At 70.2% G+C, this 52,619-nt stretch carries 46 protein-coding genes and 2 tRNA genes; 37 read left to right on the top strand and 11 right to left on the bottom strand.

Features of this window, described 5'->3' with window-relative positions; genetic code table 11:
* Window positions 1–479 (bottom strand): response regulator (locus B351_RS0105785; protein WP_019398098.1); only part of this gene is annotated, 479 nt, incomplete at its 3' end.
* A gap of 123 nt (window positions 480–602) precedes the next feature.
* Between B351_RS0105785 and rlmD the strand changes: the two genes are divergently transcribed.
* From rlmD to secF, 5 genes are all read left to right on the top strand, one after another.
* Window positions 603–1,952 (top strand): 23S rRNA (uracil(1939)-C(5))-methyltransferase RlmD, encoded by a 1,350-nt coding sequence (gene rlmD, locus B351_RS0105780; RefSeq protein ID WP_050992145.1) that lies wholly within the window; start codon window positions 603–605, stop codon window positions 1,950–1,952.
* 67 nt (window positions 1,953–2,019) lie between these two features.
* A complete protein-coding gene (gene tgt / locus B351_RS0105775) occupies window positions 2,020–3,138 on the top strand; it encodes a tRNA guanosine(34) transglycosylase Tgt (RefSeq protein WP_019398096.1) in 1,119 nt (372 codons plus the stop codon).
* Window positions 3,139–3,274: 136 nt separating this feature from the next.
* Window positions 3,275–3,610: a preprotein translocase subunit YajC gene (gene yajC / locus B351_RS0105770; protein ID WP_019398095.1), complete on the top strand. Its 336-nt coding sequence runs from the start codon at window positions 3,275–3,277 to the stop codon at window positions 3,608–3,610.
* A gap of 58 nt (window positions 3,611–3,668) precedes the next feature.
* Window positions 3,669–5,513, top strand: a complete 1,845-nt coding sequence (secD, locus tag B351_RS0105765; RefSeq protein ID WP_019398094.1) for a protein translocase subunit SecD — start codon at window positions 3,669–3,671, stop codon at window positions 5,511–5,513.
* A 16-nt stretch (window positions 5,514–5,529) separates the two neighbouring features.
* Entirely contained in the window at window positions 5,530–6,492 is a 963-nt protein-coding gene (gene secF / locus B351_RS0105760) for a protein translocase subunit SecF (RefSeq protein ID WP_019398093.1), read from the top strand.
* Between the two features lie 236 nt (window positions 6,493–6,728).
* On the opposite strand, the gene B351_RS0105755 is transcribed toward secF, so the two are convergent.
* Entirely contained in the window at window positions 6,729–7,553 is an 825-nt protein-coding gene (locus B351_RS0105755; protein WP_026010409.1) for an inositol monophosphatase family protein, read from the bottom strand.
* Window positions 7,554–7,645: 92 nt separating this feature from the next.
* Between B351_RS0105755 and B351_RS0105750 the strand changes: the two genes are divergently transcribed.
* Window positions 7,646–8,446 (top strand): RNA methyltransferase, encoded by an 801-nt coding sequence (locus B351_RS0105750; RefSeq protein ID WP_019398091.1) that lies wholly within the window; start codon window positions 7,646–7,648, stop codon window positions 8,444–8,446.
* Between the two features lie 205 nt (window positions 8,447–8,651).
* Window positions 8,652–10,772: a bifunctional diguanylate cyclase/phosphodiesterase gene (locus B351_RS0105745; protein WP_019398090.1), complete on the top strand. Its 2,121-nt coding sequence runs from the start codon at window positions 8,652–8,654 to the stop codon at window positions 10,770–10,772.
* A gap of 6 nt (window positions 10,773–10,778) precedes the next feature.
* On the opposite strand, the gene B351_RS0105740 is transcribed toward B351_RS0105745, so the two are convergent.
* Both B351_RS0105740 and B351_RS0105735 read right to left on the bottom strand, forming a co-directional pair.
* Window positions 10,779–11,423 (bottom strand): exopolysaccharide biosynthesis protein, encoded by a 645-nt coding sequence (locus B351_RS0105740; protein WP_019398089.1) that lies wholly within the window; start codon window positions 11,421–11,423, stop codon window positions 10,779–10,781.
* Window positions 11,407–12,717 carry a hemolysin family protein gene (locus B351_RS0105735; protein ID WP_019398088.1) on the bottom strand — a complete coding sequence of 437 codons (1,311 nt, stop codon included), beginning with the start codon at window positions 12,715–12,717 and terminating at the stop codon, window positions 11,407–11,409. Before B351_RS0105735 ends, B351_RS0105740 begins: the two co-directional genes overlap by 17 nt.
* Before the next feature lie 238 nt (window positions 12,718–12,955).
* Between B351_RS0105735 and B351_RS0105730 the strand changes: the two genes are divergently transcribed.
* From B351_RS0105730 to B351_RS0105715, 4 genes are all read left to right on the top strand, one after another.
* Window positions 12,956–13,582, top strand: a complete 627-nt coding sequence (locus tag B351_RS0105730; RefSeq protein ID WP_019398087.1) for a DUF47 domain-containing protein — start codon at window positions 12,956–12,958, stop codon at window positions 13,580–13,582.
* A 12-nt stretch (window positions 13,583–13,594) separates the two neighbouring features.
* Complete coding sequence (locus B351_RS0105725; RefSeq protein ID WP_019398086.1) at window positions 13,595–14,716, top strand: inorganic phosphate transporter; 1,122 nt, start codon at window positions 13,595–13,597, stop codon at window positions 14,714–14,716.
* Between the two features lie 92 nt (window positions 14,717–14,808).
* A complete protein-coding gene (locus B351_RS0105720; protein ID WP_019398085.1) occupies window positions 14,809–15,162 on the top strand; it encodes an MGMT family protein in 354 nt (117 codons plus the stop codon).
* A gap of 63 nt (window positions 15,163–15,225) precedes the next feature.
* Complete coding sequence (locus B351_RS0105715; protein ID WP_026010406.1) at window positions 15,226–15,894, top strand: rhomboid family intramembrane serine protease; 669 nt, start codon at window positions 15,226–15,228, stop codon at window positions 15,892–15,894.
* 204 nt (window positions 15,895–16,098) lie between these two features.
* Here the strand turns inward: B351_RS0105715 and B351_RS0105710 are convergent, their stop codons facing one another.
* Entirely contained in the window at window positions 16,099–18,159 is a 2,061-nt protein-coding gene (locus B351_RS0105710) for a M13 family metallopeptidase (protein WP_026010405.1), read from the bottom strand.
* A 160-nt stretch (window positions 18,160–18,319) separates the two neighbouring features.
* Here B351_RS0105710 and B351_RS0105705 point away from each other — a divergent pair, with 160 nt between their 5' ends.
* Window positions 18,320–19,693 (top strand): MBL fold metallo-hydrolase, encoded by a 1,374-nt coding sequence (locus B351_RS0105705; protein ID WP_019398082.1) that lies wholly within the window; start codon window positions 18,320–18,322, stop codon window positions 19,691–19,693.
* A gap of 36 nt (window positions 19,694–19,729) precedes the next feature.
* The gene (locus B351_RS0105700) at window positions 19,730–21,331 is read left to right on the top strand and encodes an NAD(P)/FAD-dependent oxidoreductase (protein WP_026010404.1); all 1,602 of its coding nucleotides are present in this window, start codon (window positions 19,730–19,732) and stop codon (window positions 21,329–21,331) included.
* Window positions 21,332–21,412: 81 nt separating this feature from the next.
* Here the strand turns inward: B351_RS0105700 and B351_RS0105695 are convergent, their stop codons facing one another.
* The 6 genes from B351_RS0105695 to B351_RS0105670 form a co-directional block, all read right to left on the bottom strand.
* Window positions 21,413–25,015: a M1 family aminopeptidase gene (locus B351_RS0105695; protein WP_019398080.1), complete on the bottom strand. Its 3,603-nt coding sequence runs from the start codon at window positions 25,013–25,015 to the stop codon at window positions 21,413–21,415.
* A 3-nt stretch (window positions 25,016–25,018) separates the two neighbouring features.
* Complete coding sequence (locus tag B351_RS0105690) at window positions 25,019–25,915, bottom strand: ABC transporter ATP-binding protein (RefSeq protein ID WP_019398079.1); 897 nt, start codon at window positions 25,913–25,915, stop codon at window positions 25,019–25,021.
* 93 nt (window positions 25,916–26,008) lie between these two features.
* Complete coding sequence (locus B351_RS0105685) at window positions 26,009–27,073, bottom strand: serine hydrolase (RefSeq protein ID WP_019398078.1); 1,065 nt, start codon at window positions 27,071–27,073, stop codon at window positions 26,009–26,011.
* A 77-nt stretch (window positions 27,074–27,150) separates the two neighbouring features.
* Window positions 27,151–27,933, bottom strand: coding sequence for a queuosine precursor transporter (locus tag B351_RS0105680; RefSeq protein ID WP_019398077.1), 783 nt, complete (start codon window positions 27,931–27,933; stop codon window positions 27,151–27,153).
* On the bottom strand, window positions 27,933–28,607 hold the full coding sequence (locus tag B351_RS0105675) for a DUF502 domain-containing protein (RefSeq protein WP_019398076.1): 675 nt from the start codon (window positions 28,605–28,607) through the stop codon (window positions 27,933–27,935). Before B351_RS0105675 ends, B351_RS0105680 begins: the two co-directional genes overlap by 1 nt.
* 126 nt (window positions 28,608–28,733) lie before the next feature.
* The gene (locus B351_RS0105670) at window positions 28,734–29,201 is read right to left on the bottom strand and encodes a DUF4442 domain-containing protein (RefSeq protein WP_019398075.1); all 468 of its coding nucleotides are present in this window, start codon (window positions 29,199–29,201) and stop codon (window positions 28,734–28,736) included.
* Window positions 29,202–29,351: 150 nt separating this feature from the next.
* On the opposite strand from B351_RS0105670, the gene accD reads away from it, so the two are divergent.
* The 24 genes from accD to B351_RS16285 form a co-directional block, all read left to right on the top strand.
* Window positions 29,352–30,242, top strand: a complete 891-nt coding sequence (gene accD, locus B351_RS0105665) for an acetyl-CoA carboxylase, carboxyltransferase subunit beta (RefSeq protein WP_026010403.1) — start codon at window positions 29,352–29,354, stop codon at window positions 30,240–30,242.
* On the top strand, window positions 30,239–31,594 hold the full coding sequence (gene glmM / locus B351_RS0105660; RefSeq protein ID WP_019398073.1) for a phosphoglucosamine mutase: 1,356 nt from the start codon (window positions 30,239–30,241) through the stop codon (window positions 31,592–31,594). The genes accD and glmM overlap by 4 nt, the downstream gene beginning before the upstream one ends.
* 65 nt (window positions 31,595–31,659) lie before the next feature.
* A complete protein-coding gene (locus tag B351_RS0105655) occupies window positions 31,660–32,598 on the top strand; it encodes an isopenicillin N synthase family oxygenase (protein ID WP_019398072.1) in 939 nt (312 codons plus the stop codon).
* A 103-nt stretch (window positions 32,599–32,701) separates the two neighbouring features.
* A complete protein-coding gene (gene tpiA / locus B351_RS0105650; RefSeq protein WP_019398071.1) occupies window positions 32,702–33,460 on the top strand; it encodes a triose-phosphate isomerase in 759 nt (252 codons plus the stop codon).
* Window positions 33,461–33,474: 14 nt separating this feature from the next.
* Window positions 33,475–33,906, top strand: a complete 432-nt coding sequence (secG, locus tag B351_RS0105645; RefSeq protein WP_039730947.1) for a preprotein translocase subunit SecG — start codon at window positions 33,475–33,477, stop codon at window positions 33,904–33,906.
* A 46-nt stretch (window positions 33,907–33,952) separates the two neighbouring features.
* Window positions 33,953–34,037 (top strand) — tRNA-Leu (locus B351_RS0105640).
* A gap of 294 nt (window positions 34,038–34,331) precedes the next feature.
* Window positions 34,332–34,688: an NADH-quinone oxidoreductase subunit A gene (locus B351_RS0105635; RefSeq protein WP_019398069.1), complete on the top strand. Its 357-nt coding sequence runs from the start codon at window positions 34,332–34,334 to the stop codon at window positions 34,686–34,688.
* A complete protein-coding gene (locus B351_RS0105630) occupies window positions 34,679–35,257 on the top strand; it encodes an NADH-quinone oxidoreductase subunit B family protein (protein WP_026010402.1) in 579 nt (192 codons plus the stop codon). The genes B351_RS0105635 and B351_RS0105630 overlap by 10 nt, the downstream gene beginning before the upstream one ends.
* Before the next feature lie 60 nt (window positions 35,258–35,317).
* Window positions 35,318–36,070 (top strand): NADH-quinone oxidoreductase subunit C, encoded by a 753-nt coding sequence (locus B351_RS0105625; protein ID WP_019398067.1) that lies wholly within the window; start codon window positions 35,318–35,320, stop codon window positions 36,068–36,070.
* 8 nt (window positions 36,071–36,078) lie between these two features.
* Window positions 36,079–37,392 carry an NADH-quinone oxidoreductase subunit D gene (locus B351_RS0105620; RefSeq protein WP_050992146.1) on the top strand — a complete coding sequence of 438 codons (1,314 nt, stop codon included), beginning with the start codon at window positions 36,079–36,081 and terminating at the stop codon, window positions 37,390–37,392.
* Window positions 37,389–37,916 carry an NADH-quinone oxidoreductase subunit NuoE gene (nuoE, locus tag B351_RS0105615; protein WP_019398065.1) on the top strand — a complete coding sequence of 176 codons (528 nt, stop codon included), beginning with the start codon at window positions 37,389–37,391 and terminating at the stop codon, window positions 37,914–37,916. The genes B351_RS0105620 and nuoE overlap by 4 nt, the downstream gene beginning before the upstream one ends.
* 11 nt (window positions 37,917–37,927) lie before the next feature.
* A complete protein-coding gene (gene nuoF, locus B351_RS0105610) occupies window positions 37,928–39,298 on the top strand; it encodes an NADH-quinone oxidoreductase subunit NuoF (protein WP_019398064.1) in 1,371 nt (456 codons plus the stop codon).
* Complete coding sequence (gene nuoG / locus B351_RS0105605) at window positions 39,295–41,538, top strand: NADH-quinone oxidoreductase subunit NuoG (RefSeq protein WP_019398063.1); 2,244 nt, start codon at window positions 39,295–39,297, stop codon at window positions 41,536–41,538. The genes nuoF and nuoG overlap by 4 nt, the downstream gene beginning before the upstream one ends.
* On the top strand, window positions 41,535–42,626 hold the full coding sequence (gene nuoH / locus B351_RS0105600) for an NADH-quinone oxidoreductase subunit NuoH (RefSeq protein ID WP_019398062.1): 1,092 nt from the start codon (window positions 41,535–41,537) through the stop codon (window positions 42,624–42,626). The genes nuoG and nuoH overlap by 4 nt, the downstream gene beginning before the upstream one ends.
* A 4-nt stretch (window positions 42,627–42,630) precedes the next feature.
* Window positions 42,631–43,119, top strand: coding sequence for an NADH-quinone oxidoreductase subunit NuoI (nuoI, locus tag B351_RS0105595; protein ID WP_019398061.1), 489 nt, complete (start codon window positions 42,631–42,633; stop codon window positions 43,117–43,119).
* A gap of 7 nt (window positions 43,120–43,126) precedes the next feature.
* Window positions 43,127–43,774, top strand: a complete 648-nt coding sequence (locus B351_RS0105590) for an NADH-quinone oxidoreductase subunit J (RefSeq protein ID WP_019398060.1) — start codon at window positions 43,127–43,129, stop codon at window positions 43,772–43,774.
* Complete coding sequence (gene nuoK, locus B351_RS0105585; RefSeq protein ID WP_019398059.1) at window positions 43,771–44,076, top strand: NADH-quinone oxidoreductase subunit NuoK; 306 nt, start codon at window positions 43,771–43,773, stop codon at window positions 44,074–44,076. Before B351_RS0105590 ends, nuoK begins: the two co-directional genes overlap by 4 nt.
* Before the next feature lie 223 nt (window positions 44,077–44,299).
* Window positions 44,300–46,447, top strand: a complete 2,148-nt coding sequence (nuoL, locus tag B351_RS0105580) for an NADH-quinone oxidoreductase subunit L (RefSeq protein WP_019398058.1) — start codon at window positions 44,300–44,302, stop codon at window positions 46,445–46,447.
* A 24-nt stretch (window positions 46,448–46,471) separates the two neighbouring features.
* Window positions 46,472–47,977 carry an NADH-quinone oxidoreductase subunit M gene (locus B351_RS0105575; protein ID WP_019398057.1) on the top strand — a complete coding sequence of 502 codons (1,506 nt, stop codon included), beginning with the start codon at window positions 46,472–46,474 and terminating at the stop codon, window positions 47,975–47,977.
* A gap of 13 nt (window positions 47,978–47,990) precedes the next feature.
* The gene (gene nuoN / locus B351_RS0105570; protein ID WP_026010401.1) at window positions 47,991–49,439 is read left to right on the top strand and encodes an NADH-quinone oxidoreductase subunit NuoN; all 1,449 of its coding nucleotides are present in this window, start codon (window positions 47,991–47,993) and stop codon (window positions 49,437–49,439) included.
* 265 nt (window positions 49,440–49,704) lie between these two features.
* A tRNA-Met gene (locus B351_RS0105565) sits at window positions 49,705–49,781 on the top strand.
* A gap of 218 nt (window positions 49,782–49,999) precedes the next feature.
* Window positions 50,000–50,575, top strand: a complete 576-nt coding sequence (gene rimP / locus B351_RS0105560) for a ribosome maturation factor RimP (protein WP_019398055.1) — start codon at window positions 50,000–50,002, stop codon at window positions 50,573–50,575.
* A 4-nt stretch (window positions 50,576–50,579) separates the two neighbouring features.
* Window positions 50,580–52,091, top strand: a complete 1,512-nt coding sequence (nusA, locus tag B351_RS0105555; RefSeq protein WP_019398054.1) for a transcription termination factor NusA — start codon at window positions 50,580–50,582, stop codon at window positions 52,089–52,091.
* 166 nt (window positions 52,092–52,257) lie between these two features.
* Window positions 52,258–52,619, top strand: a 362-nt coding sequence (locus tag B351_RS16285) for a translation initiation factor IF-2 associated domain-containing protein (RefSeq protein ID WP_039730944.1), incomplete at its 3' end; no start/stop codon positions are given.

Genomic DNA, 52,619 nt, shown 5'->3' with positions numbered 1-52,619 from the left:
GCGCCCGGCAGCTCGTCCAGGAACATGCGGCGCAGCACCCGGATGTTCTCGGTGTCGTGGTTGAGTGCGGCGGCGGCCGCGGCGTTGTCCCAGTCCGGCAGGCTGCCGGCGGTGGCCAGCGCGGCACGCACGGCCTGCAGCAGCTGGGCGCTGGGCATCGGCTTGACCAGGACCTCGCGGAAGCCGGCCTCCAGCGCCGGGGCGTGGGCGGCCGGGTCGGAATGGGCGGTGTGGGCCAGCGCCGGCGGCGGCTCCGGCCAGTGTGCCTGCAGCTGCCGCAGCAGCTCGATGCCGGAGCCGTCGGGCAGGGTCAGGTCGATGAGCCAGAGGTCATGGCGCATGGCGGTGCCGTGCGCCAGTGCCTGTTGCTGGGTGGCCACCAGTTCCACGGTGGCGGGGAGGGATTCGAGCACGGCCTGGAAATAGGCCTGGCTGATGCTGTCGTCCTCGACCAGCAGGACCCGCGGGGTGGCGGGCACGGAGGGTTCTCGCGCTCCCATGTGGCTGACTCCCTGTCGGCTGGGTGCATCCTAGCGCAGGGGCGCCGCCCCGCAAGGGTATCCGTTCAGATTTGGGACACGCCGCAGGCGCATTCCGGGATAATGCCCGCCCCCTTGCCGCCCCGAAGCCTCCGCCACGTGGCCCGATTCGACCGTACCCCGTTCCAGACCCGCATCCTCGACCTCAGCCACGACGGCCGCGGCGTCGCCCGCCGCGAGGACGGCAAGACCGTGTTCGTCGCCGGCGCGCTGCCCGGCGAGCTGGTGCTGGCCGAGCCCACCGCGCGCAGCCGCCGCTTCGACGAGGCGCGCACCCTCCAGGTGCTGGAGCCCTCCGCCGACCGCGTGCTGCCGCGTTGCCCGCATTTCGGCACCTGCGGCGGCTGCGTGCTGCAGCACCTGGACGAGGACAAGCAGATCCTGGCCAAGCAGCACGTGCTGCTGGAGAACCTGGAGCGGATCGGCAAGGTCCAGCCGGGCGAGGTGCTGCCGCCGCTGACCGCGTCCAGCTGGGGCTACCGGCGCAAGGGCCGGTTCTCGGTGCGCCGGGTCAACAAGAAGGACAAGACCCTGGTCGGCTTCCGCGAGCAGGACCCGCGCTTCGTCGCCGACCTGCGCGAGTGCCATACCACCATCCCGCAGATCGGGATGAAGGTGGCCGCGCTGTCGGCCCTGGTCGACGGCCTGCAGGCGCGCGAGAGCATCCCGCAGATCGAGTTCATCGCCGGCGACGACGCCATCGCCCTGACCGTGCGCCACCTGGTGCCGCTGGGCGAGGCCGATCGCGCCGCGCTGGCCGCGTTCGGCCGCGAGCATGGTTTCGCCATCTTCCTGCAGCCCAAGGGCATCGACAGCGTGCATCCGCTGGAGGAGCCGGCGCCGGAGCTGGCCTTCCGCCTGCCACGGTGGAACGTGGAGCTGGCGTTCCAGCCGCTGGACTTCATCCAGGTCAATGCCCGCCTCAACGAGCAGATGATCGCCCGCGCCCTGGAACTGCTGGACACCTCGCCCGGGCACCGGGTGCTGGACCTGTTCTGCGGCCTGGGCAACTTCACCCTGCCGCTGGCGCGCCAGGTGCGCGAAGTGGTGGGCGTGGAGGGCGATCCGGGCCTGGTGGCCCGCGCCCGCGCCAATGCCGAGCACAACGGCCTGGCCAACGCCCAGTTCTTCGCCGCCGACCTGACCCAGGACCAGCGCGGGACGCCGTGGATGCGCCAGGGCTTCGACCGCCTGCTGCTGGACCCGCCGCGCTCCGGCGCCGAGGAAGTGCTCAGGCAGCTGCCGCTGCAGGACATGGACCGCATCGTCTACGTCAGCTGCCATCCCGGTTCGCTGGCCCGCGACGCCGGGTTCCTGGTCAACGAGCGCGGCTACAGGCTGGTCTCGGCCGGGGTGATGGACATGTTCCCGCACACCGCGCACGTGGAGAGCATCGCCCTGTTCCAGCGCTGACCGCCGCCGGCCCGCGCCGGCGCCCGCGATCGGCGACAATACGCGGCCCGTTTGCCGCCCCGAGCCCATGTCCCGACTGCAGTTCCAGCTCCAGACCACCGATGGCGCCGCCCGCCGCGGCCGCCTGACCTTCCCGCGCGGCACGGTGGAGACGCCGGCGTTCATGCCAGTGGGCACCTATGGCTCGGTCAAGGGCGTGCTGCCGGGGCAGATCCGCGACCTGGGCGCGCAGATCATCCTCGGCAACACCTTCCACCTGTACCTGCGCCCGGGCCTGGACGTGATCGCCGACCACGGCGGGCTGCACGGCTTCGCGCGCTGGGACGGGCCGATCCTGACCGACTCCGGCGGCTTCCAGGTGTTCTCCCTGGCGCACCGCCGCAAGATCACCGAACAGGGCGTGACCTTCGCCTCGCCGACCGATGGCGCCCGGGTGTTCCTGGGGCCGGAGGAGAGCATGAAGATCCAGAAGGTGCTCGACTCGGACATCGTCATGATCTTCGACGAGTGCACCCCGTACCCGGCCAGCGAGGACGTGGCCCGGCGCTCGATGGAGCTGAGCCTGCGCTGGGCGCGGCGCTCGCGCGATGCCCACGACGGGCTGGGTAACGACGCCGCCCTGTTCGGCATCGTCCAGGGCAGCGTCTACCACGACCTGCGCAGCCGCTCGCTGGATGGGTTGCAGGCCATCGGTTTCGACGGCTACGCCATCGGCGGCCTGGCCGTGGGCGAGCCGGAGGCCGAGCGCAACGCCATGCTCGAGCACCTGCATCCGCGCCTGCCGGCCGACCGCCCGCGCTACCTGATGGGCGTGGGCCGCCCGGAGGACCTGGTCGAGGGCGTGGCCCGCGGCGTGGACATGTTCGACTGCGTCATGCCCACCCGCAACGCGCGCAACGGACACTATTTCACCTCCTTCGGCACGGTCCGCATCCGCAACGCCCGCTACGAGCGGGACACGGACCCGATCGAGCCGGGCTGCGGCTGCGTGGCCTGCAGCGGCGGCTACAGCCGCGCCTACCTGCGCCACCTGGACCGATGCAACGAGATGCTGGGGCCGATCCTGGGCACCCTGCACAACCTCTGGTACTACCAGAAGCTGATGGCGGACATGCGCGCGGCGATCGAGCAGGGCCGGTTCGAGGCCTTCCGCCGCGGGTTCTACGCCGCCCGCGGCGCCGGCTGAGCCGGCGCCTGCGCCGGCGGGGCAGGGCGTCGGGAACCGGGCGCCGGGGGAAAAGGTCCCAGCTACGGTTGCAATGGGGGCGGGCCGCCCCTATGGCATAATCCACGGCTATTTTCAGCCTTGACAGGAACCACCGATGAGCCTTCTCGCCACCCTCAGCCCGACCGCCATCATCGCCGCGGCCCCCGCGCCGCAGGGCGGCTTCGGCATGCTGCTGTTCCCGATCATCCTGATCGCGATCATGTACTTCCTGATGATCCGCCCGCAGATGAAGCGGCAGAAGGAGCACCAGGCCATGCTCGGCAAGCTGCAGCGCGGCGACGAGGTGCTGACCAACAGCGGCATCGCCGGCGTGGTCACCGAGATCGGGGAGAACTTCGTCACCGTCGAGATCGCCGACAACGTCCGCATCCGCGTGCAGAAGGCCGCCATCGGCAACGTGCTGCCCAAGGGCACCCTGAAGTCCGCCTGATCCGTCCGTTCCACCACTGAGCGTGGTCCCGCGGGGCGGGGCCGCGCGGGGTCCCGCAATGCTCGAGTTTCCCCGCTGGAAATACCTGGTCATCCTGGCCGTGCTGGCGCTCAGCGTGCTGTACGCGCTGCCCAACGTGTACCAGAGCGACTACGCCGTGCAGATCACCGGCAACCGCGGTGCCGCCCTGGACCAGGCGCTGTCCGAGCGCGTCGCCGGCGCGCTGTCGTCCGCCGGCGTGACGCCCAAGTCGGTCGCGGTCGAGGGCGACAACCTGCTGGTGCGCCTGGACGACGCCGAGGCGCAGACCCTGGCCGCCGACGCACTGCGCGGCAGCCTGGGCGAGAACTACACCGTCGCCCTGAACCTGGCCTCCAACGTGCCGGACTGGCTGGAGCGCATCGGCGCCAAGCCGATGGTGCTGGGCCTGGACCTGCAGGGCGGCGTGCACTTCGTGCTGCAGGTCGACCAGAAGGCGGCGCTGGACAAGCGCCTGGACGCCTACACCGAGGACGTGCGGGTGACCCTGCGCGACCGCCGCATCCGCTACACCGCGGTCGACCGCCGCCCCGACAACACCATCGCCGTGGCCCTGGCCAGCGGCGCCGACCCGGCCCAGGCCCGCACCGTGCTGGCGCAGGCGCTGCCGGCGATGTCGGTCGAGGTGCAGGGCGGCAACCGCCTGCTGGTGCGGATCCCGGAAACCGAGCTGCAGCAGATCGCCGGCTCGGCGATCGAGCAGAACATCACCACCCTGCGCAACCGCGTCAACGAACTGGGCGTGGCCGAGCCGATCATCCAGCGCCAGGGCGAGGAGCGCATCGTGGTGCAGCTGCCCGGCGTGCAGGACACCGCCGAGGCCAAGCGCATGATCGGCGCCACCGCGACCCTGGAGTACCGCGCGGTGGTCGAGGGCAGCGCGATCGACGCGGTGCGCACCGGCCGGGTGCCGCCGGAAGCCAAGGTCTACTACCGCCGCGACGGTTCGCCGGTGCTGCTGAGCAAGCGCGTGATCGTGACCGGCGACCAGATGGTGGCCGCGCAGAGCACGGTCGACCAGAACGGCCTGCCGGCGGTCAGCGTGACCCTCAACAACGTCGGCGGCGACCGCATGTTCGAGTTCACCAGCGCCAACGTCGGCAAGCCGATGGCGGTGGTCTACACCGAGCGCATCCCGCAGGTGAAGATGGTCAACGGCCAGGAAGTGCGCAGCTTCCGGGTCAAGGAGGAAGTGATCTCCGTGGCCAACATCAACGGCGTGTTCGGCAAGAACTTCCAGACCACCGGCCTGGAGAAGGCCGAGGCCGACGACCTGGCCAAGCTGCTGCGCGCCGGCTCGCTGGCCGCGCCGATGGACTTCGTCGAGGAGAAGATCGTCGGCCCCAGCCTGGGCAAGGAGAACGTGGAGCGCGGCGTCACCGCGGTGCTGTACGCGTTCCTGTTCACCCTGGTGTTCTTCGCCGTGTACTACCGCATGTTCGGCGTGCTGACCGGCATCGCGCTGCTGTTCAACCTGCTGATCGTGGTCGCGGTGATGTCGCTGTTCGGCGCCACCATGACCCTGCCGGGCTTCGCCGGCCTGGCGCTGTCGATCGGCCTGTCGGTGGACGCCAACGTGCTGATCAACGAGCGCATCCGCGAGGAGCTGCGCGCCGGCGTGCCGCCCAAGGCGGCGATCGCCAACGGCTACGAGAAGGCCTCCGGCACCATCTTCGACGCCAACCTCACCGGCATCCTCGCCGGCATCGCGCTGTACGCCTTCGGAACCGGCCCGCTGAAGGGCTTCGCCGTGACCATGGTGATCGGCATCTTCGCCTCGATGTTCACCGCGATCACCGTGTCGCGCTCCCTGGCGGTGCTGGTGTACGCCCGCCGCAAGAAGCTCAAGTCCCTGGCCGTCTGAGGGAAGGAAACCGGACATGAAGATCTTCCCGCTGACTTTTATCCCGCACGAGCCGCGCATCGACTTCATGAAGATGCGCTGGGTGGCGATGGTCGCCGCCGTGCTGATGTTCGTGGCCGCCCTGGCCGGCATCGCCAAGGGCTTCAACTACGCCCTGGACTTCACCGGCGGCACCGTGGTCGAGGTGCGCTTCGCCCAGTCCACCCCGGTCGACCAGGTGCGCGAGCGCCTGGCCGGCGCCGGCTACGAGGGCGCGCAGGTGCAGAGCTTCGGCAGCGGCACCGACGTGCTGGTGCGGCTGCAGCCGCGCGACGGCCAGACCACCACCGACGCCAACAACCGCACCGCGCAGGAGGTGCTGGCCGCGGTCTCCACCGCGGAAAACCCGGCCACCCTGATGCGCACCGAGTTCGTCGGTCCCCAGGTGGGCCGCGAGCTGGCCATGAACGGCCTGTACGCGGCGCTGTTCGTGGTGGTGGGCTTCCTGATCTACATCGGCTTCCGCTTCGAGTGGAAGTTCGCGGTCTCCGCCACCCTGACCACGCTGTTCGACGTGCTGGTGGTGGCCGGCTACTTCGCCTGGAGCGGGCGCGACTTCGACCTGACCGTGCTGGCCGGCCTGCTGTCGGTGATGGGCTTCTCGATCAACGACACCATCGTGGTGTTCGACCGCGTGCGCGAGAACTTCCGCTCCATGCGCGCGGAGCCGCACGAGATCTTCAACCGCTCGATCAACCAGACCCTGTCGCGCACCATCATCACCTCGCTGGTGTTCTTCCTGTCGGTGCTGGCGCTGTACCTGTATGGCGGCGGCTCGCTGGAGGGCCTGGCCCTGACCCAGATGATCGGCGCCGTGGTCGGCACCCTGTCCTCGATCTTCCTGGCCTGCCCGCTGCTGACCATCGGCTTCCTGAAGGTCACCAAGCAGGACCTGCTGCCCAAGGCCAGGGACGAGGCGGAGCTGGCGCGCCGTCCGTAAGCAGGCGCCGCCTGCAGCATTGGAAAAGCCGCCCCTGGGCGGCTTTTCTTTTGCCTCCCCAACCCTTCCCCGCGTGTGGGGGAGAGAGGGCAGGGTGCCAGGCACGGTTTGCACCCGCGGCACGGTTGCCATCCCGCACCCACCCCAGCCCCTCCCTGTTGCAGAGGGGGCGGGCAGGCACCAGGCACGAAAAAAGCCGCCTACCCCGGAGGGCAGGCGGCTTTTCCAGACGGATCTCAGTTGAACGCGGCGGCGTAGCCGGTGTTGACCACCAGCTTCTGCAGCTCGTCGGCGACCTTCACGTTGCCGGCGATGATCTGGCGGCCGTCCGGGCCGCGCTCGTCCATGCGCGCGGCGTTGCCGCCGCGGAAGTCGCACACCCGGCCACCGGCCTCGCGCACCAGCAGCACGCCGGCGGCGATGTCCCAGGCCTTCACCCCGGCCTCGAAGTAGGCGTCCAGGCGGCCGCAGGCCACGTAGGCCAGGTCGAGGGCGGCCGAACCGGTGCGGCGCACGTCCTCGGCGTGGGCCAGCAGCGCGTCCACGCACTTGAGCTGGGCGCTGGCGCGGGCGCGCTCGCGCGGCGGGAAGCCGGTGCCGATCACGGTCCCGGACAGGTCCTTGCGCTCGGCCACCCGGATCTTCTTGTCGTTGAGCACCGCGCCGGCACCGCGGCTGGCGGCGAACAGCTCGTTGCGCAGCGGGTCGAAGATCACCGCGTCGATCGGCTCGCCGTTGTCGACCAGGGCGATGGACACGCAGTAGTGCGGGAAGCCGCGCAGGTAGTTGCTGGTGCCGTCCAGCGGGTCGATCACCCACTGGAAGCGCGACTGGCGGCCTGGCTGGTGGCCGCCTTCCTCGCCCAGCACGCCGTAGTCCGGGTAGGCACGGCGCAGCTCCTTCACGATGACCTTCTCGGCTTCGGCGTCGACCTCGCTGGCGTAGTCCATGCGCTGCTTCTGGACCACGTTCAGGGCGTCGAGGCGGTTGATGTTGCGCAGCAGGACGTTACCGCCCAGGCGCGCGGCCTTGACCATGACGTTGACGGCGGGTTTGAGCATGGCGAAGGCTCCCGGTAAAGGCTGTGGGGGTTGGGCGAATTAAAAGAGCGTTCCGGCACGCGAGGCCGGCCGCGCAGTTTACCATCTGCGCCATGTCCGAATCCCCCATCGCCCCACAATCCGCCGCCGGGGCCGCCGGCGCCATCCGCATCGTCCTGGTCGGCACCCAGCACCCGGGCAACATCGGCGCCGCCGCGCGCGCGATGAAGACCATGGGCCTGTCCAGGCTGGTCCTGGTCAGCCCGGAAAAGCCGCTGGACGACACCGCCTACCGCCGTTCCGCCGGCGCCGAGGACGTGCTCGACCGCGCCCCGGTATACGCCACCCTGGCCGAGGCGGTGGCCGACTGCCGCATGGTGCTGGGCTGCACCGCGCGCAGCCGCCGGGTGCAGCTGGAGCAGCTGGAGCCGGACGCGGCCGCGCAGCGGGCGCTGCAGGCCACCGCCGAGGGGCCGGTGGCGATCGTATTCGGGCGCGAGCGCACCGGCCTGACCAACGAGGAGCTGCAGCTGTGCCACGCCTCGGTGCACATCCCGTCCGATCCGGCGTTCAGCTCGCTCAACCTGGCCGCGGCGGTGCAGGTGCTGGCCTACGAGGTGCGGCTGGCGGTGCTGGCCGCCGATCCGGCTCCGGCCGAGCCGTTGCCGCCGGACGCGCAGCCGGCCACCCATGAGCAGCTGGAAGGCTTCTTCGCGCAGCTGGCGCAGACCCTGGACGAGATCGACTTCCACAAGGGGCGCTCCCCGGATTCGGCCATGCGCAAGCTGCGCCGGCTGTTCGTGCGCACCGGCCTGACCGCGCACGAGGTGCGGCTGCTGCGCGGGGTGCTGGCCGATGCCCAGCGCATGGCGCGGCTGGCTGGCGCGGCGGGCAAGGGGCCGCTGTCGCCCTGAGCGGCTTTCGGCTAGGCTTTGCCGGTCACAGGGGGGATTCACGCTTGTCGAGCATGCGCAATCCGGTCCTGGTGGCGCCGCGGGCGCTGCCGGGTGCGTCGAGGTACGGCCGGGCGATGGCCGTTGCGGTGGCCTTCCTCCGGGCCGATCCTTGCCCTGCCAAGGCCGCGCCGTCCCGGCGCCGGCTGGCCTGCACGGAGGGCGAATGAAGCTGCGCATGGGCCTGCAGGCCAGGTTCCTGGCCTCGATGTCGCTGCTGCTGCTGGTGGTCCTGGTGCTGCTCGGCCTGGTCCTGCAGCGGCAGCAGGCCATGCGCCAGGAGTCGGAGGAGCTCAGCCGCGCGGCGATCCACGAACTGATCGACGCGCACCTGCATGCGCGCGCCCGTACCCTGGCGCAGCAGCTGGCCACCAGCCTGGCCCGGCCGCTGCAGGAGGGCGACACCGAGGCGATCGCCGCGCTGCTGCGCGAGCAGCGCCAGGACGGCCTGGTCCGGTACCTGCAGGTGGCCGACGCGCACGGGCGGGTGGTGCAGGAAGCCGGGCGCGCCGACGCGGGGCCGTTCCGGGTGATCGAGCCGCCGGCCGGGGCCCCGCCGGTGGCCGAGGTGGTGGTGCGCCAGGACGAGGACGTGCTCGAGGCGATCGCGCGGGTCCGCCGCGACGGCCGCCGCATCGGCCAGGTCCGGGTGGGCCTGGCGCTGGAGGTCGCGCACCGCTTCGAGGAGCAGAACCTGCAACGCCTGCGCGAGCGCGCCGACGAGCTGGCGCGGCGCCAGAACGCCTGGGTGGCGCTGCTGCTGGGCCTGCTGCTGGCCGTGGTGCTGGGCATGGCCTGGTACGTGCAGCGGGTGCTGGTGCGGCCGATCCGCGACCTGGCCGCCTCGGCGCGCCGGATCGAGGCCGGCGACTACAACGTCCAGGTGCGCGCCAGTGCCCGCAACGACGAACTGGGCGAGCTGGAGCGCGCGTTCAACCGCATGAGCGAGAGCGTGGCACGCCACGACCGCGACGTGCGCCAGATCGCCTATACCGATCCGCTGACCGGCCTGACCAACCGCCTGGCCTTCCGCGAGGACCTGGAACAGCGCCTGGAGCAGCTGCACGGCTCCGGCCGCCAGCTGGCGCTGCTGTTCGCCGACATCGACGACTTCAAGCGGGTCAACGACACCCTCGGCCACGAGGCCGGCGACGAGGCCCTGCTGCAGTTCGCCACCCGCATCCGCGAGGCGGTCCGCCGCCACGGCGGCCCGGACGCGCGGCTGGCGCGCTTCGGCGGCGACGAATTCGTGATCCTGGTCGAGGGCGAGGACGTGCGGCCGCTGGCCACCCGCCTGGCCGGGGTGCTGGTGGCCGAACTGCGCGACCCGCTGCAGATCGAGGGCCGCCAGGTGTTCCTGGGCACCTCGATCGGCATCACCCTGTTCCCCGAGGACGCCACCGGCGCCAGCGGCCTGATGAAGAACGGCGACATCGCCATGTACCAGGCCAAGAGCGCCGGCAAGAACGGCTTCCGCTTCTACAGCCGGGCCATGGACCACGCCGTCGAGCGCCGCGCGCACATGGAGCAGGAACTGCGCGGCGCCTGGGAGCGCGGCGAGGTCAGCGTGGTCTACCAGCCGATCGGCCGCACCAGCGATGGCCGGATCGTCGGCGCCGAGGCGCTGCTGCGCTGGCAGCACCCGGAACTGGGCACGATCTCGCCGGCGGCGTTCATCGACGTGGCCGAGCAGAGCGGACTGATCGACCAGCTCGGCCCGCGCGTGCTGCGCCAGGCCTGCATCGACGCGGCGCGCTGGGCGCGCGAGTGCGGCGGCGAGCCGCCGTTCGTCTCGGTCAACGTGTCGCCGCGCCAGCTGCGCCACGGCGAGCTGCCGGGGATCGTGGCCCAGTGCCTGGCCGAGTCCGGGCTGCCGGCCGGGTGCCTGCACCTGGAGCTGACCGAGACCGCGCTGATCAGCGACGAGCTGCAGGCCGGGGCGCTGCTGACCCGGCTGCACGCCACCGGCGTGAAGGTCTGGCTGGACGACTTCGGCACCGGCTTCTCCGGCCTCAGCCACCTGCGCCGGGTGCCGGTGGACGGGCTCAAGATCGACCGTAGCTTCATCGCCGACATGCAGCGCGACCCGGACGACCTGGCCCTGACCAGCGCGATCGTCGCCATGGCCCACTCGCTGGGCATCACCGTGGTGGCCGAGGGCGTGGAGAAGCAGGCGCAGCTGGACCTGCTGGCCGGCCTGGGCTGCGACCTGGTCCAGGGCTACTGGCTCAGCCACCCGCTGGGCGCCGAGGAGCTGGCCGCGCGGCTGGCGGCGCGGGACGCCTGAGCCGGCTCAGGCGCGGCGCAGGCGCCCGATCCATTCGCCCAGCAGCTGCGCCAGCTCGCCCGAGACCAGGGCCATGCCGGCGATGGTGGCGGCCGAGACCAGCCACAGGCCCAGCAGCAGGGCGCCGTCGCGTTCCAGCAGGGCCAGGGCGAACAGCAGCAGCAGGCCGGCGAAGATGTAGTTGGTCATCGGGATCGGCAGCGCCAGCAGCAGGCCCAGCACCAGCAGCAGGAGCCCGGTCAGGACGTTGGCGGCGCGGTTGCCGGCCAGGCCCTGCAGGCGCGGCCGCACCAGGTGCTCCAGCCGCGCCAGCCATGGCGCGATCCGCGCGCGGAAGCGGTTGAGGGTATGCCGCCGCGGACCGCGGCGGCCGACGAAGCGGGGAAGCCATGGCCGCGCTAGGCCGGCCACCAGCTGCAGCCCGATCAGCATCACCAGCGGTCCGGAGACGACCCCGCCGGCGCCGGGGATGGGGATGAAGCCGGGCAGGATGGCCACGAACAGGAACATCCCGAACGCACTGCGGCCCAGCCCGCCGAGCAGGCGGTCCAGGCTCAGCAGCTCCTCCGGGTCGCCGTGCGCGAACGCGTCGAGCACGCGGGTAAGCCCGCTGCGCGGGGTGGTGCCGCCCTGGTCAGGCGGGCTGGCCATCTTCCTCCGCCGGCAGGCGGGTCAGCAGCAGTTTGTCCACGCGGGCGCCGTCCAGGTCCACCACCTCGATGCGCCAGCCGGCCCAGTCGAAGTGCTCGCCCACGTGCGGGATGCGGCCGAAGTGGGCGATGCACATGCCGGCCAGGGTGTGGTAGTCGCCGTCCTCGGCGTCGGGCAGGGCGGCGCCGTCCATCAGCTCGCGCAGGTCGTCGGTGGGCAGGGCGCCGCCGACCAGCAGCGAGCCGTCGTCGCGCGCGACCACCAGGGCCTCGCCGTCGTTGTGCTCGACCGCCTGCAGGCGGCCGATGATCGCGCCCATCAGGTCGTTGACCGTGACCAGGCCCTGGATCTCGCCGTACTCGTCCACCACCAGCGCCATCGATTGCTGTTCCTCGCGGAAGATCTCCAGCAGCTTCATCGCATGGGTGGACTCTGACACGAACAGCGTGTCCCTGAGGTGGTCGAACAGCCCGCCCTCGATGCCGCCGCCGGTGTGCAGCAGCGACTTGACCTCCAGCACGCCGGCCACGTCCGCGTCGCTGCCGCGGTAGACCGGATAGCGCGAGAAGCGGTGTTCGCGCATGACCGCCAGGTTCTCCTCCAGCGGCGCGTTGGCGTCCAGCCAGGCGATGCGGTTGCGCGGGGTCATCAGGCTGTCGGCGGTGCGGTCGCCCAGGCGCATGACCCGGTTCATCATGTCGCGCTCGTAGGCGTCGATCACGCCCTGCTCGTGGCTCTCGGCCACCAGCATGCGGATCTCCTCCTCGGAGATGGTGCTGACCTGGTCCTTGCCCAGGCCGACGGCGCGCAGCACCAGGCGGGTGCTCTGCGACAGCAGCCACACGAACGGGAAGGCGGCCTTCGCCAGCCAGCCCATGGGCATGGCCACGAACCCGGCGATCCGCTCAGGGGCGGTGATCGCCAGGCGCTTGGGCACCAGTTCGCCGAAGATCAGCGTGAAGTAGGTGATCAGGGCCACCGCCAGCAGCTTGCCGATGCCGGCCGCGTACTGGCCCAGGGCCGGGAACACGTCGTCCAGCCAGTCGCCGATGGCCAGGCCGATGGCCTCGCCGCCGAACAGGCCGGTGAGGATGCCGATCAGGGTGATCCCGATCTGTACCGTGGACAGGAAGTTCTCCGGCTTCTCCGACAGCGCCAGGGCGCGCGCCGCGCGCTTGCTGGCCTGGGCCAGCTGCTTCAGGCGGCTCTTGCGCGAGGTCATGACCGACATCTCCGACATCGCGAAGAAGCCGTTCAGCAGGATCAGGGCGAAAACGATCAGCAGCTCAGCCACGGCGGCGGACCCCGCGGCGTGCATGGGAGGGCTGGTCGTGCAGCGCCGTCAGGGCGCGGCGGAAGTGGGGGCTAGGGTCGTCGTCCATAGGCTGCGCCCGCGGGGCGCGGGGGCGATGATAACAGAGGCGAGGGAGCCTCCCGCCGGGGCATGTTGCGCTGCGGCAGTACCGGGCTCCGGCGCGGGCTGTCATAATTTCCCGGATCGCCGCCCGTCCCGAGGCGGAGGACAGTCTTCGATGTTCTCACTCCAGACCATTTTCGGCTCCGGCAAGCAGTTCTTCACCCTGCTGGACGAGGCGGCCATCGCGGCCCACGACAGCACCAAGGCCCTGTACCAGATGATGAAGGCCGCCGACCGGCAGCCGGCGCTGGATGCGTTCAAGCTGGCCCGCCAGCGCGAGCGCACCGCCTCGGAGAAGATCAGCCAGGCCCTGGTGGACAGCTTCATGACCCCGCTGGAGCGCGAGGACATCGAGGCCCTGGGCTCGGCGCTGTACAAGATCCCCAAGCAGGTGGAGAAGTTCGCGGACCGCTACTCGCTGGCGACCCAGCACCTGGCCCACATCGACTTCGCGCCGCGCGCGGCGATGCTGGAGCAGGCCGCGGGCGTGGTGGTGGAGATGGTCCATGGCCTGCGCCACATGAACCTGGACAAGATGACCGTGCTCAACGAGAAGCTGCGGTCGATCGAGAACGAGGCCGACCGGCTGATGCTGGAGCTGTACCGCGACATCTACTCCGGGCGCCTGGACCACCTGCAGATGTTCCTGCTGAAGGAATTCTTCGAGATCCTGGAGAAGGCCATCGACCGTTGCCGCGAGGCCGGCGTGGTGGTCTACCAGATCACGCTCAAGAACAGCTGACGGGCCGCTGCCATGCTGACCCTCGTGCTGGTGGTGATCCTGGCCGCGCTCGTCTTCGAGTTCATCAACGGCTTCCACGACACCGCCAACTCCATCGCCACGGTGGTGGCGACCAAGGTGCTGTCGCCGGGCGCGGCCGTGTCGCTGGCGGCGGTGATGAACCTGGTCGGGGCGCTGATGGGGACCGCGGTGGCGGCGACCATCGCCACCGGCATCCTCAACACCGACGTGGTCGAGGCCAGCTCGCAGGTGATCCTGTGCGCGCTGCTGGGCGGCATCGGCTGGAACCTGATCACCTGGTGGTTCGGCCTGCCGTCCTCGTCCTCGCACGCCCTGATCGGCGGCCTGTGCGGCGCCGGCCTGGCCGCCGCCGGCAACAACTGGGACGCGCTGATCTGGTCGCAGGACCTCGGCAACTGGGCCAAGAACAAGGGCCTGCTGTGGAAGGTGTTCCTGCCGATGGTCACCTCGCCGCTGGCCGGCTTCGTCATGGGCGTGGGCGTGATGGTCCTGCTGTGGGCGATCATCGCCGCCATGGCCCGCGCCGGCGGCGTGCTGCGCCGGCTGGCGCGCCCGCGCTGGGTCAACGCCTTCTTCGGCAAGGCCCAGATCGCCTCGGCCGCGTACATGGGCTTCGCCCACGGCCACAACGACGCGCAGAAGACCATGGGCATCATCGCCCTGACCCTGATGGGCGCCGAGGCCGCCGGCACCCTGGACGACCTGCCGGGCTGGCTGGCGTTCCTGCACCCGGGCGACACCGACAGCACCCACATCGCCACCTGGATCGTGCTGACCTGTGCCCTGGTGATGGCTGCCGGCACCGCGTCCGGTGGCTGGCGCATCATCAAGACGCTGGGCCACAAGATGGTCAGGCTGCACCCGATCCACGGCTTCGCCGCCGAGACCAGTTCGGCCACGGTGCTGACCCTGGCCGCGCACTTCGGCATGCCGGTGTCCACCACCCACAGCATCTCCACCGCGATCATGGGCGTGGGCTTCGCCAAGAACCCGCGCGCGCTGAAGATCGGCGTGATCGAGCGCATCGTCTGGGCCTGGATCATGACCATCCCCGCCGCCGGCGGCCTGGCCTGGCTGTTCCTGCGCGGGATGAAGGCGCTCGGCTGGGCCTGAGCGCCTGCCTGCCGCCACGCCGCTGCAAAGCGAAGGCCGCCGCAAGGCGGCCTTCGCTTTTACGGCGCGGCGGTGCTGGCTAAGCTGGGCCCATGCCCGACGCCACCCAGGACGCCGCCGCCCGCATCCTCGCCGCCGTGCGCGCCATCCCGCGCGGGCAGGTGGCCGGGTACGGCGAGGTGGCGCGGCGCGCGGGCCTGCCCGGACGCGCCCGCCTGGCGGCACGGGTGTTGTCGCAGAACACCGACCGCACGCTGCCCTGGCACCGGGTGCTGCGCGCCGACGGCCGCATCGCCTTCCCCGAAGGGTCGGCCGGCTACCGCGAGCAGTGCCAGCGGCTGCGCGCCGAGGGCGTGGCGGTGGTGGACGGGCGCGTGCGCCGCGAGCTGATGGCCGGCGCGCACGGCGACCTGGACGCCATGGTGTGGGGGCCGCCGCCGCGCTGAGCGCGGGGCCCGGCCCGGTGCGCGGGGCCGTTATGATGGGCTTCCCCTTCCATGGAGCCGCGGATGTTCGCGCGACTGCCCCCCGTCACCCAGGCCATGCTGATCGCCAACGTGGTGGTGTTCCTGCTGCAGCTGATGCGGGGCAACGCCACCTTCTCGACCTTCATGCTGTGGCCGCCGCAAGGCTTCGATCCGTTCTCGCCCGCGCAGAATTTCCAGCCCTGGCAGCTGCTCAGCTACGGCTTCCTGCACGGCAGCTTCGGCCACCTGCTGTTCAACATGCTGGCGCTGTACATGTTCGGCTCCCCGCTGGAGCTGACCTGGGGCCCGCGCCGGTTCCTGGCCTACTACCTCATCTGCGTCGCCGGCGCCGGCCTGTGCCAGCTGCTGGTGGGCTGGTGGACGGTCTCCGCCGGCGGCCCGCCGTATCCCACCCTGGGCGCCTCCGGCGGCGTGTTCGGCCTGCTGCTGGCCTACGGCATGCTGTTCCCCAGCCAGCGGGTGATGCTGCTGTTCCCGCCGATCCCGATGAAGGCGCGCACCTTCGTCATCGTGTTCGGCGCGATCGAGCTGGTGCTGGGCTTCACCGGCTGGCAGCCGGGCGTGGCCCACTTCGCCCACCTGGGCGGCATGTTGTTCGGCTGGCTGGTGATCCGCTACTGGCGCGGCCAGCCGCCGTTTGGCGGGCGGCGCCCGCCGCGAGGTCCCAGCCACCTGCGCCGGGTGAAGTAGGCGCGGGCGGGAAGGAAAGGTGAAAGGCGCGGGCAACCGCGCCTTTCCTGTTTGCGCGGCCGGGCCGAAGCGGTGCCGGCGCGGGGCGGGGAGGGCACGGTCCCCGAGGCGATGCCGGGAACGGCCCGGGGTGCCCGCCGCCGGCGCAAAAAGAACGGGGCCCGGCAATGCCGGGCCCCGCGTGCGCTTGCCTTGCGCGTGCGCTTACCAGATCACGACCTGGGCATCGCCCTGGCGGGCCATGGGCGCGCCGGCCTCGCACTTGAACGCCGCGGCGAACGCCGGCAGGTTCGAGGGCGCGCCGATGGCGCGGAACTGCGACGGGGCGTGCTCGTCGGTGGCGATGCGCTGCTTCAGCTCTTCCGGGGTGAAGTTGCGGCGCCACACCGTGGCCCAGTTGAGGAAGAAGCGCTGGTCGCGGGTCAGGCCGTCGGTCATCGGGTCCGGCTGGCCCTCGGTGGCCTTCTTCATCGCGTCGTAGGCCGTGGCCAGGCCGCCCAGGTCGGCGATGTTCTCGCCCAGGGTCAGGCGGCCGTTGACCTTCTGGCCGTCGGCGGTGGTGTAGCCGTTGAACTGCTCGATCAGCTTGGCGGTGCGTGCGGCGAAGCCCTTGGCGTCGGCCTCGGTCCACCAGTTCTCGAACTTGCCGGTCGGCCCGAAGCGGCTGCCCTGGTCGTCGTAACCGTGGGTCATCTCGTGGCCGATCACCGCGCCGATGCCGCCGTAGTTCATCTCGTCGGTGGCTTCCGGATCGAAGAACGGCGGCTGCAGGATGGCGGCCGGGAACGCGATCTCGTTCGACAGCGGGTTGTAGTAGGCGTTGACCATCTGCGGCGGCATGCCCCACTCGGACTTGTCGACCGGCTTGCCGATCTTGCCCAGCTCCCAGCGGTAGTTGAACTCGCGGGCGGCCAGCACGTTGCCGATGTAGCTGTCGCGGCCGGTCTCCAGGCCGTCCCAGGAACGCCACTTGTCCGGGTAGCCGATCTTGGTGGTGAACGCGGCCTGCTTGTCCAGGGCCTTGGCCTTGGTCTCCTCGCTCATCCACTCCAGGTTCTGGATGCGCGCCTTCAGGGCCTCGCCGAGGTTGGCGACCAGGGCCTCCATCTTGGCCTTGGACTCGGGCGGGAAGGCGACCTGCACGTACATCTGGCCCAGGGCCTCGCCGGCCTGGCCGTTGATCGTGGCCAGCACGCGCTTCCAGCGCGGCTTCATTTCCTTCTGGCCGCGCAGGGTGGCCGAGTGGAAGTTGAAGTTCTCCTGCACGAACTCGTCGCTCAGGTACGGCGCGGCGCCGTCGACGGTGTGGAAGCGCAGGTAGGCCTTCCACACGGCCGCGTCGGTGTCGGCCAGGGCCTTGTCGACCTCCTTGTGGAAGTCCGGGATCGCCAGCGAGAACATCTCCGGCGCGGCCACGCCCTGGGACTCGAAGAACTTCGACCACGGGAAGTTCGGGGTCAGCGCATCGGCGTCGGCCAGGCTGACCGGGTTGTAGAACAGGGACACGTCGCGGGTCAGGTCCTCGCGCGACTTGGACGCCTTGGCCAGGCGGGTCTCGAACGCCATCACCTGCTTGGCCTGCTCCTGCGCCGCGGCCGCGTCCACGCCCGACAGCTCGAGGATGCGGGCGATGTGGGCCACGTACTTGTCGCGGATGTCCTGCTTGTCGGCGTCGGTGTAGTACTTGCTGTCCGGCAGGCCCAGGCCGCCCTGCGACACGTAGGCGATGTTCATGTCCGGGTTCTGGAAGTCGGCCTCCGGGCCGAATCCGAACAGGAAGTTGCCGCCCTTGGCGGCGCGGCTGCGCAGGTACTCGGCGATCGCGTCCTTGTCGGCCAGCGCGTCGATCGCGGCCAGCTCGGCGGCCAGCGGCTGGATGCCCTGGGCGTTGATCTTCGCCTCGTCCATGCCGGTGGCCCACAGGTCGCCGACGATCTTCTTCACGCCGGTGGCCGAAGCGTCGGCGCCGGCCTGCTCGGCCAGCTGCTGCTGGATCGCGGTGGAGCGCTCGTCGAGCATCTCGAACGCGCCCCAGCTGGTGCGGTCGCCCGGGACCGGATTGGCGTCCAGCCACTTGCCGTTGGCGTAGCCGGCGAAGTCGTGGCAGGCCTGCTTGGTCTCGTCCAGGTCGGCCACCTGGAAGCGGTTGACCGGCGGCAGCCGGCTCTCGTCCAGGGTCAGGGCAGGCGCTTCCGCGGCGGGGGCGGACTCGTCCTTCTTGGAGCAGGCAGCCAGCGCCGTGGCGATCGCCAGCGGCAGCAGCAGGGCTTGGGTCTTGCGCATGTTCACGGTTTGGGGTCTCCGGCCCGTATGGGCGTGCAATGGCCCCCTGGGGGGGCAGTGGCACGGACTGTACGCCAGCGTCTACTGCCGGTGGCACTGCCGGAGGTCATGCACAATGGGCCGGGACCCGGGAGGAGGGCGGATGGAAATCGAGTTCCATGGCGCGGCCGGCGGAGTGACCGGCTCCATGCACCTGGTCGAGGCCGCCGGCCGGCGGATCCTGCTGGACTGCGGGATGCTGCAGGGCGGACGCGAGCTGGAGGCCGGCAACGCCGCCCCCTTCCCGTTCGACCCGGCCGGGCTGGACGCTGTGGTCCTCAGCCACGCCCACATCGACCACATCGGCCGGTTGCCGCTGCTGGTGGCGCGCGGCTACCGCGGGCCGGTCTGGCTGCAGCGGGCCACCGCCGACCTGCTGCCGGTGATGCTGGAGGACGCCGCCTCGCTGGCCGCCTCCGAGGCCGAGCGCGCCAACCGCCGGCGGGCACCGGGCGAGCCGGCCCAGGCGCCGCTGTTCACCGCGGCCGACGTGGCCCGGGTCCTGGACCTGCTGCGGCCGCTGGACTATGGCGCGCGCACCGCGATCCTGCCGGGGGTGGAGCTGGCCCTGCGCGATGCCGGGCACATCCTCGGCTCGAGCATCGTCGAGCTGTGGGGCGACGGCCGCAAGCTGGTGTTCTCCGGCGACCTGGGGCCGAAGGGCACGCCGATCCTGCGCGACCCGGAGGCCATCGCCGAGGCCGACCTGGTGGTGATGGAGTCCACCTACGGCGACCGCAACCACCGCGAGCGCAGCGCCACCGTGCAGGAGCTGGGCGAGGTGTTCGAGCACGCCTGGCGCGAGCGCGGCACGGTGCTGATCCCGGCCTTCGCCGTGGGCCGCAGCCAGGAGCTGCTGTACTGGTTCGCGCGCTACTGGCAGGAGTGGAAGCTGGAGCGCTGGCGCATCTTCCTGGACAGCCCGATGGCGGGGAAGGTGGTGGCCGTGTACGACCGCCACCAGGCGCTGTTCGACGAGCAGGCCAGCCAGGTCTGGCGGCAGCGGCCCTCGCCGTTCCGGCTGCCCAACCTGTACTACACCGAGACCACCCAGGCCTCGATGGGGATCAACGCGATCGCCTCCGGCGCGATCGTGATCGCCGGGTCGGGCATGGCCAATGGCGGCCGCATCCAGCACCACCTGCGCCACCGCCTGGAGCGGCGCGACACCCACGTGGTGTTCGTCGGCTACCAGGCCGAGGGCACGCTCGGCCGGCGCCTGGTCGAGCGCGCGCCCTGGGTGCGCATCCACGGCCAGGAGCTGCGGGTGGCGGCGCAGGTACACACCGTCGGCGGCCTGTCGGCCCATACCGACCAGCGCGGGCTGCTGCAGTGGTACGGCCAGTTCCGCGGCACCCCGCCGGTGGCCCTGGTGCACGGCGAGGACCCCGCGCGCCAGGCACTGGCCGGCGAACTCGGCCGCCGCTTCGGGGCGCGGGTGGAACTGCCGCGGCCCGGTACCCGCCTGGCGGTCTGAGGCGCGGCTCCGGTGGCCGGTGGTATACCTGCGCGCATGCGGAACGAAGACGCGCGGCGTGACGTGCTCCTGGTCGGCGGCGGCCACAACGGCCTGGTCTGCGCCGCCTACCTGGCCCGGGCCGGGCTGAAGGTGACCGTGCTCGAGCGCCGCGGCGTGGTCGGCGGCGCGGCGGTCACCGAGGAGTTCCATCCCGGCTTCCGCAACTCGGTGGCCTCGTACACGGTCTCGCTGCTGCAGCCGAAGGTGATCGAGGACCTGGACCTGCACGGCCACGGCCTGCGCATCGTCCTGCGCCGGCGCAACAACTTCCTGCCTCTGCCCGACGGCCGCTACCTGCTCACCGGCGGCGGGCGCACGGCCGAAGAGGTCGCGAAGTTCTCCCGCCACGACGCCGAGGCATTGCCGGCCTACGAGGCGCGGCTGGAGGCGATGGCCGACGTGCTGCGCGCGCTGGCGCTGCAGCCACCGCCCAACGTCACCGACGGTGGCTGGCTGCAGGCGCTGCCGGAGCTGCTGCGCACCGCACGGCTGGGCCGGCAGTTGCATGCGCTGGAGCCGGCGCTGCGCCAGGACCTGCTGGACCTGTTCACCATTTCCGCCGCCGAATACCTGGACCGCTGGTTCGAGAGCGGGCCGATCAAGGCCCTGCTCGGCTTCGACGGCATCGTCGGCAACTACGCCAGCCCGTACGCCCCGGGCACCGCCTACGTGCTGCTGCACCACGTGTTCGGCCAGGCCAACGGGGTCAAGGGCGCCTGGGGCCACGCCATCGGTGGCATGGGCGCCATCACCCGGGCGATGGCGCGCGCGGCCGAGGCGGCCGGCGCGGAAATCCACACCGGCCAGGGCGTGGAGCGGATCCTGGTCGAGGGCGGGCGCGCCACCGGCGTGGTCACCGCGGCGGGCGAGACCTTGCGCGCCCGCGCGGTGGTGGCCAACGTCAACCCGAAGCTGCTGTACCAGCGCCTGCTGCCGGCCGGCGCGGTACCGCCGGCCACCGCCGAGCGCATGCGCAACTGGCGCTGCGGCTCAGGCACGTTCCGCATGAACGTGGCGCTGTCGCGGGCCCCCGACTTCCTTGCGTTGCCGGGAGAGGGCGAGCACCTGACCGCCGGCATCATCCTGGCGCCCAGCCTGGACTACATGGACCGCGCCTGGCGCGACGCCCGCGAGCACGGCTGGTCGCGCGAGCCCATCGTCGAGATGCTGGTGCCCTCGAGCCTGGACGATTCGCTGGCGCCGCCGGGAATGCACGTGGCCAGCCTGTTCTGCCAGCACGTGGCGCCGGAACTTCCCGGCGGCCGCAGCTGGGACGACCACCGCGACGAAGTGGCCGACCTGATGATCGCCACCGTGGACCGCTACGCGCCGGGCTTCGCCGCCTCGGTGCTGGGCCGGCAGGTACTTTCGCCGCTGGACCTGGAACGCGAGTTCGGCCTGGTCGGCGGCGACATCTTCCATGGTGCGCTGAGCCTCAACCAGCTGTTCTCGGCGCGGCCGATGCTGGGCCAGGCGCACTACCGCGGGGCCATCCCGGGCCTGTACCTGTGCGGCTCCGGCACCCATCCCGGCGGCGGCGTGACCGGCGCGCCGGGCCACAACGCCGCCCAGGTGGTGATCGGCGACCTGCGCTGAGGCGGCGCCCGCCGCGCGGCAGGCGGGCCGCGCAAGCCGGATGGGTTCCGGCCCCGCGCCATGCGGGCCGGGAACCTTGGCTCACTGCACCACGGTGACCTTCTTGCGGTTGTCGCCGGAAGCGCGGTCGATCAGCTTGTTGTACGGGTCCACGCCGGCCTCGTAGGGCAGTTCGTCGACCACCAGCTCCAGCGTGGTTTCCGCCTGGGTGAGGCGGTGCTTGGCCAGGTACAGCACCTTCTCGTCGGCCTCGCTGCCGCCCGGCGGACGGGCGAACACGCCGATGTCGACCATCACGTCCACCGGTTCCTGGGTTTCCTTGCCCTTGCCGTCGGTGGAGACCTTCTCCGCCTGCACGGTGAGGGTCACCGCGTACTTGCCGTCCTCGCGCTTGCGCGCCTCGGCCACGGTGGCGCGGTGGTTCCAGAACACGATCCGCTCGAACAGGTCCCGGATGAACGGGTGGTGCTCCGGTTCGGTGCGCGCGTAAAGCAGGTCGAGGAAGTCGCGGGTGGTGGGGTAGGGCGGGCCCTTGAACGCCCACTGCCGCAGGAACTCGGCCAGGATCGCGTTGAGCCGCTCCTCGCCGATCGCGTCGCGCAGGGCGTAGAACACCACCGAGCCCTTGCGGTAGTGGATGTACTGCTGGTTCTCGTTGAGCGCCAGCGGCAGTTCCTGGACGCGCTCGGTCGCGCGATTCCCCAGGTAGCGGTCCAGCTCGTACCGGAGGAAGCGGCGCATCTGCCGCGGCCCGTACTCCTTCTCCATCACCATCAGCGCCGAGTACTGCGCCAGCGACTCCGACAGCATGGTCGCGCCCTGCACGTCGGCGCCGATGACCTGGTGCGCCCACCACTGGTGCGCGGCCTCGTGCGCGGTCACGTAGAACACGTAGTCGATGGCGTCCGGATCGCGCAGGTCGGCGATGAAGCCGATCGACTCCGAGTACGGGATGGTGCCGGCGAAGGCCTGGGCGAAGGTCTGGTAGCCCGGGAATTCCAGGATCCGGAACTGGCGGAACTGGTAGGGCGAGAAGTTGCGGCTGAAGTAGTCCAGCGACTTCTTGGTCGCGTCGATCATCCGCGGCACGTTCCAGGCGTGGGTCGGGTGGTGGTAGACCTCGATCGCCACGTCGTTCCAGCGGTCGCGCGCCACCTTCCAGTCGGCCGACAGCCAGGAGAAGAACGGCAGCACCCGCGCCTCGGACTTGTAGTGGTAGTAGCGGCGCCCGTTCTCTTCCCACTCGCGCTGCAGGTAACCCGGGGCCAGCGCGACCTGGCCCGAACTGGTGGACACCACGGTCTCGAAGTCCACCCAGTCGCCGTTGGTGGTCAGGTAGTTGGCGTTGCGCCCGGCCGGGTCGTCGATCGGGTTCATCCGCGGCAGCTCGGGCAGGCCGTGCTTGCGGCGGTCGTTGCGGTCCTGCAGCTGCGCGCGCTCGCTGTAGCCGAACTGCGGCAGCACGGCGTAGTTGTTGAAGAACGAACCGTTGTACACGAGCTGGGTATCGGTGCCGCCGACGGTGAAGCCGTTCGGGCGCGCGGCGATCTCGTACTCGAAGTCCATCGCCGCACCCGGCGCCAGCGGGGTCTCCAGGCGGTAGATGGTGTAGCCGTGCACCTTGTCGGCATCGACCACGGTGTGCGGGCCGAATTCCATGCGCCGCACCTCGTAGTCCGGGGACAGGCGCACGTGCAGGTCGCGGATCGGGGCGTCGCCGCGGTTCTCGAGGCGGTAGTGGCCGCGGATCTGCAGCCGCCGCTCCTCCGGGAAGATGTCCACGTCGGCGCGGATCGAGGCGATGCGCGGCTGCGGCAGGTCCTTGTACTGGCGGTAGCGCTTCTCGTAGTCGGCCGCGCGCTCCTTGGCCAGGTCGCCGGGCACGTACTCGTTGCGGATGTTGGTGTTGTAGAAGATCCAGCCGCCGAGCCCGGCGAAGGCCAGCAGCGAGGCCGCCAGGGTGGCCGCCACCGGCGCGCGCAGCCGCGCCCGCGCCTGGCGCAGGCGGTCGCGCCAGTGCAGCGAGGTGCCGCGCGGCCAGAACAGCAGGGCCACGGCCAGCAGGGCCACGGCCAGGGCGGCCCAGTAGGCACGCACGGTCAGGTGCGCGCCCAGGAAGTGGCCGTAGCCGTTCATGTCCGAATACGGCAGCGGGGTGGTGGCGTTGTAGCTGTACAGCAGGTGGTCGAAGTGCAGCATGCCCTTCGCCGCCTGCGCGACCAGGAACACGATCATCAGCAGGTAGCCGATGAACTTGTTGCCCGACACCGCCTGCAGGAACACCGCCAGCGCCGCCATCAGCATGAAGCCGAGGGCGTCCAGGACGATGCCCTTCAGGTACAGCAGCGGCTCGATCGCGGTGAAGCCGTGGCCCAGCTGCCAGGCGAGGGTGAACAGCGCGCCGCCCAGGTACATGGCCAGCACCAGACCGGCCAGCGCCGTCAGCTTCGAGGCCAGCGGGATCCAGTCGGGCAGGGCGTAGGCATCGGTGGCCTCGGCCACGCGCGCGCCGCGTTCGCGCCAGACCAGCTCGCCGGCGTAGAACGTCACCACGACGACCAGGAACAGGCTCATGCTGGCGCGGATGGTGCCGAGCATCTGCCGGGTCACCGGGTACAGCTCGGTGCCGTAGATGTTGTCGCCGAACATCAGGGCGACCAGGATCACCAGCAGGCCCAGCAGCAGCATGACCAGGAACGGCGCGCCCAGCAGCGAGGCGCGCAGGTCGAACGCGGCCAGCCTGCGGTACTGGGTCCAGCGCGCGGCCAGGCCCTCGCGCAGGCCCACGGCCGGCAGGCGCAGGCGGGCGCTGCCGGCCAGCGGCGGCAGCGCGGCCGGCGCCGTCGCAGCCGCGGCCGCGCCCTTGCGTCGGCGCAGGACCAGGCCTTCGCGGTCGGCGCGGAACAGGCGGAAGGCGGCAGCCAGCAGCAGCGCGCTCACGCCCAGCCACAGGAGGCGGTTGCCCAGCAGCAGGCCGCCCAGCTGCGGCAGCTGGGTGTTGTACTGGGCGCTGGACCAGTAGCGGATGTGCTCGTCCACGGCCGCGCCGCCGGACGGATCGACCAGCGCCGCGATCCAGCGCGTGTCCAGGTCCGAGGTCAGCGAGCTGGAGACCGTCCACAGCACGATGAAGGCGATCGCGCCGATGTAGGTGTAGAGCATCGAGCGGGTCAGCGTGGCCAGCAGGAACAGCAGCGCCGACAGGAACAGCAGGTTGGGCACCACCAGCACCGCGAACGCCCAGGCGTAGGCGGACCAGGGCGTGGGGCCGAGGCGCTCCGGGTCCAGCCACGGCATCAGGCTGCCCAGCCAAAGCCCGAAGGCGATGACCAGCATGATCGCCAGGCTGGCGAGGAAACCACCGCCGAAGCGGCCGAGCAGGTAGTCGCGCTTGCGCAGAGGGGTGGCGAAGAACAGCTCCGCGGTGCGCTGCTCGAAGTCGCGCAGGGCGATGCCGGCCACGAAGATGGTCGACAGCAGCACGCTCAGCACGCTGAAGGCGCACAGCAGGCTGACCACCACCGCCGGCGCGTTGCGCATGATGTTGCCGACGCCGCCGCCGAAGCTGACGTTGTCCGAGGCCATGCTGGCGAAGCCGAACAGGCCGAACACCGCAAGCACGATCCAGAACACGCCGTTGCGCAGCAGCAGGCGCCCTTCGAAGGACAGGATGTGGCGCAACATGGCTCAGGCCGCCTTTGCCGGGGCGGAAGCCAGCGCGACCTGGCGCAGCTCGCCGAAGTAGACGTCTTCCAGGCTGGCCGGGACCGCGGCGAAGCCGTCGCCGGGGTCGCTGTCGGCGAGCACGTGCACCACCGGCTTGCCGGCGACCAGGCGCGAGGACAGCACCGCGTGCTCGTGCACCAGGCGGTCCAGCTCCTCCTTCTCCACCCGCTTGCGCCAGATCCGGCCTTCCAGCGAACGGATCGCCTCGCGCGGCTCGCCGGCCAGGCGTACCTGGCCGGCGGCGATGATGGCCATGCGCGGGCACAGGTCGGTCACGTCCTCGACGATGTGGGTGGACAGGATCACCACCGTGTTCTCGCCGATCTCCGCCAGCAGGTTGAGGAAGCGGTTGCGCTCCTCCGGGTCCAGGCCGGCGGTGGGTTCGTCGACGATCACCAGCGAGGGTTGGCCGATCAGCGCCTGGGCGATGCCGAAGCGCTGGCGCATGCCGCCGGAGAAGGTGCCAAGCTTGCGCTTGCGCACGTTCCACAGGTTGACCTGCTGCAGCAGCGCCTGCACCAGCTCCCTGCGCTCGCCGCGCGCGGTCACGCCCTTGAGCACGGCGAAGTGGTCCAGCATCGCCTCGGCCGAGACCTTCGGGTACACGCCGAAGTCCTGCGGCAGGTAGCCCAGGCGCTTGCGCGCCTGTTCCTTGTTGGCGAGCACGTCCAGGCCGTCGAGGGTGATGCTGCCGCTGTCCGGCTCCTGCAGGGTGGCGATGGTGCGCATCAGGGTGGATTTGCCGGCGCCGTTGGGGCCCAGCAGGCCGAACATGCCCCTGGGGATGTCCAGCGACACGTCCTTCAGTGCCTGTACGCCGTTGGCGTAGGTCTTGGACAGCGAGCGGATCTGCAGCATTCGTCTCCTCCGTTGGAACTCCTGGATGATGCGGACCGGTCGGCCGGCGGCGCCATCGGCGGATGGCGGGTGCCGGGGGCGGGAAAATCCGAGTCAGGGCCCGGCGCCGGCCGCGGGCGCGCCGTACAGGCGGCCCAGGGCCAGCGCCAGCGGATAGGGGCCGGGTTCGTCGCGGTTGCTCAGCACGACCACCGCCAGGCGCTGCCGCGGCCAGCGCACGATGGCGTTGCGGAAGCCGATGCTCTCGCCGCTGTGCCAGGTGCTGTCGCCGTTGAGGCGCCAGCCATAGCCGTAGTGCGGCACGTCGGGCTCGTCGGTGGCCGTGTGCGGGGCGAACATCAGCCCGCGCCAGGGCTGGCGCAGCAGGCGGTCGTCGTGCAGCGCCGCCTCCCAGCGCGCCAGGTCGTCGACCGAGGCGTAGATGCCGCCGTCGCCCAGCACCGCGCTGGTCGGGCTCTGGTCGGTGCGCACCCAGGCGCCGCCGGCCTGGCTGTAGCCCCAGGCGCGGTGGGCGACGGTGTCGTGGCCTTCGCGATGGGCCACGGCGGTGGCCATGCCCAGCGGCGCGAAGATGCGTTCGCGCAGGAACGCCGGGAAGTCCTGCCCCGAGGCGCGCTCGACCACCAGCGCCAGCAGGGCGTAGCCGCTGTTGCTGTAGCGGTAGGCGCTGCCGGGCGGGAAGTAGGTGCGGTCCTGGCCTTCGAGGATGGCCAGCACGTCGGCGTCGTGCACCTGGCGGTCGAGGCCCGCCGGCAGCACGTCCTCGTAGTCGACCAGGCCGGAGGTGTGCGACAGCAGGTGGTGCAGGGTGACCGCCGCGGCCGCCGGCGGCAGCGAGGGCAGCCAGCGCTTGGCCGGATCGTGCAGCGACAGCCGCCCGTCCTGGGCCAGCAGCAGGATCGCCGCGGCGGTGAACTGCTTGGTCAGCGAGGCCAGGCGGTAGCAGCTGCGCGGGGTGGCCGGCACCCCGGCCTCCAGGTCGGCCATGCCCCAGGCGGCGCGCAGCAGCGGCTCGCCGTCGCGCAGCACCAGCACCGAGGCGCCGGGCACCTGGCCCTGGTAGTCGCGCAGCAGCGCCTGCACCTGCTCCGGCACGTCGTGCACGTCCTGCGCGGCCGGGGTGCCGGCAAGCATCAGCAAGGGCAGCAGTCGCAGCATCGGCGCGGCTCCAGTCCAGGGACTGGCTGCAGCCTAGCGTGCCCGGGGCGGCCCCGGGATATGCCGGAAGGCGGGGGTCAGGCCGCCGCCTGCTCGCGCAGCTGGCGGGCGCGCTCGGCGCCCAGGTAGGCGATGATCGCCCGCCGCATCAGGTACAGCAGCGGGATCAGGGCGATCGCGCACAGCATCTTGTAGGCGTAGTTGAGGGTGCTGACCGCCAGGAACAGCGAGGTCGGCCACTTCTGCGGGCCAAGCACGAAGGCGATCCAGATCACCACGAAGCTGTCCACCAGCTGCGAGACCGCGGTCGAGCCGGTGGCGCGCAGCCATACGTGGCGCTCGCCGGTGGCGCGGCGGATGCGATGGAACACGGCCACGTCGATCAGCTGGCCGACCATGAACGCGGTCAGCGAGCCGGCAATGGTCCACAGGCCCTGGCCGAACACCGCGGCGAACGCGGCCTGGTAGTCCGGCACGCCCTGGGCCACCGCGGCCTCGCGCCACCAGCCGGCCGGGGCCAGCCAGATCGCGGCGAAGGCGAACAGGAAGCCGTAGCCGATCAGCGCGGCCGCCAGCCAGGAAATGAAGCGCACCCCGCGGCGGCCGAAGAACTCGTTGATGGTGTCGGTCATCACGAACACCACCGGCCACAGCAGGGTGCCGGCGGTGAAGCTCAGCGAGCCGCTCTGGCCGAACAGGTTCCATTCGAACGGGGCCAGGCCGAGGGTGTCCTCCAGGGCGAAGATCTTGACCCCGATGAACTCGGCCAGCACCGCGTTGGCGCAGAAGAACGCGGCCAGCACGACGAACAGCCGCACCGCGCGGTCCTGCAGCGGACGGGCGAACACGGCCGCTTCCATCAGCGCTCCCCCGCGCGGGTGAATGGCATGCTTTCCGGGGCCACGGCGCCGCCGGAGATGATGAAGCTCATGGCCTGGTCCACGGTCCAGTCGGTGGGCGTGAGCAGTTCCACCGGCACCACCTCCAGGTAGCCGGAGGTGGGGTTGGGCGTGGTCGGCACGTACACCGCGGCCAGCTCGCGCCCGGTGCCTTCCTCGCGCAGCACCCGGGTGACCAGGCCGATGGACTTCATCTCCCGGTGCGGGAAGTCGATCAGGACCACGCGCTGGGTGCTGCCGGGCTTGGTCTGCAGGATGTCCAGCAGCTTGCGCGCGCTGGTGTAGATCACGTTGGCCAGCGGCACCCGCGCGATCAGCGCCTCGAACCAGCGCAGCAGGCGCTGGCCGACCACGCGCCGGGCCAGCACGCCCACCCCCAGGATCACCAGCAGGGTGGCGAGCATGGCGATGGTGTTCTGCACCCACACCGCCTGGACCCAGTCCAGGTAGCCGGGGAAGGAGGCGGCGATGCGCCGCGACAGCGGCCCCACCCAGGGGCTGCTGATCCCGGACAGCAGCACGAACACGAACTTGATCACCACCCAGGTCAGCCACAGCGGCAACAGGGTCAGCAGTCCGGTGAGGAACAGGCGTTGCAGCGAGGCGCGCGACGGCGCAGGGGCGGCGGGGGTCATGGCGCGGATTGTATAGCGCCACCCGCATGGTCCGGGCGGGCCGGGGGCCGCCCCCGGACCCGGAAGCCGGCAGGCTGCTGGCCGCGGCGGTGGCGGCGTGGAGGATGCCGTCCCCGGTCGGCCGCTTCAGCCGCCCGGGGCCGGGCGCCGGTCGGGCTTGCGCCGCACGTAGACCTGCTTGTGCACCCGGGCCACGACCTGGCCCTCGGTGTCGACCACGTCGTTGGCGAACCAGTGCAGGTACTTGTCGCCGCCGGCGGTGGCGGCCCGGATCTGCTCCAGCACCGCGTCGTCGATGCGGAATTCGGTGGAGACGGTGCTGCGCCCCGGGCGCAGGAATTCAATCCGGCCCTCGCGGTCCCACACGTAGTAGTCCCGGCCCAGGCAGTGCATCAGCAACAGCATCCAGAACGGGTCGGTCATGGCGAACAGGCTGCCGCCGAAGTGGGTGCCGACGTAGTTGCGGTTCCAGGGGCGCAGGCGCAGCTCGACCCGGGCATGGCGCCAGTCCGGCGCCAGCTCGGCGACGTGGATGCCGGTGAACAGGAACGGGGGCCACAGGTTCATGCCGTGGCGCATCAGCGCGGGCGTCATTACGGTGGGAACATGGATCGGGGGCGGGGGCAGGAGCGTACCATACGTATTGGTACGGAAATGGTTTCATGCGCGGGGGGAGGGGGTGCTGGGCTAGACTGTCCGCCTTTACCGGCCGCCCCGGCCGCTGAACGGAAACGACCGCCCCGCATGAGCTGGCTCAGCAAACTGATGCCCTCCGGCATCCGCACCGAAAGCGCCTCCACCCGCAAGCGCAGCGTCCCCGAGGGCCTGTGGGAGAAGTGCGACCGCTGCGGCGCCGCGCTCTACCGCCCGGAGCTGGAGGAGAACCTGGAGGTGTGCCCCAAGTGCGCCTTCCACATGCCCATCCGTGCCCGCGCGCGCCTGGCCTCGCTGTTCGACCCCGGTAGCACCACCGAGATCGCCCCCAACCTGGCGCCGACCGACGTGCTCAAGTTCCGCGACCAGAAGCGCTACGCCGACCGCATCAAGGCCACCCAGAAGGCCACCGGCGAGTACGACGCCCTGGTCGCCATGGAGGGCCGCCTCAAGGGCCGGCCGCTGGTGGCCAGCTCGTTCGACTTCGCCTACATGGGCGGCTCGATGGGCTCGGTGGTGGGCGAGAAGTTCACCCTGGCCGCCGAGCGCGCGCTGGAGATCGGCGCCCCGTTCGTCAACTTCTCCGCCTCCGGCGGCGCGCGCATGCAGGAAAGCCTGTTCTCGCTGATGCAGATGGCCAAGACCTCGGCGGCCCTGGGCCGCCTGCGCGCGGCCGGCATCCCCTACATCTCGGTGCTGACCCATCCGACCACCGGCGGCGTGTCGGCCTCGTTCGCGATGCTGGGCGACCTCAACATCGCCGAGCCGGAGGCGCTGATCGGCTTCGCCGGCCCGCGCGTGATCGAGCAGACCGTGCGCGAGAAGCTGCCCGAGGGCTTCCAGCGCTCGGAGTTCCTGCTCGAGCACGGCGCCATCGACCAGATCTGCGACCGCCGCGAGCTGCGCGACCGCCTGGCCACCCTGCTGGCCATGCTGATGCGCCAGCCCAAGCCCGACGACGGGGCGCTGGACGCAGCATGAGCAGTTCCCGCCGCTATTTCGGGACCGACGGCATTCGCGGCCGGGTCGGGCAGGGGCCGATTTCCGCCGACTTCGTCCTGCGCCTGGGCAATGCCCTTGGCCGGGTGCTGGCCGCCGGCGGCCAGGCCCGCCCGACCGTGGTGATCGGCAAGGACACCCGTATCTCCGGCTACATGTTCGAGTCGGCCCTGGAGGCCGGCCTGGTCGCGGCCGGGGTCAACGTGCAGATGCTGGGGCCGATGCCGACCCCGGCGGTGGCGTTCCTGACCCGTACCCTGGGCGCGGACGCCGGCATCGTCATCAGCGCCTCGCACAACCCGCACTACGACAACGGCATCAAGTTCTTCTCCGCCGAGGGCGAGAAGCTGGACGACGCCACCGAGCTGGCGATCGAGGCCGCGCTGGACGCGCCGTTCGCCACGGTCGAGTCCGGGCAGCTGGGCAAGGTGGCGCGCGCGCGCGACGCGGTCGGCCGCTACATCGAGTTCTGCAAGGCCTCGGTGCCGCGCGGCTTCGACCTGCGCGGGCTGAAGGTGGTGCTCGACTGCGCCCACGGCGCCACGTACCACATCGCCCCGCTGATGTTCCGCGAGCTGGGCGCGGAGGTGACCGCCATCGGCGCCGCCCCGGACGGCATCAACATCAACGACGGCGTCGGTTCGATGCACATCGGCAACCTCGCGGCCAAGGTCGTGGAGGCCGGTGCCGACCTGGGCATCGCCTTCGACGGCGACGGCGACCGCGTGCTGATGGTCGACGCCGCCGGCCGCACGGTCGACGGCGACGGCCTGCTGTACGTGCTGGCGCGCGACTGGCAGGCCAGCGGCCGCCTGCGCGGCCCGGTGGTCGGCACGCTGATGACCAACTACGGCCTGGAGAAGGCGCTGGCGCAGGCCGGCATCCCGTTCCTGCGCGCCAAGGTCGGCGACCGCTACGTGCACCAGGCCCTGGTCGAGGGCGGCGGCGTGCTCGGCGGCGAGGCCTCCGGCCACCTGCTGTGCCTGGACCGCGCCACCACCGGCGACGCCATCGTCAGCGCGCTGCAGGTGCTCGACGCCCTGCGCCGCGCCGGCAAGCGCCTGGACCAGGCCCTGGAAGGCCTGTCGGTGGTGCCGCAGGCCACGGTCAACGTGCGCCTGGACGGCGCCAGGGCGGCCGACGTGGTCGCCGCGCCGGGCGTGCGCCAGGCGCTGGAGCAGGCCCAGGCGGCGGTGCAGGGCCGCGGCCGCGCCTTCCTGCGTCCCTCCGGCACCGAGCCGGTGGTGCGGGTCACGGTGGAAGCCGACGACGCCGCGCTGATGCAGGCCACCCTCGACACCCTTGCCTCGGCCGTGCGCCAGGCGGCCGGCTGAGCCGGCAGATCCCCAAGGCGCCGGCCGGGTGGCCGGCGCCGCACCACCCCGGAGTATTCCCCTTAATGTCCGCCCGTATCCCCACCTTCGACATCACCCGCTACGACACCGACCGCGAGGCCTTCGTCGCCGAGCTCGGTGCGGCCTACCGCGAGTGGGGCTTTGCCGGCATCAGCAACCACGGCATCCCGCCGGAACTGATCGACAACGCCTACGCCGCCTTCAAGAAGTTCTTCGCCCTCCCGGAGGAGGTGAAGAAGAAGTACCACGTGCCCGGCGGCGGCGGCGCGCGCGGCTACACCCCGTTCGGCGTGGAAACCGCCAAGGGCAGCCAGCACTACGACCTCAAGGAGTTCTGGCACATCGGCCGCGAGATCCCGGACGACTCCAAGTACCGCCAGTACATGCCGCCGAACCTGTGGCCGGAGGAGGTGCCGGAGTTCCGCGAGTACGGCTACGCCCTGTACCAGGCGCTGGATTCGCTGGGCTCGCGCGTGCTGAGCGCGCTGGCGCTGCACATCGGCCTGCCGGAGGACTTCTTCGCCGACAAGACCAACTTCGGCAACTCGATCCTGCGCCCGATCCACTACCCGCCGATCACCGCCGACGACATCCCCAACGTGCGCGCCGGCGCCCACGGCGACATCAACTTCATCACCCTGCTGGTCGGCGCCAGCGCCGCGGGCCTGGAAGTGCGCTCGCACGAGGGTGAGTGGGTGCCGTTCACCTCCGAGGGCGACACCATCGTGGTCAACATCGGCGACATGCTCGAGCGCCTGACCAACCACGTGTACCCGTCGACCATCCACCGCGTGGTCAACCCCCCGGGCGAGGAGGCGCGCAAGCCGCGCTACTCGGTGCCGTTCTTCCTGCACCCGAACCCGGATTTCCTGATCGACGTGCTGCCGTCCTGCGTGAGCGCGGACAACCCCAGCCGCTATCCGGAGCCGATCACCGCCCAGGGCTTCCTCGAGCAGCGCCTGCGCGAGATCAAGCTCAAGTAAGCACCACCTGGGTGGAAGCGCCCCCTGTCCAGCGTTGTCAGGGGGCGCTTTTCCGTACCGCAGGGTATTCTTCCGCGCCCCAACCGCTGATTCGGGAGCAGGCATGCGTCGCAGGATCGTCGCCGGCAACTGGAAGCTCTATGGAACGCGGGACTTCGCGACCTCGCTGGTGGCCGAGGTCGCCGCGCAGGCCCCGGTCCCGGGCGTGGAACTGGTGGTCATGCCGCCGATGCCCTACCTGGGCGACCTGATCGAGGACTTCGAGGGCTCGGCCCTGGTGTTCGGCGCCCAGGACGTGAGCCCCAACATGGAAGGCGCCTACACTGGCGAGGTCTCGGCGCGGATGGTGGCCGACGTGGGCGCCCGCTACGCGCTGTGCGGCCATTCCGAGCGCCGCCGCTACCACGCCGAGAGCAGCGAGCTGGTCGCGCGCAAGTTCCAGGCCTGCCTGCAGGCCGGGCTGGTGCCGGTGCTGTGCATGGGCGAGCACCTGGAGGACCGCGAGGCCGGCCGCGCCCAGGACGTCATCGCCGCCCAGCTGCAGCCTGTGCTGGACCTGGTCGGGGTGGGGGGCTTCGAATCGGCGGTGGTCGCCTACGAGCCGTGCTGGGCGATCGGCACCGGCCGCACCGCCAGCCCGGAGCAGGCCCAGGAGATGCACGCCTTCATCCGTCGCCAGATCGCCGCGCACGATGCTAGAATCGCCGATTCGCTGCCCATCCTGTACGGGGGCAGCGTGAAGCCCGACAACGCCGGCGCGCTGTGCGCGCAGCCGGACGTGGACGGCGGGCTGATCGGCGGCGCCTCCCTGGTGGCCGCCGATTTCCTGGCCATTGCCCGGGCCGCTGCGGCGGCGCGGTAAGCGAGACCCTGACAATGCTGATGCTGATCCTCAACGTGGTGTACGTGCTGGTGGCGATCGCCATGATCGTGCTGATCCTGCTGCAGCGCGGCGCCGGCGCGGCCGCCGGCTCCGGCTTCGGCGCGGGCGCCTCCGGCACCGTGTTCGGCGCGCGCGGCGCGTCCAACTTCCTGTCCAAGAGCACCAAGTGGCTGGCCGTGGTGTTCTTCGGCATCAGCCTGTTCATGGCCTGGTACGCCACCCACAGCGCCCGCCCGGTGGTGCAGCAGGACCTGGGCGTGATGGGCCGGCTCGAAGTCCCGGCGGCGCCCGTCGCGGCCCCGGGCGAGCTGCCGGCCCCGCCGGCTGCTTCCGAGGTCCCGGCCGCCACGCCGGCGGCGGGCGAGGTCCCGGCCCCGGCGCAGGAAGAAAATGCCGCCGGAACGGCTACGCAGCCGCAGCAGTAACGCGTACAATGCGCCACCGCGCCAGGCGGCGCGGTGAAGGTTTCAGGCCCAGGTGGCGGAATTGGTAGACGCACTACCTTGAGGTGGTAGCGACGAGAGTCGTAGGGGTTCGAGTCCCCTCTTGGGCACCAACTACATGGTCCCGGCGCGTGCGCCGGGCGAAGACGGCCCGCTTCGGCGGGCTTCTTTGTTTCCGCGGGAAAGTTGCGGAGGCGGCGACAAACGTCCAAAGCGTTTACCCTTATCGCCGCGGACGCTACAATCCCGCTGCTATGCACAACCGCGCGGCCGGGGTCTCCCGTGCCGCGCGGCGCATTGGCAAGTTCCGCGGCCAGGCCGCGGCAGGACAGGCGAGGGGAGCCGCTGACGCGGCCGCCACCGCCCACCCAAGCCCGCTCCAGGGCAGAGGCAAGAGAGAACCACACGTGCTGGCCCAATACCTGCCGACCCTGCTGTTCCTGATCGTGGCCACCGGGATCGGCATCGCGCTGATCATCGTTGGCCGCGTGCTCGGACCGCGCCGTCCGGACGCCGAGAAGCTGTCGCCGTACGAGTGCGGCTTCGAGGCCTTCGAGGACGCGCGCATGAAGTTCGACGTGCGCTACTACCTCATCGCGATCCAGTTCATCGTCTTCGACCTGGAAATCATCTTCATCGTGCCGTGGACCCTCGTGTTCCAGGACCTGGGGCCGCGCGCGCTGGTCACCATGGCCCTGTTCGTGGGGATGCTCTTCCTCGGCTTCGTCTACGTCTGGAAGAAGGGAGCGCTCGAATGGGAGTGATCCAAACCATCGACCGCCTGATGACCAACCCGATGCCCGAGGGCCGGGTCGAGGACATCCTGCGGCCCGCCGGCGAGAACCCGCTGCTGGAGAAGGGCTACGTCACCACCAGCGTCGACGCCCTGGTCAACTGGGCCCGCACCGGCTCGATGTGGCCGATGACCTTCGGCCTGGCCTGCTGCGCGGTCGAGATGATGCACGCCGGCGCCGCGCGCCTGGACCTGGACCGTTACGGCGTGGTGTTCCGCCCGTCGCCGCGCCAGTCCGACGTGATGATCGTGGCCGGCACCCTGGTCAACAAGATGGCCCCGGCGCTGCGCAAGGTCTACGACCAGATGCCCGACCCGAAGTGGGTCATCTCCATGGGCAGCTGCGCCAACGGCGGCGGCTACTACCACTACTCCTACTCCGTGGTGCGCGGCTGCGACCGCATCGTGCCGGTGGACATCTACGTGCCCGGCTGCCCGCCGACCGCCGAGGCGCTGGTCTACGGCATCCTGCAGCTGCAGAAGAAGATCTGGCGCACCCAGACGGTGGCGGCGAACAAGAACAACACCATCGCCCGCTGACCCTCCTACCTGATCCACCGCGCGCCCCGGCGCGCACGAACGACGGAAACGCCAAGCCCCATGGCCGAGCCAGCTGCCACCTTCGCCCAGCGACTGCGCGACCGATTCCCCGGCGCCACGGTCACCGTGGCCGAGCCCCGTGGTGAAGTCACCCTCGAGGTTTCCGCCCAGGACCTGCTGGCCACCTGCCACGCCCTGCGCGACGAGTTCGGCTTCGAGCAGCTCACCGACCTGTGTGGCGTCGACTACATGGGCTACGGCAGCGACGAGTGGGATACCGAGGACGTGTCCTCCACCGGCTTCAGCCGCGGCGTCGAGGGCAAGGGCCCGGGCCGCTTCGGCTGGGGCGAGAAGCCCATGGAGCAGGGCCCGGCCGGCTCGCTGCCGGTGCTGGTGCCGGAGCGCCGCTTCGCCGCGGTCGCCCACCTGCTGTCCTACGCCAACAACTGCCGCCTGCGCGTGCGCTGCTTCGCCGAGGACGACTCGCTGCCGGTGGTGCCGTCGCTGACCCCGGTGTGGCGCGGCGCCAACTGGTTCGAGCGCGAGGCGTTCGACCTGTACGGCATCGTCTTCGAAGGCCATCCGGACCTGCGCCGGATCATGACGGACTACGGTTTCGTCGGCCATCCGTTCCGCAAGGACTTCCCGCTGATCGGCAACGTCGAGGTCCGCTACGACGAGCAGCGCAAGCGCGTGGTCTACGAGCCGGTGACCTCGGTCGAGCCGCGCGTCGGCGTGCCGCGCGTGATCCGCGACGACGCCCGCTACCAGACCGCCGCAGGCGAGGCCGCACAACGGGAGGCCGCCAAGTGAGCGCCCAGATGCTTACCGACAGCCACAGCCAGCCCGGCCAGGCGCCGGCCGGCGACTCCTCCGCGCTGCGGCAGGAGATCCGCAACTACACGATGAACTTCGGCCCGCAGCACCCGGCCGCGCACGGCGTGCTGCGCCTGATCCTGGAAATGGACGGCGAGACCATCGTCCGCGCCGACCCGCACGTGGGCCTGCTCCACCGCGGCACCGAGAAGCTGGCCGAGTCCAAGCCGTTCAACCAGTCGATCCCGTACATGGACCGGCTGGACTACGTGTCGATGATGTGCAACGAGCACGCCTACGTGCGCGCGATCGAGACCCTGCTGGGGATCGAGGCGCCCGAGCGCGCCCAGTACATCCGCACGATGTTCGACGAGATCACCCGCATCCTGAACCACCTGATGTGGGTCGGCTCCAACGCGCTGGACCTGGGCGCGATGGCGGTGTTCCTGTACGCGTTCCGCGAGCGCGAGGAGCTGATGGACGTCTACGAGGCGGTCAGCGGCGCGCGCATGCACGCGGCCTACTACCGTCCCGGCGGCGTCTACCGCGACCTACCGGACCGGATGCCGAAGTACAAGGAGTCGCCCTGGCACAAGGGCGCCAAGCTCAAGCGCTTCAACGAGGCCCGCGAGGGTTCGCTCCTGGACTACCTCGAGCACTTCACCCGCGAGTTCCCCAAGCGCGTCGACGAGTACGAGACGCTGCTGACCGACAACCGCATCTGGAAGCAGCGTACCGTCGGCATCGGCGTGGTCACCCCGGAGCAGGCCTATGCCTGGGGCATGACCGGCGTGATGCTGCGCGGCTCGGGCATCGCCTGGGACCTGCGCAAGAAGCAGCCGTACGCCAAGTACGACGCGGTGGACTTCGACATCCCGGTGGGCGTCAACGGCGACTGCTACGACCGCTACCTGGTCCGCATCGCCGAGATGCGCCAGTCCAACCGCATCATCGCCCAGTGCGTGAAGTGGCTGAAGGAAAACCCGGGCCCGGTGATGGTCAGGAACTACAAGGTCGCCCCTCCCAAGCGGGAGGAGATGAAGGACGACATGGAAGCCCTGATCCACCACTTCAAGCTGTTCTCCGAGGGCTACTGCGTGCCGGCCGGCGAGACCTACGCCGCGGTCGAGGCGCCGAAGGGCGAGTTCGGCTGCTACCTGGTCTCCGACGGCGCCAACAAGCCGTTCCGCGTGCACCTGCGCGCCCCGGGCTTCGCGCACCTGTCGTCCATGGACGAGATCGTGCGCGGCCACATGCTGGCCGACGTCGTGGCCATGATCGGTACTTATGACCTTGTGTTTGGTGAGGTGGATCGATGAAGGCCACCGGTAATTTCGAGAACGCGCGCAACGTCGACCCGATGGTCGTGCTGAGCGACGCGACGCGCGCGCACATCGACCACTGGCTGACCAAGTTCCCGCCGGACCGCAAGCGGTCGGCGGTGCTGCAGGGCCTGCACGCGGCCCAGGAACAGAACGGGGGCTGGCTGAGCGACGAACTGATCGCCGCCGTCGCCAAGTACCTGGACATCCCGCCGGTGTGGGCCTACGAGGTCGCCACCTTCTACTCGATGTTCGAGACCCAGCCGGTGGGCCGCAACAACGTTGCGTTCTGCACCAACATCAGCTGCTGGCTCAACGGCGCGCAGGAGCTGGTCGAGCACGCCGAGAAGAAGCTGGGCTGCAAGCTGGGCGAATCCACCGCCGACGGCCGCGTCTACCTCAAGCGCGAGGAAGAGTGCGTGGCCGCGTGCTGCGGCGCCCCGGTGGTCGTGATCAACGGCCATTACCACGAGAAGCTCACCCCCGAGAAGGTGGACGAGCTGCTCGACGGACTGAAGTGAGGCCGGCGCAGATGGCACATCACCCGAAGATTTCCGAGGGCTACGGCCCGGTCGGCCCCGCGCCGAAGGAGCACCAGGCGGTCTACACGACGCTGCACTTCGACAAGCCCTGGTCGTACGAGAACTACCTCAAGACCGGCGGCTACCAGGCGCTGCGCAAGATCCTGACCGAGAAGATCCCGCCGGCCGACATCATCGAGATGGTCAAGCAGTCCGGCCTGCGCGGCCGCGGCGGCGCTGGCTTCCCGACCGGCCTGAAGTGGAGCTTCATGCCCAAGGGCGACATGCAGAAGTACATCCTCTGCAACTCGGACGAGTCCGAGCCGGGCACCTGCAAGGACCGCGACATCCTGCGCTTCAACCCGCACGCGGTGATCGAGGGCATGGCCATCGCCTGCTACGCGACCGGCGCGACCGTGGGCTACAACTACCTGCGCGGCGAGTTCCACCACGAGCCGTTCGAGCACCTTGAGGAAGCCCTGGCCGAGGCCTACAAGCACGGCTGGCTGGGCAAGGACATCCTCGGCTCGGGCGTGGACATCGACATCTACAACGCCCTCGGCGCCGGCGCCTACATCTGCGGCGAGGAAACCGCGCTGATGGAGTCGCTGGAGGGCAAGAAGGGCCAGCCGCGCTTCAAGCCGCCGTTCCCGGCCAACTTCGGCCTGTACGGCAAGCCGACCACGATCAACAACACCGAGACCTACGCCTCGGTGCCGGCGATCATCCGCAACGGCCCGGAGTGGTTCATGGGCCTGGGCAAGCCGAACAACGGCGGCTGCAAGATCTTCTCGGTCTCCGGCCACGTCGCGCGCCCGGGCAACTACGAGATCCGCCTCGGCACCCCGTTCACCGAGCTGCTGGAGATGGCCGGCGGCATCCGCAACGGCAACCGCATCAAGGCGGTGATCCCGGGCGGCTCGTCGATGCCGGTGTTGCCGGGCGAGGTGATGATGGGCCTGACCATGGACTACGACTCGATCCAGAAGGCCGGTTCCGGCCTGGGTTCGGGCGCGGTCATCGTCATGGACCACACCACCTGCATGGTGCGCGCCTGCCAGCGCATCGCCCGCTTCTACTACAAGGAGAGCTGCGGCCAGTGCACGCCGTGCCGCGAGGGCACCGGCTGGATGTACCGCATGCTGACCCGCATCGCCAACCTGGAGGCGACGCTGGACGACCTGCACATGCTGCGCACCGCGGCGGGGCAGATCGAGGGCCACACCATCTGCGCGTTCGGCGAGGCCGCCGCGTGGCCGGTGCAGGGCTTCCTGCGCCACTTCTGGCATGAATTCGAATACGCGATCGTGAACAAGCGCTTCCTCGTCGACGACGAGCGCAACGGCACGGTCGTCCGCTCCAACGTGGAGGTGGCCGCGTGAGTGCGCAGCCCGTCAACCCGAACCTTCCGCCGGACCACGTCACCGTCTTCATCGACGGCGTCGAGCTGGCCGCGCCCAAGGGGTCGATGATCATCCAGGTTGCCGACAAGGCCGGCATCCCGATCCCGCGTTTCTGCTACCACGACAAGCTGGCCATCGCCGCCAACTGCCGCATGTGCCTGGTCGACACCGAGATCGGCGGCCGCGCCGCGCCGAAGCCGTCGCCGGCCTGCGCCACACCGGTGATGGACGGCATGAAGGTCTTCACCCGCAACGAGAAGGCCCTCAAGTCGCAGCGCAACGTGCTGGAGTTCCTGCTGATCAACCACCCGCTGGACTGCCCGGTCTGCGACCAGGGCGGCGAGTGCGAGCTGCAGGACCTGTCGCTGGGCTATGGCCGCTCGGTCAGCCGTTTCGTCGAGCGCAAGCGCGTGGTGCCGGACGAGGACATCGGCCCGCTGGTCGCCACCGAGATGACCCGCTGCATCCAGTGCACCCGCTGCGTGCGCTTCACCGGCGAGATCGCCGGTACGTACGAGCTGGGCGGCATGTACCGCGGCGAGAACCTGCAGATCGGCACCTACGACGGCAAGCCGCTGACCACCGAGCTGTCCGGCAACGTCATCGACGTGTGCCCGGTCGGCGCGCTGACCAACAAGGTGTTCCAGTTCCGCGCCCGTCCGTGGGAGCTGATCGCCAAGGAGTCGCTGGGCTACCACGACGCGCTGGGCTCGAACCTGTTCCTGCACAGCCGCCGCGGCGAGGTGCTGCGCGCCGTGCCGCGCGAGAACGAGCTGGTCAACGAGTGCTGGCTGTCCGACCGCGACCGCTATTCGCACCAGGGCCTGAACGCCGCCGACCGCGCCACCGTGCCGCTGGTCAAGCAGGGCGGGGAGTGGAAGGAGGCGACCTGGGCCGAGGCCCTGTCCGCCGCCGCCGCGATCCTGCGCGAGAACAAGGGCGACGACCTGGGCGTGCTGGTGCACCCGGCGACCTCGAACGAGGAGGGCGGCCTGCTGGCCGCGCTGGCGGCCGGCCTGGGCACCGCCAACATCGACCACCGCATCGCCAACCGCGACTTCTCCGACGCCGCGGTCGCCGAGCCGTTCGCCCTGCCGGTCGCCGAGATCGAGCAGGCCGACGTGGTCGTCGTGGTCGGTTCCAACATCCGCCACGAGCTGCCGCTGCTGCACGCCCGCCTGCGCAAGGCGCAGACCAAGCGCGGTGCGCGCATCCACGTGGTCAACCCGGTCGACTTCGACTTCACCTTCGCCGCCGCCGGCAAGCACATCGTGCCGCCGTCGCGCATCGCCGAGGTGCTGGGCGGGGCCGAGCTGCGCGGCGCGCTGCAGGGCGCGACCCGCCCGGTGGTGATCGTCGGCGCCATCGCCGAGAACCACCCGCAGGCCGCCGCGATCCGCGCCGCCGCGCGCGACTTCGCCGCCGCCACCGGCGCGGCGCTGTGCCGCATCCCGCAGGGCGCCAACGCCGTGGGCCTGGCCCGCGCCGGCGTGCTGCCGGCCGCCCGCGACGTCGCCGGCATGTTCGCCGAGCCGCGCCGCGCCTACGTGCTGTACGGCATCGAGCCGGGCCTGGACTTCGCCGACACCGCCTCCGGGCTGAAGGCGCTGAACGCTGCAAAGGTCGTGGCCTTCAGCCACTTCGCCTGCGAATCCACCCGCGCGGTGGCCGACGTGATCCTGCCGATCGGCCTGCTGCCGGAGATCGAGGCCACGCTGACCAACCTCAACGGCGTCGAGCAGTCCGCGCACGCGGCCGGCCGCCTGCCGGGCCAGGCCCGCGAGGGCTGGCGCGTGCTGCGCGCGCTCGGCGGCGAGCTGGGGCTGGCCGGCTTCGAGTTCACCGACCTGGTCGGCGCACGCGCGATGCTGGAAGGCGGCCGCCAGGTGCAGGTGCGCGCCGGCTCGGCCGGCGCGGCGGGCGAGGGCGCCCTGGAGCTGGCCCTGGTCCCGGCGATCTACCGCACCGACGCGGTGGTGCGCCGCGCGGCCGCGCTGCAGGCGCATCCGCTCAACGTCGCCCCGCGCATCGTGCTCAACCCGGCGGACGCCGCCGGCATCGAGTCCGGCGCGGTGGTCAAGGTCAAGGGCGCGCATGGCACGGCCACCCTGCCGGCCGTGGTCGATGCGCGGGTGGCCGCGGGTGCGGCATGGATTGAAGGTGGCCACGGCGCCACCGCGCCGCTGGGCGCTGGCCGGGTCGAGGTGGTGAAGGCATGAACGAGCTGCTGATCAACGCGGTCGGTCCGCTGCGCGAGTGGTTCTACGGCCTGGGCGAACTGGGCCCGGCGCTGTGGATCGTGCTGAAGGTCCTGACCATCGCCATGCCGGTGATCATCGCCGTGGCGTTCTACGTGGTCTGGGAGCGCAAGCTCATCGGCTGGATGCACGTGCGCCACGGGCCCATGTACGTGGGCATGGGCATCTTCCAGGCGTTCGCGGACGTCTTCAAGCTGCTGTTCAAGGAGGTCATCCGTCCGGCCAACGCGCACAAGGTGATGTACGTCATCGCGCCGTTGATCGTACTGGCGCCGGCCTTCGCCGCCTGGGCGGTGGTGCCGTTCGACTACCAGCTGGTCCTGTCCAACGCCAACGCCGGCCTGCTGTACCTGCTGGCGATGACCTCGATGGGCGTGTACGGCATCATCATCGCCGGCTGGGCCTCCAACTCGAAGTACGCCTTCCTCGGCGCGATGCGCTCGGCCGCCCAGGTGGTCAGCTACGAGATCGCCATGGGCTTCGCCCTGGTGGGCGTGCTGATCGCCGCCGGCAGCCTCAACCTGACCGACATCGTCATGGCGCAGTCGGGCAACGCCGGCTTCTTCGAGTGGTTCTGGCTGCCGCTGCTGCCGCTGTTCGTCGTGTACTGGGTGTCCGGCGTGGCCGAGACCAACCGCGCGCCGTTCGACGTGGTCGAGGGCGAGTCGGAGATCGTGGCCGGCCACATGGTGGAGTACTCCGGTTCGGCGTTCGCGCTGTTCTTCCTGGCCGAGTACGCCAACATGATCCTGGTCAGCTTCCTGATCTCGATCTTCTTCCTCGGCGGCTGGCTGAGCCCGATCCAGGGCTGGGTCACGGCGGACGTTTCGCCGTGGATCGACTGGGTCTGGAAGGGCGGCTGGCCGTGGCTGCTGGCCAAGGTGGTGTTCTTCGCCAGCGCATACATCTGGTTCCGCGCCAGCTTCCCGCGCTACCGCTACGACCAGATCATGCGTCTGGGCTGGAAGGTCTTCATCCCGTTGACGATCTTCTGGATCGCGGTGACCGCTCTGCTGGTGTTCTTTGGCGTGTTCGAGAAGGGCGCCTGATCCGATGAACAAAGTCGTCCACTACTTCAAGAGCCTGCTGCTGCTGGAGCTGATCCAGGGCCTGGGGCTGACCCTGCGGTACCTGTTCCGTCCCAAGTACACGATGATGTACCCGATGGAGAAGTTCCCGCAGTCGCCGCGCTTCCGCGGCCTGCACGCGCTGCGCCGCTACCCGAACGGCGAGGAGCGCTGCATCGCCTGCAAGCTGTGCGAGGCGGTGTGCCCGGCGCTGGCCATCACCATCGACTCCGCGCGGCGCGAGGACGGCACCCGCCGCACCGCGCGCTACGACATCGACCTGTTCAAGTGCATCTACTGCGGCTTCTGCGAGGAAAGCTGCCCGGTGGATTCGATCGTGGAGACGCACGTGATGGAATACCACTTCGAGAAGCGCGGCGAGAACATCGTCACCAAGCCGCAGCTGCTCGCCATCGGCGACCGCCTCGAGGCGGAGATCGCCGAGCGTCGCGCCGCCGACGCCGCCTACCGCTGAGGCCACGATGGACTGGATCAAGATCGCTTTCTATGCCTTCGCCGCCGTGGCCGTGGCCTCGGCCGGCGCCGTGATCAGCGTGCGCAACCCGGTCAACGCGGTGCTGTGCCTGATCCTCACCTTCTTCTCCGTGGCCTGCACCTGGCTGCTGGTCGGTGCCGAGTTCCTCGGCGTGGCCCTGATCCTGGTGTACGTCGGCGCGGTGATGGTGCTGTTCCTGTTCGTGGTGATGATGCTGGACATCGACGTCGCCGCGATCCGGGAGGGCTGGGTCCGGTTCCTGCCGGTCGGCCTGGTGGTCGCGGTGGTGATGCTGGTGCAGGTGCTGGCGCTGATCGGCGTCAAGGCCCGCTCGGCCAGCCCGTTCCCGGCGGACAACGCCGCGGCGCTGGCGGCCGAGACGTCCAACACCCGCTGGCTGGCCGAGACCCTGTTCACCGAGTACATCCTGCCGTTCGAGTTCGCCGCGGTGATCCTGACCGTGGCGGTGATCGCGGCGGTGATGATCACCCTGCGCAAGCGCACCGGCATCAAGACCCAGAACGCCTCCGAGCAGTCGCGGGTCCGGGCCGCCGACCGCCTGCGCATGGTGTCCATGCCGGCGGAGAAGCCGGCGCCGCTTGCACCCAAGGCCGAAGGGGAGGGCCAGGCATGATCACCCTCGGACACATGCTGGCGCTGGGCGCGGTGCTGTTCTGCATCAGCCTCGCGGGCATCTTCCTCAACCGCAAGAACATCATCGTCCTGCTGATGTCGATCGAGCTGATGCTGCTGTCGGTCAACATCAACTTCATCGCGTTCTCGCGCGAGCTGGGCGATGCGGCGGGGCAGCTCTTCGTGTTCTTCATCCTGACGGTCGCGGCCGCGGAAGCGGCGATCGGCCTGGCGATCCTGGTGGCGCTGTTCCGTACCCGCGGCACCATCAACGTCGGCGAGGTGGATTCGCTCAAGGGCTGATGCCCGCGGGCACGTCCCGGATGCGGTCGGGCCGCGAGGCTGGCCGCTCCCGGGGCGGAGAGGGACGCCGCGTCGCGGCGGGCAACACACGCAGGGCGCCGCCCGGGCGGCGCCCGACCCGGCCCAGGCCGGGCGGAATTGGAAGTGGCGGCATGCGCGGCCGGCGGCTCGATCCACCGGCATCACGGCACGAACGGCACGTACTGGAACTTAGACGGCAACCATGATCATCTCCAAAACCCACCTGCTGCTGATCGTCCTGGCCCCGTTGCTGGGCAGCATCATCGCGGGTCTGTTCGGGCGCCAGGTCGGCCGCAGGGGCGCGCAGTCGGCGACCATCCTGGGCGTGGCGGTCAGCTGCGCGCTCTCGTGCTGGGTCCTGTACCAGCTGGTCGCCGGCGGCGCCGCGCCGTTCAACGAGAACGTCTACACCTTCTTCGACGTCGGCGGCTACTCGGCCCACGTCGGCTTCATGGTCGACCGCCTGACCGCGATGATGATGGTGGTCGTCACCTTCGTCTCGCTGCTGGTGCACGTGTACACCATCGGCTACATGGCCGACGACCCCGGCTACCAGCGCTTCTTCAGCTACATCTCGCTGTTCACCTTCTCGATGCTCATGCTGGTCATGGGCAACAACTTCCTGCAGCTGTTCTTCGGCTGGGAAGCGGTGGGCCTGGTCTCGTACCTGCTGATCGGCTTCTGGTTCAAGCGCCCGAGCGCGGTGTTCGCCAACATGAAGGCGTTCATCGTCAACCGCGTCGGCGACTTCGGCTTCCTGCTGGGCATCGCCGCGATCCTGTGGTGGTTCGGCACCCTGGACTACGCCACCGTGTTCGCCCGCGCGCCGATGCTGCAGGGCATGGAAGTGCAGGTCATCGAGGGCCATTCCTGGGGCGTGGCCACCATCATCTGCGTGTGCCTGTTCATCGGCGCCATGGGCAAGTCGGCGCAGGTGCCGCTGCACGTGTGGCTGCCGGACTCGATGGAAGGCCCGACCCCGATCTCGGCGCTGATCCACGCCGCGACCATGGTGACCGCCGGCATCTTCATGGTGGCGCGCATGTCGCCGCTGTTCGAGCTGTCGCAGGCGACCCTGGACTTCGTCCTGTTCGTGGGCGCCACCACCGCGTTCTTCACCGGCCTGATCGGCATCGTGCAGAACGACATCAAGCGCGTGGTCGCGTACTCGACCCTGTCGCAGCTGGGCTACATGACCGTCGCCCTGGGCGTGTCGGCCTACTCGGCGGCGGTGTTCCACCTGATGACCCACGCCTTCTTCAAGGCGCTGCTGTTCCTGGCCGCCGGCTCGGTGATCATCGGCATGCACCACGAGCAGGACATGCGCAAGATGGGCGGCCTGCGCAAGTACATGCCCGTCACCTACTGGACCAGCGTGATCGGCACCCTGGCCCTGGTCGGTACCCCGTTCTTCTCGGGCTTCTACTCCAAGGACACCATCATCGAGGCCGCGGCGCACCACGCCCACGAGGCCGGCTCCTGGGTGGCCACCTACGGCTACTGGGCGGTGATCGGCGGCGTGGTCGTCACCAGCTTCTACAGCTTCCGCCTGCTGTTCCTGACCTTCCATGGCCCGGAGCGCTTCCGCGACGCCGTCGCCCACCACGACGAGCACGCCCATGGCGCGGCCGCGCACGCCGACGCCGAGGCCCAGGGCGGCCACGACGCGCGTGCCGACGGCCATGGCCACGACGACCACGGCCACCACGGCGCGCACGAGCCGCACGAGTCGCCGTGGGTGGTGACCGTGCCGCTGGTCCTGCTGGCGATCCCGTCGATCCTGATCGGCTTCTTCACCATCGGCCCGATGCTGTTCGGCACCGACTGGCGCGGCCACCACGCCGAGGCGCTGGTCCCGGGCCAGGCCGTGAACTTCTTCACCGGCGTGATCGACTTCCTGGATCCGGCGCGCGACACCGTCGCCGCGGTCGGCCGCGAGTACTGGCACGGCCCGGTGGCCTACGCGCTGCACGGCATGCTGATGCCGGCCTTCTGGCTGACCGTCGCCGGCTTCGTGCTCGCCGCGGTGCTGTACCTGTGGAAGCCGGACGTCCCGGGCCGCCTGCGCCGCTCGCTGCACCCGCTGGTGCGCGTGCTGGAGGAGAAGTACGGCTTCGACCACCTGTGGATCAAGGGCTTCGCCGGCGGCGGCCTGGCGCTGGGCCGCGTGTCGCGCTGGATCGACAGCAAGATCGTGGACGGCCTGTTCGTCAACGGCAGCGCCCGCGTGATCGGCCTGGCCGCCGCGCTGCTGCGCCGCACCCAGTCCGGTTACCTCTACCACTATGCCTTCGCCATGATCATCGGCCTCATCGCACTGCTGGCCGTGCTCATGCGTTACTGGCAATGAACTGACTGCACGGAAGAACACGACGTGGCGAACCACCTGTTGAGTGTCCTGATCTGGCTGCCGATCATCGGCGGTGCGCTGGTGCTGGCGCTGGGCGACCGGCCCGCGGCCGCACGCTGGTCCGCGCTGGGCGTGGCCCTGCTGACCCTGGTCCTGAGCGTGGGCCTGGTGACCGGGTTCGACTATGCCGCCCCCGGGCTGCAGTTCGTCGAGAGCCATGCTTGGATCCCGGCCTACGACATCCACTACAACCTGGGCGCCGACGGCATCGCCGTCGCCCTGATCCTGCTGACGACCATCGTCACCCCGCTGGCGCTGATTGGTGCCTGGGAGTCGATCCAGAAGCGGGTCAACCAGTACGTGGCCTCGTTCCTGATCCTGGAGGGCGTGACGGTCGGCATCTTCGCCGCCACCGACGCGATCCTGTTCTACGTGTTCTTCGAGGCCATGCTGATCCCGATGTTCCTGATCATCGGCGTCTGGGGTGGTCCGCGCCGCATCTACGCGGCGATGAAGTTCTTCCTGTACACCTTCCTCGGCTCGGTGCTGATGCTGGTGGCGCTGATCTACCTGTACATCAAGGGCGGCAGCTTCCAGCTGGCCGACCTGTACGCGCTGCCGCTGAGCGCGAAGGAGCAGACCTGGATCTTCTTCGCCTTCGCCATCGCCTTCGCGGTGAAGGTGCCGATGTTCCCGGTGCACACCTGGCTGCCGGACGCGCACGTGGAGGCGCCGACCGCCGGTTCGGTGATCCTGGCCGCGATCGCGCTGAAGATCGGCGGCTACGGTTTCCTGCGCTTCAACCTGCCGATCACCCCGGACGCCGGCCACGAGTGGGCCTGGCTGATCATCGCCCTGTCGCTGATCGCGGTGATCTACGTCGGCCTGGTCGCCCTGGTCCAGGACGACATGAAGAAGCTGGTGGCGTACTCCTCCGTGGCGCACATGGGCTTCGTCACCCTGGGCAGCTTCATCGCCTTCACCCTGGTGCGCGACTTCGGCTCGGTCGACGCCGCCCGCCTGGGCCTGCAGGGCGCGATGATGCAGATGATCTCGCACGGCTTCGTCTCCGGCGCGATGTTCTCCTGCATCGGCGTGCTGTACGACCGCATGCACACCCGCCGCATCGCCGACTACGGCGGCGTGGCCAACGTGATGCCGTGGTTCGCCACCTTCGCCATGCTGTTCTTCATGGCCAACGCGGGCCTGCCGGGCACCAGCGGCTTCGTCGGCGAGTTCATGGTGGTGCTGGCCAGCTTCCAGAAGCACCCGGTGGTGGCGCTGCTGGCGGCCACGACCCTGATCACCGCGGCCGCCTACACCCTGTGGCTGTACCGCCGCGTGTTCTTCGGCGAGGTCGCCAATGCGCACGTGGCCGAGCTGAAGGACATCAACGCACGCGAAGTGCTGGTGCTGGGCGTGTTCGCCGCCGGCACCCTGCTGTTCGGCCTGTGGCCAAAGCCGCTGACCGACCTGATGGAACCGTCGATCGCGCACCTGGCGACCCAGATCGCCACCAGCAAGCTGTAAGGATTCTTCGAAGATGACCACGTCCCTCGCGATGCCGTCCGCCGCCGAGCTGGTGCCGTTGCTGCCCGAGCTGGTGCTGATCGGCGGTGCCTTCGCCCTGTTGATCGTCGACCTGTTCATCAACGCGCGCCACAAGGTGTGGACGCACTTCCTGTCGGTGCTGGTGCTGGCCGTGGTGCTGGCGATGCTGGCCACCGGCGTGGGCGGGCAGGGCGAAGTGATGTCCGGCATGTTCGTGCGCGACACCGCCGCCGACGTCATGAAGCTCGCCATCGTGCTGATGAGCGGCCTGACCCTGGTCTACGGCTGGAGCTACCTGCGCGAGCGCAACCTGTACCAGGGCGAGCTGCCGGTGCTGGTGCTGTTCGCCACCGCCGGCATGATGATGCTGGTCTCGGCCGGCAGCCTGGTGGTCGTCTACCTGGGCCTGGAGCTGCTGGCGCTGAGCTCGTACGCCCTGGTCGCCGCCGACCGCGACAACGGCCGCGCCACCGAGGCGGCGATGAAGTACATCGTGCTCGGCTCGCTGGCCTCCGGCCTGCTGCTGTACGGCATGTCGCTGGTCTACGGCGCCACCGGCACCCTGCACCTGGACGCCATCCGCGCCTCGATCGAGGGCAGCGACGAGCGCACGCTGCTGCTGACCGGCACCGCGTTCATGGTCGCCGGCGTGGCCTTCAAGCTGGGCGCCGCCCCGTTCCACATGTGGCTGCCGGACGTCTACCAGGGCGCCACCGCCCCGGTCGCGCTGTTCGTCAGCACCGCGCCCAAGCTGGCCGCCTTCGGCATGGCCTGGCGCCTGCTGGAGATGGGCGTGGGCCCGCTGGCGCCGGAATGGAAGTGGCTGCTGGCCGGCCTGTCGGCGGTGTCGCTGGTGGTCGGCAACCTGATGGCGCTGGCCCAGACCAACATCAAGCGCATGCTGGCCTATTCGACGGTCTCGCACATCGGCTACCTGCTGATGGGCCTGGCCGGCGGCGACCAGGTCGGCTACACCGCGGCGCTGTTCTACACCATCGGCTACGCGATCATGTCGGCCGCGGCCTTCGGCGTGATCATCGCGCTGTCGCGCAAGGGCTTCGAGGCGGACAACATCGACGACTTCAAGGGCCTGGCCGCGCGCAGCCCGTGGATGGCGCTGCTGATGCTGCTGGTGATGGCCTCGCTGGCCGGCGTGCCGCCGCTGCTGGGCTTCTGGACCAAGCTGGCCGTGCTGCGCGCGGCGCTGCAGGGCGGCATGCTGTGGCTGGCCATCCTCGGCGTGGTCGCGGCGGTGGTCGGCGCGTACTACTACCTGCGCGTGATCAAGGTCATGTTCTTCGACGAGCCGGCCGGCGCCCCGCTGGCGGCGCACAACGACCGCGTGCTTGGCGTGGTGCTGGGCGTCAACGCGGTGGGCCTGTTCGCCCTCGGCCTGGCCTGGGATCCGATCATGGTGTGGTGCCAGCGCGCCTTCATGTGAGGACGCGCCGCTCCGCGCGGAACACGCAAAAGCCCCCGGTTTTCCGGGGGCTTTTGCGTTGCAGGGCAGGCGGGCGCGATGCCGCGCCGCGTCTTCCAGGTGCGCGGACTGGCCATCCGCGCGGCTCGTTCATGTATAATCTCCGCGTTCCGGGACGGCCGCGCGGCCGGCTCCGGGGAGCAGGCCGCCGGCACGGGGCAGGCTCCGGAAGATGCGGCAAGGGCCTTGCATCAAGGCGCGATAGCCGGCATAATTCCGCTTCTGATGCGGGGTGGAGCAGTCTGGCAGCTCGTCGGGCTCATAACCCGAAGGTCGCAGGTTCAAATCCTGCCCCCGCTACCATGTTTCGAGGTTGTGCGGTGTTCCTGGGTTTCCAGGGCTGCGGGATCCTCAAGACTGGGCTTGCAACGGCGCATGTTCCCGCCGTTGCGCCGATTCCAGCACCATCGGATGAGAAGCCCGACAGGGCTCTCGAGCACAAGAGGCCCGCAAGGGCCTCTTGTCGTTTATGCGGCCGGCAGGCCGTGCCCCGTCCCACCGCGTTGGAGTTGCCGCCGAAGATGAGCGAAAAGACCAGCGAAATCGTCCAGTTGCTCGCCCCGACCGTGGAGTCGCTCGGGCTGGAGCTGCTGGGCGTCGAATACCTCCCGGCACCGGGCGGCGCGACCCTGCGCCTGTACATCGACGTGCCGGCCGCCGAAGGCGGCGAGCCGGAGCGCACCGTCACCATCGACGACTGCGAGGCGGTCAGCCGCGAGGTGTCCGCGCAGCTGGACGTGGCCGACCCGATCTCCGGCAACTACACCCTCGAGGTGTCCTCGCCGGGCATGGACCGGCCGCTGTTCACCGCCGCGCATTTCGCCCGTTTCGCCGGCCAGCAGGCCAAGGTCGGGCTGAAGCTGCCGCAGGAAGGCCGCCGCAGGCTGCAAGGCACGATCCTGAGGGTGGAAAATGGCCAGGTGGCCTTCGCCCTGGACGGCGCGGAGTTCGTGGTGGAGCTGGACAACATCGACAAGGCCCGCCTGGTGCCCGACTGGGAGGCGCTGGGCCTGGCGCCAGGCAAGAAGCCCGGCAAGGGCGGCAATTCGGGCAAGCATTCCAACAAGCCGGCGGCCGGCAAGCCGCACGCGGAGTAAACAGATGAGCAAGGAACTTCTGCTGGTAGTTGACGCGGTCGCCAACGAAAAGGGCGTGCCGCGCGAAGTGATCTTCGAGGCGCTCGAGGCGGCCCTGGCTTCGGCCGCCAAGAAGCGCTACGTCGACCAGGACGTGCTGACCCGCGTTTCGATCGACCGCAAGGATGGCAGCTACGAGACCTTCCGCCGCTGGGAAGTGGTGGCCGACGACGTGGTGATGGAGTCGCCGGACCGGCAGATCCGCCTGATGGACGCGGTCGACGAGGCCGACGGCGTCGAGGTCGGCGACTACATCGAGGAGCAGATCGAGAACCCCGAGTTCGGCCGCATTGCCGCGCAGGCCGCCAAGCAGGTGATCGTGCAGCGCGTGCGCGAGGCCGAGCGCCAGCAGGTCGTGGACGCCTGGAAGGACCGCGTCGGCGAGCTGGTGACCGGCGTGGTCAAGCGCGTGGAGCGCGGCAACGTCTACGTCGACCTGGGCGGCAACGCCGAGGGCTTCATCCCGAAGGACAAGGGCATCCCGCGCGACGTGCTGCGCGCCGGCGACCGCGTCCGCGGCTACCTGTACGAGGTCCGCAGCGAGCCCCGCGGCCCGCAGCTGTTCATCAGCCGCGCCGCGCCGGAGTTCATGATCGAGCTGTTCAAGCTCGAGGTGCCGGAAGTCGGCCAGGGCCTGGTCGAGATCAAGGCCTGCGCCCGCGACCCGGGCGACCGCGCCAAGATCGCGGTGATCGCCCACGACAACCGCACCGATCCGATCGGCGCGTGCATCGGCATGCGCGGCTCGCGCGTGCAGGCCGTGTCCAACGAGCTCAACGGCGAGCGCGTGGACATCGTGCTGTGGAACGAGAACCCGGCCAACTTCGTCATCAACGCGATGGCGCCGGCCGAGGTGCAGTCGATCATCGTCGACGAAGAGAAGCACTCGATGGACCTGGCCGTGGCCGAGGACCGCCTGGCCCAGGCCATCGGCAAGGGTGGCCAGAACGTGCGCCTGGCCAGCCGCCTCACCGGCTGGCAGCTCAACGTGATGACCGCCGAGCAGGTGCAGGCCAAGAGCGAGGCCGAGCAGGCCGTGGCCCGCCAGCTGTTCATGGACAAGCTGGAGGTCGACGAGGAGATCGCCGGCATCCTGGTGGCAGAGGGCTTCAGCACGGTCGAGGAGATCGCCTACGTCCCGGTCGGCGAGCTGCTGGCGGTGGAGGGCTTCGACGAGGACATCGTCGAGGAACTGCGCGCCCGCGCCCGCGACGCCCTGCTCAACGAAGCCCTGGCGGTGGAGGAGCAGGAGGCCGGGGACGCCCCGGCCGAGGACCTGCTGGCGCTGGAGGGCATGGACGAGGACACCGCCTTCGCCCTGGCCGCCCATGGCGTGCGCACCGCCGAGGACCTGTCCGACCTGGCCGCCGACGAGGTGGTCGAGTTCGGCATCGAGGGCCTGGACGAGGAGCGCGCCGCGGCGTTGATCCTGGCGGCCCGCGCCGAGGAGATCGCCCGCCTGGAGCGTGGCGCATGAGCATGTCGCTGGCACGGCCGGGACGCCCCACCGGCGCCCCCGCCAGGCACCCGGAGCATGGCGCATGAGCCGGCGATGAACACCGCCCTGCACCCGCCAGGGCTTAGAATCCGCGTTTCCCTTGCTCTTTCTGGCGAGGGGGCGCCAAACAGAGCATAGGATCCGAATGTCGCAGCAAACCACCATTCGCAAGCTCGCCGAGCTGGTCAACACCCCGGTCGAGAAGCTGCTGGAGCAGCTGGCCGAGGCCGGCATGAAGTTCAGCGGTCCCGACCAGGTCGTGACCAGTGCCGAGAAGATCAAGCTGCTCGGCTTCCTGCGCCGTACCCACGGCAAGGGCTCGGCGGCTCCGGCCGAAGAGATCGCTGCGCCGAAGAAGATCACCCTGGCCCGGCGCAAGGTGCAGGAACTGACCGTCGGCGGCGGCCGCAGCAAGACCACCGTCGCCGTCGAGGTCCGCCAGAAGCGCACCTACATCAACGCCACCGAGGCGGCTCCCCCCGAGGCGCCGGTGGACGACGAGCGCGC

This window comes from Pseudoxanthomonas sp. GW2 (assembly GCF_000283075.1).
GTDB lineage: Bacteria > Pseudomonadota > Gammaproteobacteria > Xanthomonadales > Xanthomonadaceae > Pseudoxanthomonas.
The sequence above is the reverse complement of the archived record's forward strand: the minus strand, read 5'-3'. Positions and strand labels throughout refer to the sequence as shown.

Excerpts from the sequence above, each read along its gene's own strand:
- nuoH (WP_019398062.1), top strand. The coding sequence starts at position 41,535 with ATGAACGAGCTGCTGATCAACGCGGTCGGTCCGCTGCGCGAGTGGTTC.
- tgt (WP_019398096.1), top strand. The coding sequence starts at position 2,020 with ATGTCCCGACTGCAGTTCCAGCTCCAGACCACCGATGGCGCCGCCCGC.
- accD (WP_026010403.1), top strand. The coding sequence starts at position 29,352 with ATGAGCTGGCTCAGCAAACTGATGCCCTCCGGCATCCGCACCGAAAGC.
- B351_RS0105625 (WP_019398067.1), top strand. The coding sequence starts at position 35,318 with ATGGCCGAGCCAGCTGCCACCTTCGCCCAGCGACTGCGCGACCGATTC.
- secD (WP_019398094.1), top strand. The coding sequence starts at position 3,669 with ATGCTCGAGTTTCCCCGCTGGAAATACCTGGTCATCCTGGCCGTGCTG.
- nuoI (WP_019398061.1), top strand. The coding sequence starts at position 42,631 with ATGAACAAAGTCGTCCACTACTTCAAGAGCCTGCTGCTGCTGGAGCTG.
- B351_RS0105655 (WP_019398072.1), top strand. The coding sequence starts at position 31,660 with ATGTCCGCCCGTATCCCCACCTTCGACATCACCCGCTACGACACCGAC.
- tpiA (WP_019398071.1), top strand. The coding sequence starts at position 32,702 with ATGCGTCGCAGGATCGTCGCCGGCAACTGGAAGCTCTATGGAACGCGG.
- B351_RS0105630 (WP_026010402.1), top strand. The coding sequence starts at position 34,679 with ATGGGAGTGATCCAAACCATCGACCGCCTGATGACCAACCCGATGCCC.
- B351_RS0105755 (WP_026010409.1), bottom strand. The coding sequence starts at position 7,553 with ATGCTCAAACCCGCCGTCAACGTCATGGTCAAGGCCGCGCGCCTGGGC.
- nuoF (WP_019398064.1), top strand. The coding sequence starts at position 37,928 with ATGGCACATCACCCGAAGATTTCCGAGGGCTACGGCCCGGTCGGCCCC.
- glmM (WP_019398073.1), top strand. The coding sequence starts at position 30,239 with ATGAGCAGTTCCCGCCGCTATTTCGGGACCGACGGCATTCGCGGCCGG.
- secF (WP_019398093.1), top strand. The coding sequence starts at position 5,530 with ATGAAGATCTTCCCGCTGACTTTTATCCCGCACGAGCCGCGCATCGAC.
- B351_RS0105620 (WP_050992146.1), top strand. The coding sequence starts at position 36,079 with ATGCTTACCGACAGCCACAGCCAGCCCGGCCAGGCGCCGGCCGGCGAC.
- B351_RS0105695 (WP_019398080.1), bottom strand. The coding sequence starts at position 25,015 with ATGTTGCGCCACATCCTGTCCTTCGAAGGGCGCCTGCTGCTGCGCAAC.
- B351_RS0105725 (WP_019398086.1), top strand. The coding sequence starts at position 13,595 with ATGCTGACCCTCGTGCTGGTGGTGATCCTGGCCGCGCTCGTCTTCGAG.
- nuoK (WP_019398059.1), top strand. The coding sequence starts at position 43,771 with ATGATCACCCTCGGACACATGCTGGCGCTGGGCGCGGTGCTGTTCTGC.
- yajC (WP_019398095.1), top strand. The coding sequence starts at position 3,275 with ATGAGCCTTCTCGCCACCCTCAGCCCGACCGCCATCATCGCCGCGGCC.
- nusA (WP_019398054.1), top strand. The coding sequence starts at position 50,580 with ATGAGCAAGGAACTTCTGCTGGTAGTTGACGCGGTCGCCAACGAAAAG.
- rlmD (WP_050992145.1), top strand. The coding sequence starts at position 603 with ATGCCCGCCCCCTTGCCGCCCCGAAGCCTCCGCCACGTGGCCCGATTC.
- rimP (WP_019398055.1), top strand. The coding sequence starts at position 50,000 with ATGAGCGAAAAGACCAGCGAAATCGTCCAGTTGCTCGCCCCGACCGTG.
- nuoL (WP_019398058.1), top strand. The coding sequence starts at position 44,300 with ATGATCATCTCCAAAACCCACCTGCTGCTGATCGTCCTGGCCCCGTTG.
- nuoN (WP_026010401.1), top strand. The coding sequence starts at position 47,991 with ATGACCACGTCCCTCGCGATGCCGTCCGCCGCCGAGCTGGTGCCGTTG.
- B351_RS0105685 (WP_019398078.1), bottom strand. The coding sequence starts at position 27,073 with ATGCTGCGACTGCTGCCCTTGCTGATGCTTGCCGGCACCCCGGCCGCG.
- B351_RS0105740 (WP_019398089.1), bottom strand. The coding sequence starts at position 11,423 with ATGGCCAGCCCGCCTGACCAGGGCGGCACCACCCCGCGCAGCGGGCTT.
- B351_RS0105700 (WP_026010404.1), top strand. The coding sequence starts at position 19,730 with ATGCGGAACGAAGACGCGCGGCGTGACGTGCTCCTGGTCGGCGGCGGC.
- B351_RS0105590 (WP_019398060.1), top strand. The coding sequence starts at position 43,127 with ATGGACTGGATCAAGATCGCTTTCTATGCCTTCGCCGCCGTGGCCGTG.
- B351_RS0105675 (WP_019398076.1), bottom strand. The coding sequence starts at position 28,607 with ATGACCCCCGCCGCCCCTGCGCCGTCGCGCGCCTCGCTGCAACGCCTG.
- secG (WP_039730947.1), top strand. The coding sequence starts at position 33,475 with ATGCTGATGCTGATCCTCAACGTGGTGTACGTGCTGGTGGCGATCGCC.
- B351_RS0105670 (WP_019398075.1), bottom strand. The coding sequence starts at position 29,201 with ATGACGCCCGCGCTGATGCGCCACGGCATGAACCTGTGGCCCCCGTTC.
- B351_RS0105690 (WP_019398079.1), bottom strand. The coding sequence starts at position 25,915 with ATGCTGCAGATCCGCTCGCTGTCCAAGACCTACGCCAACGGCGTACAG.
- B351_RS0105750 (WP_019398091.1), top strand. The coding sequence starts at position 7,646 with ATGTCCGAATCCCCCATCGCCCCACAATCCGCCGCCGGGGCCGCCGGC.
- B351_RS0105715 (WP_026010406.1), top strand. The coding sequence starts at position 15,226 with ATGTTCGCGCGACTGCCCCCCGTCACCCAGGCCATGCTGATCGCCAAC.
- B351_RS0105745 (WP_019398090.1), top strand. The coding sequence starts at position 8,652 with ATGAAGCTGCGCATGGGCCTGCAGGCCAGGTTCCTGGCCTCGATGTCG.
- B351_RS0105720 (WP_019398085.1), top strand. The coding sequence starts at position 14,809 with ATGCCCGACGCCACCCAGGACGCCGCCGCCCGCATCCTCGCCGCCGTG.
- B351_RS0105730 (WP_019398087.1), top strand. The coding sequence starts at position 12,956 with ATGTTCTCACTCCAGACCATTTTCGGCTCCGGCAAGCAGTTCTTCACC.
- B351_RS0105705 (WP_019398082.1), top strand. The coding sequence starts at position 18,320 with ATGGAAATCGAGTTCCATGGCGCGGCCGGCGGAGTGACCGGCTCCATG.
- B351_RS0105680 (WP_019398077.1), bottom strand. The coding sequence starts at position 27,933 with ATGGAAGCGGCCGTGTTCGCCCGTCCGCTGCAGGACCGCGCGGTGCGG.
- nuoE (WP_019398065.1), top strand. The coding sequence starts at position 37,389 with ATGAAGGCCACCGGTAATTTCGAGAACGCGCGCAACGTCGACCCGATG.